This is a genomic window from Allobrachymonas denitrificans DSM 15123 (assembly GCF_900110225.1).
GTDB lineage: Bacteria > Pseudomonadota > Gammaproteobacteria > Burkholderiales > Burkholderiaceae_C > Brachymonas > Brachymonas denitrificans.
In genome coordinates this window covers 172687-229057 of sequence record NZ_FOCW01000002.1, presented here as the reverse complement: position 1 = coordinate 229057, position 56371 = coordinate 172687, and the positions used below count along the sequence as shown (strand labels likewise).

55 protein-coding genes, 2 pseudogenes and 1 riboswitch (2 of these 58 running past the window's edge) are annotated in these 56371 nt (G+C 65.2%); of the genes and pseudogenes, 19 read left to right on the top strand and 38 right to left on the bottom strand.

Annotated elements, in window-relative coordinates:
- Positions 1-1165, bottom strand: partial view of a phosphoenolpyruvate carboxylase gene (gene ppc, locus BMW28_RS07495; RefSeq protein WP_091816056.1) — the beginning only. It extends 1652 nt beyond the left edge of the window; only the first 1165 of its 2817 coding nucleotides appear in the window; the start codon lies at positions 1163-1165; its stop codon lies off the left edge, out of view.
- A gap of 243 nt (positions 1166-1408) precedes the next feature.
- Entirely contained in the window at positions 1409-2596 is a 1188-nt protein-coding gene (locus BMW28_RS07490) for an aminotransferase-like domain-containing protein (protein ID WP_091816053.1), read from the bottom strand.
- Between the two features lie 129 nt (positions 2597-2725).
- On the opposite strand from BMW28_RS07490, the gene nth reads away from it, so the two are divergent.
- The 4 genes from nth (at position 2726) to BMW28_RS07470 (ending at position 5279) form a co-directional block, all read left to right on the top strand.
- Positions 2726-3388 (top strand): endonuclease III, encoded by a 663-nt coding sequence (nth, locus tag BMW28_RS07485; RefSeq protein WP_091816051.1) that lies wholly within the window; start codon positions 2726-2728, stop codon positions 3386-3388.
- 97 nt (positions 3389-3485) lie between these two features.
- Positions 3486-4064, top strand: coding sequence for a hypothetical protein (locus tag BMW28_RS07480; protein ID WP_091816048.1), 579 nt, complete (start codon positions 3486-3488; stop codon positions 4062-4064).
- A gap of 28 nt (positions 4065-4092) precedes the next feature.
- Complete coding sequence (locus tag BMW28_RS07475) at positions 4093-4686, top strand: chromate transporter (RefSeq protein ID WP_091816045.1); 594 nt, start codon at positions 4093-4095, stop codon at positions 4684-4686.
- Positions 4683-5279: a chromate transporter gene (locus BMW28_RS07470; protein WP_091816043.1), complete on the top strand. Its 597-nt coding sequence runs from the start codon at positions 4683-4685 to the stop codon at positions 5277-5279. Before BMW28_RS07475 ends, BMW28_RS07470 begins: the two co-directional genes overlap by 4 nt.
- A gap of 113 nt (positions 5280-5392) precedes the next feature.
- Here BMW28_RS07470 and cobT read toward each other — a convergent pair whose 3' ends face one another.
- The 8 genes from cobT to BMW28_RS07430 all read right to left on the bottom strand — a co-directional run bounded on the left by cobT (position 5393) and on the right by BMW28_RS07430 (position 13458).
- The gene (gene cobT, locus BMW28_RS07465; RefSeq protein WP_091816041.1) at positions 5393-6433 is read right to left on the bottom strand and encodes a nicotinate-nucleotide--dimethylbenzimidazole phosphoribosyltransferase; all 1041 of its coding nucleotides are present in this window, start codon (positions 6431-6433) and stop codon (positions 5393-5395) included.
- A 30-nt stretch (positions 6434-6463) separates the two neighbouring features.
- Positions 6464-7993: a cobyric acid synthase gene (locus tag BMW28_RS07460; protein ID WP_091816228.1), complete on the bottom strand. Its 1530-nt coding sequence runs from the start codon at positions 7991-7993 to the stop codon at positions 6464-6466.
- Between the two features lie 128 nt (positions 7994-8121).
- Positions 8122-9264, bottom strand: a complete 1143-nt coding sequence (locus BMW28_RS07455) for an aminotransferase class I/II-fold pyridoxal phosphate-dependent enzyme (protein WP_143280556.1) — start codon at positions 9262-9264, stop codon at positions 8122-8124.
- Entirely contained in the window at positions 9261-10244 is a 984-nt protein-coding gene (gene cbiB / locus BMW28_RS07450; RefSeq protein WP_091816038.1) for an adenosylcobinamide-phosphate synthase CbiB, read from the bottom strand. Before cbiB ends, BMW28_RS07455 begins: the two co-directional genes overlap by 4 nt.
- 58 nt (positions 10245-10302) lie before the next feature.
- Positions 10303-11352, bottom strand: a complete 1050-nt coding sequence (bioB, locus tag BMW28_RS07445) for a biotin synthase BioB (RefSeq protein WP_091816036.1) — start codon at positions 11350-11352, stop codon at positions 10303-10305.
- Positions 11353-11374: 22 nt separating this feature from the next.
- Complete coding sequence (gene bluB, locus BMW28_RS07440; protein WP_091816223.1) at positions 11375-12169, bottom strand: 5,6-dimethylbenzimidazole synthase; 795 nt, start codon at positions 12167-12169, stop codon at positions 11375-11377.
- Between the two features lie 18 nt (positions 12170-12187).
- Positions 12188-12757 (bottom strand): cob(I)yrinic acid a,c-diamide adenosyltransferase, encoded by a 570-nt coding sequence (gene cobO / locus BMW28_RS07435; protein WP_091816033.1) that lies wholly within the window; start codon positions 12755-12757, stop codon positions 12188-12190.
- The gene (locus tag BMW28_RS07430; RefSeq protein ID WP_091816031.1) at positions 12754-13458 is read right to left on the bottom strand and encodes a bifunctional adenosylcobinamide kinase/adenosylcobinamide-phosphate guanylyltransferase; all 705 of its coding nucleotides are present in this window, start codon (positions 13456-13458) and stop codon (positions 12754-12756) included. The genes cobO and BMW28_RS07430 overlap by 4 nt, the downstream gene beginning before the upstream one ends.
- Positions 13459-13627: 169 nt before the next feature.
- Positions 13628-13864, bottom strand: a riboswitch (cobalamin riboswitch).
- 131 nt (positions 13865-13995) lie between these two features.
- Here BMW28_RS07430 and BMW28_RS07425 point away from each other — a divergent pair.
- From BMW28_RS07425 to BMW28_RS07415, 3 genes and pseudogenes are all read left to right on the top strand, one after another.
- Positions 13996-14229: pseudogene (locus BMW28_RS07425) on the top strand (DUF904 domain-containing protein); the annotation flags it as partial.
- Positions 14230-14309: 80 nt separating this feature from the next.
- On the top strand, positions 14310-14642 hold the full coding sequence (locus BMW28_RS07420; protein ID WP_091816028.1) for a cell division protein ZapA: 333 nt from the start codon (positions 14310-14312) through the stop codon (positions 14640-14642).
- Positions 14643-14986: 344 nt separating this feature from the next.
- Positions 14987-15811, top strand: a complete 825-nt coding sequence (locus tag BMW28_RS07415) for a sulfite exporter TauE/SafE family protein (protein WP_091816025.1) — start codon at positions 14987-14989, stop codon at positions 15809-15811.
- Positions 15812-15826: 15 nt separating this feature from the next.
- On the opposite strand, the gene BMW28_RS07410 is transcribed toward BMW28_RS07415, so the two are convergent.
- Positions 15827-16525 (bottom strand): sulfite exporter TauE/SafE family protein, encoded by a 699-nt coding sequence (locus BMW28_RS07410; RefSeq protein ID WP_091816022.1) that lies wholly within the window; start codon positions 16523-16525, stop codon positions 15827-15829.
- A 93-nt stretch (positions 16526-16618) separates the two neighbouring features.
- On the bottom strand, positions 16619-18016 hold the full coding sequence (hemN, locus tag BMW28_RS07405; RefSeq protein WP_091816220.1) for an oxygen-independent coproporphyrinogen III oxidase: 1398 nt from the start codon (positions 18014-18016) through the stop codon (positions 16619-16621).
- A 236-nt stretch (positions 18017-18252) separates the two neighbouring features.
- Between hemN and fnr the strand changes: the two genes are divergently transcribed.
- Positions 18253-18981: a fumarate/nitrate reduction transcriptional regulator Fnr gene (gene fnr / locus BMW28_RS07400; protein WP_091816219.1), complete on the top strand. Its 729-nt coding sequence runs from the start codon at positions 18253-18255 to the stop codon at positions 18979-18981.
- 271 nt (positions 18982-19252) lie between these two features.
- Here the strand turns inward: fnr and BMW28_RS07395 are convergent, their stop codons facing one another.
- From BMW28_RS07395 to BMW28_RS07325, 16 genes and pseudogenes are all read right to left on the bottom strand, one after another.
- Complete coding sequence (locus tag BMW28_RS07395) at positions 19253-19555, bottom strand: hypothetical protein (protein ID WP_091816020.1); 303 nt, start codon at positions 19553-19555, stop codon at positions 19253-19255.
- Positions 19555-21024: a cytochrome c oxidase accessory protein CcoG gene (gene ccoG / locus BMW28_RS07390; RefSeq protein ID WP_091816017.1), complete on the bottom strand. Its 1470-nt coding sequence runs from the start codon at positions 21022-21024 to the stop codon at positions 19555-19557. Before ccoG ends, BMW28_RS07395 begins: the two co-directional genes overlap by 1 nt.
- Positions 21025-21168: 144 nt before the next feature.
- Positions 21169-22074: a cytochrome-c oxidase, cbb3-type subunit III gene (ccoP, locus tag BMW28_RS07385; protein ID WP_091816015.1), complete on the bottom strand. Its 906-nt coding sequence runs from the start codon at positions 22072-22074 to the stop codon at positions 21169-21171.
- Positions 22071-22247, bottom strand: a complete 177-nt coding sequence (locus tag BMW28_RS07380) for a cbb3-type cytochrome oxidase subunit 3 (protein WP_091816013.1) — start codon at positions 22245-22247, stop codon at positions 22071-22073. Before BMW28_RS07380 ends, ccoP begins: the two co-directional genes overlap by 4 nt.
- A 30-nt stretch (positions 22248-22277) precedes the next feature.
- Positions 22278-22745, bottom strand: coding sequence for an OmpA family protein (locus BMW28_RS13145; RefSeq protein ID WP_234970070.1), 468 nt, complete (start codon positions 22743-22745; stop codon positions 22278-22280).
- A pseudogene (ccoO, locus tag BMW28_RS13140) lies at positions 22743-23369 on the bottom strand (cytochrome-c oxidase, cbb3-type subunit II); the annotation flags it as partial. The gene BMW28_RS13145 and the pseudogene ccoO, both read right to left, overlap by 3 nt.
- 15 nt (positions 23370-23384) lie before the next feature.
- Positions 23385-24824, bottom strand: coding sequence for a cytochrome-c oxidase, cbb3-type subunit I (ccoN, locus tag BMW28_RS07370; RefSeq protein ID WP_091816008.1), 1440 nt, complete (start codon positions 24822-24824; stop codon positions 23385-23387).
- Between the two features lie 66 nt (positions 24825-24890).
- The gene (gene ccoS / locus BMW28_RS07365) at positions 24891-25028 is read right to left on the bottom strand and encodes a cbb3-type cytochrome oxidase assembly protein CcoS (RefSeq protein WP_091816006.1); all 138 of its coding nucleotides are present in this window, start codon (positions 25026-25028) and stop codon (positions 24891-24893) included.
- Positions 25029-25049: 21 nt separating this feature from the next.
- Positions 25050-27341, bottom strand: a complete 2292-nt coding sequence (locus tag BMW28_RS07360) for a heavy metal translocating P-type ATPase (RefSeq protein ID WP_200785755.1) — start codon at positions 27339-27341, stop codon at positions 25050-25052.
- A 209-nt stretch (positions 27342-27550) separates the two neighbouring features.
- Positions 27551-28348, bottom strand: a complete 798-nt coding sequence (locus BMW28_RS07355; protein ID WP_091816004.1) for an enoyl-CoA hydratase/isomerase family protein — start codon at positions 28346-28348, stop codon at positions 27551-27553.
- Positions 28349-28389: 41 nt separating this feature from the next.
- Positions 28390-29217 carry a prolipoprotein diacylglyceryl transferase gene (gene lgt, locus BMW28_RS07350; RefSeq protein WP_091816001.1) on the bottom strand — a complete coding sequence of 276 codons (828 nt, stop codon included), beginning with the start codon at positions 29215-29217 and terminating at the stop codon, positions 28390-28392.
- Between the two features lie 129 nt (positions 29218-29346).
- Complete coding sequence (locus tag BMW28_RS07345) at positions 29347-30579, bottom strand: OmpA family protein (protein WP_091815998.1); 1233 nt, start codon at positions 30577-30579, stop codon at positions 29347-29349.
- Between the two features lie 187 nt (positions 30580-30766).
- Entirely contained in the window at positions 30767-31738 is a 972-nt protein-coding gene (locus tag BMW28_RS07340) for a S49 family peptidase (protein ID WP_091816214.1), read from the bottom strand.
- Positions 31739-31827: 89 nt separating this feature from the next.
- The gene (locus BMW28_RS07335; protein WP_091815996.1) at positions 31828-32217 is read right to left on the bottom strand and encodes a Rieske (2Fe-2S) protein; all 390 of its coding nucleotides are present in this window, start codon (positions 32215-32217) and stop codon (positions 31828-31830) included.
- Positions 32218-32225: 8 nt separating this feature from the next.
- Entirely contained in the window at positions 32226-32903 is a 678-nt protein-coding gene (locus BMW28_RS07330; RefSeq protein WP_091816211.1) for an HAD family hydrolase, read from the bottom strand.
- A 77-nt stretch (positions 32904-32980) separates the two neighbouring features.
- Positions 32981-34000 (bottom strand): RluA family pseudouridine synthase, encoded by a 1020-nt coding sequence (locus BMW28_RS07325; RefSeq protein WP_091815993.1) that lies wholly within the window; start codon positions 33998-34000, stop codon positions 32981-32983.
- Between the two features lie 651 nt (positions 34001-34651).
- On the opposite strand from BMW28_RS07325, the gene BMW28_RS07315 reads away from it, so the two are divergent.
- Positions 34652-37705, top strand: coding sequence for an Rne/Rng family ribonuclease (locus tag BMW28_RS07315; protein ID WP_091815987.1), 3054 nt, complete (start codon positions 34652-34654; stop codon positions 37703-37705).
- Positions 37706-38184: 479 nt separating this feature from the next.
- On the opposite strand, the gene BMW28_RS07305 is transcribed toward BMW28_RS07315, so the two are convergent.
- From BMW28_RS07305 to hemC, 4 genes are read right to left on the bottom strand one after another with little or no spacing between them, the layout of a single operon-like run.
- Complete coding sequence (locus tag BMW28_RS07305; RefSeq protein ID WP_091815981.1) at positions 38185-39498, bottom strand: heme biosynthesis HemY N-terminal domain-containing protein; 1314 nt, start codon at positions 39496-39498, stop codon at positions 38185-38187.
- A 3-nt stretch (positions 39499-39501) separates the two neighbouring features.
- Positions 39502-40557, bottom strand: coding sequence for a uroporphyrinogen-III C-methyltransferase (locus BMW28_RS07300; RefSeq protein WP_159430732.1), 1056 nt, complete (start codon positions 40555-40557; stop codon positions 39502-39504).
- A gap of 32 nt (positions 40558-40589) precedes the next feature.
- Complete coding sequence (locus BMW28_RS07295; protein ID WP_091815977.1) at positions 40590-41426, bottom strand: uroporphyrinogen-III synthase; 837 nt, start codon at positions 41424-41426, stop codon at positions 40590-40592.
- Positions 41427-41431: 5 nt separating this feature from the next.
- Complete coding sequence (hemC, locus tag BMW28_RS07290; protein ID WP_091815974.1) at positions 41432-42385, bottom strand: hydroxymethylbilane synthase; 954 nt, start codon at positions 42383-42385, stop codon at positions 41432-41434.
- A gap of 264 nt (positions 42386-42649) precedes the next feature.
- Here hemC and argH point away from each other — a divergent pair, with 264 nt between their 5' ends.
- Both argH and BMW28_RS07280 read left to right on the top strand, forming a co-directional pair.
- Positions 42650-44104: an argininosuccinate lyase gene (argH, locus tag BMW28_RS07285; RefSeq protein ID WP_091815971.1), complete on the top strand. Its 1455-nt coding sequence runs from the start codon at positions 42650-42652 to the stop codon at positions 44102-44104.
- Positions 44101-44373 carry a hypothetical protein gene (locus BMW28_RS07280; protein ID WP_091815968.1) on the top strand — a complete coding sequence of 91 codons (273 nt, stop codon included), beginning with the start codon at positions 44101-44103 and terminating at the stop codon, positions 44371-44373. The genes argH and BMW28_RS07280 overlap by 4 nt, the downstream gene beginning before the upstream one ends.
- 66 nt (positions 44374-44439) lie before the next feature.
- On the opposite strand, the gene BMW28_RS07275 is transcribed toward BMW28_RS07280, so the two are convergent.
- On the bottom strand, positions 44440-45078 hold the full coding sequence (locus BMW28_RS07275) for a transglycosylase SLT domain-containing protein (RefSeq protein WP_091816209.1): 639 nt from the start codon (positions 45076-45078) through the stop codon (positions 44440-44442).
- Positions 45079-45188: 110 nt separating this feature from the next.
- On the bottom strand, positions 45189-46934 hold the full coding sequence (locus BMW28_RS07270; RefSeq protein ID WP_091815965.1) for a proline--tRNA ligase: 1746 nt from the start codon (positions 46932-46934) through the stop codon (positions 45189-45191).
- A 133-nt stretch (positions 46935-47067) separates the two neighbouring features.
- Here BMW28_RS07270 and BMW28_RS07265 point away from each other — a divergent pair, with 133 nt between their 5' ends.
- Both BMW28_RS07265 and BMW28_RS07260 read left to right on the top strand, forming a co-directional pair.
- On the top strand, positions 47068-47730 hold the full coding sequence (locus BMW28_RS07265; RefSeq protein WP_091816207.1) for an RNA pyrophosphohydrolase: 663 nt from the start codon (positions 47068-47070) through the stop codon (positions 47728-47730).
- The gene (locus BMW28_RS07260) at positions 47727-48266 is read left to right on the top strand and encodes a CNP1-like family protein (RefSeq protein WP_091815962.1); all 540 of its coding nucleotides are present in this window, start codon (positions 47727-47729) and stop codon (positions 48264-48266) included. Before BMW28_RS07265 ends, BMW28_RS07260 begins: the two co-directional genes overlap by 4 nt.
- A gap of 51 nt (positions 48267-48317) precedes the next feature.
- Here BMW28_RS07260 and proB read toward each other — a convergent pair whose 3' ends face one another.
- The 4 genes from proB to rplU form a co-directional block, all read right to left on the bottom strand.
- Positions 48318-49466, bottom strand: a complete 1149-nt coding sequence (gene proB / locus BMW28_RS07255) for a glutamate 5-kinase (protein WP_234970063.1) — start codon at positions 49464-49466, stop codon at positions 48318-48320.
- A 54-nt stretch (positions 49467-49520) separates the two neighbouring features.
- On the bottom strand, positions 49521-50702 hold the full coding sequence (gene cgtA / locus BMW28_RS07250; RefSeq protein ID WP_091815961.1) for an Obg family GTPase CgtA: 1182 nt from the start codon (positions 50700-50702) through the stop codon (positions 49521-49523).
- A gap of 179 nt (positions 50703-50881) precedes the next feature.
- The gene (gene rpmA / locus BMW28_RS07245; protein ID WP_091815958.1) at positions 50882-51142 is read right to left on the bottom strand and encodes a 50S ribosomal protein L27; all 261 of its coding nucleotides are present in this window, start codon (positions 51140-51142) and stop codon (positions 50882-50884) included.
- Between the two features lie 20 nt (positions 51143-51162).
- Positions 51163-51474: a 50S ribosomal protein L21 gene (gene rplU / locus BMW28_RS07240; RefSeq protein WP_091815956.1), complete on the bottom strand. Its 312-nt coding sequence runs from the start codon at positions 51472-51474 to the stop codon at positions 51163-51165.
- 364 nt (positions 51475-51838) lie between these two features.
- On the opposite strand from rplU, the gene BMW28_RS07230 reads away from it, so the two are divergent.
- The 6 genes from BMW28_RS07230 to BMW28_RS07205 all read left to right on the top strand — a co-directional run.
- Complete coding sequence (locus BMW28_RS07230) at positions 51839-52768, top strand: polyprenyl synthetase family protein (protein ID WP_091815951.1); 930 nt, start codon at positions 51839-51841, stop codon at positions 52766-52768.
- Between the two features lie 46 nt (positions 52769-52814).
- A complete protein-coding gene (locus tag BMW28_RS07225) occupies positions 52815-53711 on the top strand; it encodes a 3',5'-nucleoside bisphosphate phosphatase (RefSeq protein ID WP_091816202.1) in 897 nt (298 codons plus the stop codon).
- Between the two features lie 42 nt (positions 53712-53753).
- Positions 53754-54389 (top strand): L-threonylcarbamoyladenylate synthase, encoded by a 636-nt coding sequence (locus tag BMW28_RS07220; RefSeq protein ID WP_091815948.1) that lies wholly within the window; start codon positions 53754-53756, stop codon positions 54387-54389.
- 113 nt (positions 54390-54502) lie between these two features.
- Complete coding sequence (locus tag BMW28_RS07215; protein WP_091815945.1) at positions 54503-55171, top strand: site-2 protease family protein; 669 nt, start codon at positions 54503-54505, stop codon at positions 55169-55171.
- A 162-nt stretch (positions 55172-55333) separates the two neighbouring features.
- Complete coding sequence (locus BMW28_RS07210; RefSeq protein WP_091815943.1) at positions 55334-55927, top strand: response regulator transcription factor; 594 nt, start codon at positions 55334-55336, stop codon at positions 55925-55927.
- A gap of 117 nt (positions 55928-56044) precedes the next feature.
- Positions 56045-56371: the beginning of an FUSC family protein gene (locus BMW28_RS07205; RefSeq protein ID WP_091815940.1), read on the top strand. Its footprint extends 1959 nt past the window's final position; 327 of the gene's 2286 nt are visible here — the first part of the coding sequence; it begins with the start codon at positions 56045-56047; its stop codon lies beyond the right edge, outside the window.

Here is a 56371-nt window from a genome sequence, read left to right as displayed (position 1 = left end):
GGCGCAGCGCCAGCAGCGGCGTTCCGTGGTGTTCGCGCAGCGAGCTTTCGAGCAGACGCAGATGGGCCAGCAGTTCATCGGCGGTGGCATAGGGCTCGCCGCTCACGGCCGGCGCATAGGGCGCATCGGTGCCGGTGCGCTGCTTCAGCGTGGCCGCCACACGGGCGTAGATGCCGATTACCACGCGGCGGTAAGGCTCGTCCTTGCGGTGCACATTGGTGTCGCCCACGGTATCGGCCAGTGCCTGCAGTTCGGGCTCCACATCAACCAGGATGGTGGACATGGACAGCTCCAGCCCCAGCGCATTGAGTTCATGCAGGTAGTGCGTGAGCGCCGTTTCGCAATGCAGGCGGAACGCCAGTGCCAGCGTTTCCGCGCTGACAAAGGGGTTGCCGTCGCGGTCGCCGCCGATCCAGTTGCCCATGCGGAAGAACGGCGCAATCGGCTGGCCCGGCAGGGATTCTTCCAGCTCGGCGTACAGGTGCGGCACTTCGCGCAGGAAGGTGCTGTGGTAGTAGGCCAGCGAGTTGCGGATTTCGTCGGCCACGCTGAGTTTTTCGTCGCGCAGCATGCGCGTCTGCCACAGCTGGGTGATGCGGGCCTTGAGCAGCAGGGTGTTGCGATCCCGCTCGCGGGTGGTGACGACCTGCTCGCGCTCGGCCACCAGCTGCGCAATGGCGCGCTCGGCGGTCAGGATGATGGTGCGCTGCACTTCGGTGGGGTGCGCCGTCAGCACCGGCGAGACATAGGCCTGGTCCAGCAGCCCGGCGATGCGGTCCGCAGAAACGCCCTGTTCCTGCAGCCGCGCCAGACCGGCTGCCAGCGAACCGCGCTGCGCCTCGCCACGACGCTCGTGGAACTGGCGACGGCGGATGTGATGGTGGTCTTCCGCGATGTTGGCCAGATGCGAGAAATAGCTGAAGGCGCGCGCCACCTGCACGGTCTGCTCCAGCGTCAGGTTCTTCAGCAGCTCGGCCAGGGTCTGGCCGGCGCCTTCGTCGTCACGGATGCGGTAGGCCACCGACAGCTGGCGGATGCGCTCCACCAGCTCGTACACGGCTTCGCCTTCCTGCTCGCGAATCACGTCGCCCAGCAGCTTGCCCAGCAGGCGGATATCGTCGATCAGGGGTTGCTCTTTGTCGGTAGGTGCGGGCTGCTGGGACATGGGCGTCTCACAAGGGAAAGGCAGAAAAATTCACTCCAGCCATCTGGGCTGGATTCAAAAATCTCGAGATTAATCGAAAAACGGCAACCCTGAGGCTTGCGTGGAGTTGTGCGGACACGCGGGTATTCCCTGATATTTCAGGGTTTGCAAGGCAATCCGGAGGGGCATTGCCTGCCACTAGCCAGGGCGCGATCACCCCTGCACAGTCCTCAAGGCATGCCGCAGGCGGCCAGCCAGCAGGACTTACAGCGCCTGCCCCATGCGCCGCACGCCTTCCTCGATCTTCTCCAGATCCGAGGTGGCAAAGCTCATGCGGAAGCACGCAGGATCCGGCTGCTGCGCAAAGAACGGCGCGCCCGGCACGAAAGCCACCAGTTTCTCGACGGCGCGCTGGGCAAACTTTCCGGCATCTGTCTCGCCGCCATTGGCGCCCGTCAGACGCAGCCAGAAGAACATGCCGCCACTCGGCGCGTGGAAGCTCACGGCTTCGCCCAGTTCGCGGTGCAGGCTCTCGGCCATGCAGCTGGCGCGCTCGGCATAGACGCGGCGCACCTGGTTCACCGCCTGCGGCAGGCGGTTGCTTTGCAGATAGGCCGCGGCCGTGGCCTGGGCGTAGGTGCTGGTGTTGGCATCGCTGAACTGCTTGCACATCACGGCATTGGACAGCAGCGCCTTGGGCGCCACCAGCCAGCCCAGACGCAGGCCGGGCGACATGATCTTGCTCAGGCTGCCGCAGTGGGCCAGCCAGTCACGGCTGCCGGGCACGTCGTTGCTCAGCGCCAGCAGGCTGGGCGGCGGAGGTGCGTCGAAGAACAGGTCGCCATACGGATCGTCTTCCACCACCAGCGTCTGGTATTGCGCGGCCAGCTCCAGCACGCGCTTGCGGCGCTCCAGCGTCAGCATGGCGCCGCTCGGATTGCCAAAGGTGGGAATCAGGTAAACCAGCTTGGGCTTGTGCTCGGCAATCAGCGCTTCGAGCTTGTCCACCTGCACGCCATCGCCGTCGATGGGCGCGCTGATCACCTCGGCGCCATACAGGCGGAAGCACTGGATGGTGGCCAGAAAGGTCGGGCCTTCCACGATCACCTTGTCGCCGGGCGAGATCATGCACTTGCCGATCAGGTCCAGCGCCTGCTGGCTGCCGGTGGTGACGATGAAATCGTCTTCGGCCAGCGGCGCGCTCTTGTTGTTGGAGAGGATGGCGATCTGCTCCTTGAGCGGACCAAAACCTTCGGTGGCACCGTACTGCAGCGCCGCACCCGGCCACTGCTGCAGCGCATCGGTGCTGGCGGCGCGGAAACCCTCCACGTCAAATAGCGCAGGATCCGGAAAGCCCCCGGCGAAGCTGATGATGCCTGGCTTGCCGAGCAGCTTGAACAGTTCGCGGATGGCAGAGGTTTCGCAGTTTTGCAGACGGGAGGCGAATTGCATGACGCAGATCCTGGAAAAAGCGCAGCCTGCAGCAGCCGCGCCGGCGTGCCACAATCGCGCAATCAATCACAACTCTCAGACTATAGCGGCTCCCGCTCCTTGTAGCGGGCTTGAAGTTTTTTGTGCCCCATGAAAAAAGACCAGATCGTCCGCTTCTTCAGCGTGCTGCAGGCCGCCAATCCGCATCCGGAAACCGAACTGGAATACACCACCCCGTTCGAGTTGCTGATCGCCGTGCTGCTCAGCGCGCAGGCAACCGATGTGGGCGTGAACAAGGCCACGTGCCTGCTCTACCCGGTAGCCAATACACCGCAGGCCATCCTTGACCTGGGCCTGGAAGGGCTGGAGAGCTACATCAAGACCATCGGCCTGTACCGCAGCAAGGCCAAACACATCATGGCCACCTGCCGTTTGCTGCTGGACGAGCATGGCGGTGAAGTACCGCAAAGCCGCGAGGCGCTGGAGAAGCTGCCGGGCGTCGGGCGCAAGACGGCCAACGTGGTGCTGAACGTGGCCTTCGGCGAGCCGACCATGGCGGTGGATACGCACATCTTCCGTGTTGGCAACCGCACCGGCCTGGCACCGGGCAAGACGCCGCTTGCCGTCGAGAAGCAGTTGCTCAAGCGCGTGCCCAAGGAGTTTCTGGTGCATGCGCACCACTGGCTGATCCTGCATGGCCGCTACGTCTGCAAGGCGCGCACGCCCGAGTGCTGGCAATGCGCCGTGGCGGATTGCTGCGATTACCAGCCCAAGACGCTGGCCAAGGCCACACGCAAGAAGACCCTCGCTTGAGCCTGCGCAGCAAGCTGGCGACAATCGGGAATCTGAAAAGAGCCGCTGCCTGCGTGAGCTTCCAGACACTCCCTGCGCAAACAAGCTACCACCCACGATGCGTTTCGCACCCCGCCGCCCGCTGACAGCCGCTGAAATCGCGCTGGTCCAGCCCCTGTTCCGTGACGGGCTGGACTACATGCAGATTCGCATCCAGAGCGGTGGCTGGCTGGGCTTGCCGCATATGACGCGCGCCGCACTTGCGCATGGCAACACGCTCGTCTTTCCGCCCCGCCTGGTGCACCATGACTTCGCCGAGGCCAACGACGCCACCAAGGTCTGGTTCGTGCACGAACTGGTGCATGCCTGGCAATGGCAGCGCGGCTTTCGCCTGTGGCGCCATGGTGCGCGGCTCGCCCTGCGCGGTGGCTATGGCAAGCTTCAGCGCGCCTACCGCTACCAGCACCTGCTGCCGCACACCGAGCGCTTCTGTGACCTGAACATGGAGCAGCAGGCCGACCTGATCGCCCACTATTTCGACGCAGCCTTCCTGCAGGGCGACGGCAGCGTGCACGATCGCACCAGGCATGTGGAGCAGCTGCCGCACTACCGTGCCCTGCTGGCGGATTTTCTGGTCAACCCCTGCAATCTGGCGCTGGTGCCGGCGCGTGGGGCGCATCGCGCGCCACTGGTGTAAGCGAACCCCATCCCGCCATAATCGCCCCATGTCCCATCCGTCTCCTCCCAACACGCCACGCTCCCGTGCCGACCTGTTCTGGTCGTTCAACTGGCTGGCATTGCAGGGGTTTGGCGGCGTGATGGCAATCATCCAGCGCGAACTGGTGGATCGCAAGCAATGGCTCACGCGAGAGCAGTTCGTCGAGGAATGGGCTGTGGCGCAGACCCTGCCCGGGCCGAATGCCCTCAACCTGTCCATTGCCTTCGGCGCGCGCCATTTCGGCCTGTCGGGCGCCCTGGCAGCCCTCGCCGGCATGCTGGCCGGCCCCCTGGTCGTGGTGCTGCTGGTCGCCCTGCTCTATGCCGATCTCGCCACGCATCCCGTTGCACAAGGTGCCCTGCGCGGCATGGGGGCCGTGGCCGCCGGCCTGGTCACTGCCACCGGGCTGCGTCTGGCCAGTGCCCTCGGAAAGCATCCGCTGGGCTGGCCGCTGGCCGCATGCATCGCGCTGCTCGCCTTCATCGCCGTCGCCCTTCTGCGCTGGCCCCTGGTCTGGGTGCTGCTCGTGCTGGGCAGCCTGAGTTGCACCCTCACCTACATCCGCCTCGGTCAGCAGGCTGCGGCCAAAGGCCGGCCATGAGCATCACCCTCACGAACGCCGACTGGCTGGACATCTTCCTGCAGTTTCTCTCGCTCTCCCTGCTGGCCGTGGGCGGCCCGATGAGCACGGCACCGGACATGCACCGCTACCTGGTCACCCAGCAGCACTGGCTGACGGAGGCTCAGTTCAGTTCCTCGATTGCGCTGGCACAGGCGGCTCCCGGGCCGAACGTGCTGTTCGTGGGGCTGCTGGGCTGGAATCTGGGCCTGAATGCAGCGGGCGGCCTGGGCGCCGGCCCCCATGCCATCGCCCTGGCGCTGTTCGGACTGCTGCTCGCCATGACCGGCTGCATGCTGCCGGCTCTGGTTCTGGCCTATCACGCCAGCCGCTGGGCGCAACGCCACAGCGATCGCCGCCCGGTACGCGCCTTCAAGGCCGGCATGGCACCGCTGGTGGTCGCGCTGATGATCGCCACCGGCTGGCTGCTGGCCGCCGCGCATGGCAATGCCGCTGAGGACTGGCGGCTCTGGCTGCTGACACTGGCCGCCACCCTGATCGTGTGGCGCACGCAGGTGCACCTGCTCTGGCTGATTGCTGCAGGTGCCTTGCTGGGAGGATTGGGCTGGGTCTAGCCGGGCAACGAACCCGCACGTCGCCAGCCCGCCCCTTTTCAGTCACTCTGACCCTGTACCGACAGGCTGCACAAGCACAGTCTGCAGGCACAGGAAGTGGCTTCAATCGCTACTCAAACTGCCTGCCCATCCACCCCGGCACTGGCAAAGCTCGCCATGTCGCGCAGCATGGTGCAGGCGGACTCCAGCAGCGGCCAGGCAATGGCCGCGCCCGAACCTTCGCCCAGACGCATGCCCCAGTCGAGCAGCGGCCTGGCTTTCAGCGCTTCCAGCATGTACTGGTGTCCCGGCTCGCCGGAACGGTGCGAGTAGATGCAGCGCTGCAGCACCCTGGGCTCGATCTTCGCAGCCACCAGCAGGGCCGAAGTCACGATCACGCCATCGATCAGCAGCACGCGGTCTTCCGCAGCCGCCTGCAGCATCGCGCCCACCATGGTGGCAATCTCGAAACCGCCGAGGGATGCCAGTGCGTCCAGCGCATCACCGGTATCGGGATTCGCTGCCAGCGCCTCACGTAGCACGGCGATCTTGCGCTGTACCCCTTCGGAGTTCAGCCCCGTACCGGCACCGGTGCAATCCACCAGATCCACACCATGCAGGCGCGCCAGCAGCAGCGAAGCCGACGAGGTGTTGCCGATACCCATCTCGCCCAGCATCAGGGCGTTGCCCGGCAGGCCACGCACCAGTTCCTGGCCGTTGCGGATCGCCTGCAGGCACTGTTCCATCGTCATGGCCGGGCCCTGGCTGCAATCCGCCGTACCGGGTGCCACCTTGCACACGCGCAGCGCCTCACGCGGCGCAAAGTCATGCGCCACGCCGCAATCCACCACCGTCAGCGCAATGCCATGCTGCTTCGCCAGCACGCTTACGGCGGCGCCCCCGGCCAGAAAGTTTTCCACCATCTGCCAGGTCACGTCCTGCGGGAAGGCGGAGACGCCCCGTTTGACCAGGCCATGGTCCCCTGCAAACACCACCATCTGAGGCTGCTCCAGCACCGGCCGTGTGCTCTTGCGAATCATGCCGATTTCCAGTGCCAGATGCTCCAGCGCACCCAGCGAGCCGAGCGGTTTGGTTTTCTGGTCGATGGCGCGCTGCAGTGCGGCGCGCAATTCGGCATTCTCGAGGTCCAGCACAGGATCCAGATCCAGACGCATGGTGATATTTCTCCCAGTCAATGACAAAGTTCAGTCGAGCAAGCCACGCAGCACAGGCGCGCCAAAGTACTCGTCCACAAAATCGGCTGCGCGCTCGAACACCGTATCCAGCGATACGGGCGCACTGCCAAACAGGGCGTGCAGCACGGCCGGCTGCTCCAGCAGTCCGTGCAGATACAGGCCCAGCACATTCCCCGCATGGGGAATATCCGAAGTGGCCGCACCATTGGTCCAGCCAATGGCCTGGCCGTCGGCGTCATGCAGCGCTTCCTGCGCCACATGCCCGGTGCGCACCATGGCGGCATGGGGGGCGGTCTGCCCCATGTGGATCTCGTAGCCGTCCACCCTCATGCCCGCCAGCGGCGCCCACGCGCCCTGCAGCCCGGCAAAGCGCGCCTGCGTGCGGCACACCGTCTTGCGCGACTCGAACAGCGTCACCAGAGGCAACAGCCCGATGCCCGGCCCGTTGCCCCCCGCGCCACGCGCTTCCACGCCATCCAGGTCGATCACGGCCTCGCCCAGCATCTGCAGCCCGCCGCACACCCCCAGCACCTTGCCGCCACGCACCGCGTGCTGACGGATGGCCGCATCCAGCCCCTGGCTGCGCAGCCACTGCAGATCGGCCGAGGTGCTCTTGCTGCCAGGCAGGATGATCCAGTCCTGCGGCCCCAGCGCCGCCAGTTGCCGTGCCTGCCGCACCCAGCGCACGCGCACGCCGGGCAATTGCCGGAGCGGTTCGAATTCATCCAGATTGCTGATGCGCGGATAGGCCACGATGGCCACGGTCACCGCAGCCTCCTCGCCGCCGGTCGGGGCGTCATCGAAAACACCATCCTCTTCCGGCAGGCCATGGCCGCGCCACATCGGCAGCGTGGCCAGCACCGGCACACCGGTCATCTCCTGCAGCATCTCCGGCGCGGGCGCCAGCAGGCTGGCATCGCCGCGGAACTTGTTCAGCACGAAGCCGCGCAGCAATGCACGGTCCGCCTCCGGCATCAGCGCCCAGGTGCCATACAGGTGGGCAAAGGCTCCGCCGCGATCGATATCGGCCACCAGCAGGCAGGCTGCCTGCGTATGGCGCGCCACGCGCAGATTGACGACATCACTGCCCATCAGGTTGATCTCGGCAGGCGAACCCGCCCCCTCGATCACCACCACATCATTCTCGGCGCGCAATGCATCGAGCGCCGCGGCAATCTGCGGCCAGACCTTCTCGCTGCGTCCGCGCCAGGGCATGGCCGTCAGCTCGGCCTCTACCTGTCCCAGCACTACCACCTGGCTGCGTGTGTCCGCCTCGGGCTTGAGAAGCAGCGGATTCATGCGCACCTCGGGCTCGGCATGCGCTGCCAGCGCCTGGAAATACTGCGCGCTGCCGATCTCGCCGCCGTCCGGACAGGCGGCCGTGCCACCGACCACGCGCGCGTTGTTGCTCATGTTCTGCGCCTTGAACGGCACCACACGCAGGCCCTGCCGTGCATACCAGCGGCACAGCGCCGTCGTCAGCCAGCTCTTGCCGGCGCCGCTGGTGCATCCCAGCACCATCACGCAGCGAGCAAGCAGGCGGCCGGAACCCTTTGCGCCCTGCGCGGCGTCGGTCTGCACGGCCACCTCCTGGCGCTGTGCGCCCTGAGCTGAGGCGTCCTGACCCTGCAGGCTTTCCTCCCGGCCTGCATCCTGCCGAATCCCGCTCATGCCTTCAACTCCTGCGTCACTTCCGTCCAGGCATGCACCAACGCCTGCTGCGCCTCTGGCGTGTGCACGCACAGGCGCACATGGCCCGGCAGGCCAAAACTGCAGCAATCCCGCAGCTTGACGCCCCGCGCACGCAGCGCCTGCGTCAGACTGTGCCAGTACGGCGACAACACACGCAGGGCCGAGGCGTCCGCCTGCATGCCATCCCATCCGCCTCTGGCATCGCAACGGGGTTGGGCCGGCTCGCCGCGCCCGCCCGGCATGTCGGGGTGATCGAACAGAAGCAGCGGCCACGGCAGGCGCATCACGCCAAAATTCGTTTCGCTCGGAATCCCTTCCCAGCCCAGCATCTGCAGGCGCGCCATCTGCTGCAGCTTCCAGCCGCGCAGGGTGTGCCGCGCCTCGTTCATCCAGCGCTGCGTCATGGGCGAGCACCAGCTCTCCAGCAGCGCCACGCCATGCGCACCCGTCGGCCAGGAGGACCCCAGCTGCGCAAACTCCGCAATCGGGCTCCGATCCGCATGCTGCGGCGCAATGGCATAGGCGCCACGGATGCCGCACAGTCCCAGCGCCTTGTTGGGCGTCCAGAGCTGCCAGACGGCATCCCGGTCCAGCTCGGGGGCTATCGGCTTGAACGACAGCTGCAGCGGCGCATAGGCGCAATCCAGCACCACCGTCGCGCCCGGCTTGCGCAGGTCCCAGTCCTCCGGCAAGGTCAGTGCCTGGCCCAGAGGGCTGGAAGGCGCGCAGAGCCAGATCAGGTCTGCCTCGTCCACCCTGTCCGTGCGTTTCAGCCCGACCTTGGTGGAAGCCACGGCATAGTCGCCGTAATGGAACTGCGGCATCCAGCTGGTACCCCGCGGATGGCGCAAGGCGGTCCATGCGGCCAGTCTTGCGATCAGCTCGCTGGCGCTGGCACCGATCACGATGCGCAGCACATCCACATCATGGAACTCTGCCAGCTGCTCGCGCAGGCGCTGGTAGGTCGGATCCGGATAGCGCGTCGCATCCGCCACCTGCAGCGCTTCAAGCGTATAGGGGCACGGCCCCGCCGCATTGCTGTTGGTCGAAAAATCCCACTGCGCGGCACCCATGGCATCGGTGCCACCGTGCGCCGCAACCATCATGGTGTCTGTCATGCAGCCCTCCCCTGCCAGCCGAACGCGGCCAGCGCTGCGAACAAGATTGTCAATCCGAGCAGGCCCAGCACGGCCACTCGCGTCATCTGCACGGCACGCGGCACATGGCCGGCCTGTGCCGCCTGTCCCGCCGCATGCAGGGTGTAGACGCCCGGCTTGCGCAGCCGCACATCCAGCACCATGGCCATGGCCGCCATGGGCCAGCCACTGTTGGGCGAAGGCGTCTGTGCCGCCTCCTGCTGCAGGCGCTGCAGCGAACAGCGCGTGGGCCGCATGCCGGACAGCAGCAGCGCCAGCCCGGTGATGCGCGCCGGCACCCAGGCCAGCACATCATCGATACGCGCCGCCCACTTGCCCGCCCATTCCCACACCTGGCCGCGGTAATCACCGCGGTAGCCCCACATGGAGTCGGCCGTATCGGCATAACGGAACAGCGCCGCACCGGGCAGACCCAGCAGCGCAAACCAGAACAGCGGCGCAATCACGGAATCATTCAGGTTCTCGGACAGGCTCTCGATGGCGCTCTCGCGCACCTGCTCCTCGTTCAGCTGCGTCACGTCACGGCTGACGATGCGCGCCAGCTGCTGCTGCCCTTCTTCCAGGGAGCGCCCCAGCGCAGCCTCTACCGCTGCCACCTCATCTGTCAGCATGCGCCAGGCCAGCAGCGGCTTCAGCGCAATGCCCAGCAGCAAGGCGGCCCAGCCCCACGGCAATTGCAGCAGCAGCCATTGCAGCGCCCCCGCCAGCACCAGCACCAGCAGCACGCCACCCCACCAGGCCAGCGCGCCCCGCCAGAAACTCGGCCAGTCAGCGCCCTGCGGGCGCACATGCGCCTGCAGCCAGCGCCCTGCACGGCCCAGGTAATTGCCCATCCAGACGACGGGGTGCCAGCGCGGTGGCGGCTCCCCGATCCACTGGTCGATCATCAGGGCGAGCAACACCGCCGCAAAGCCGATCCAGAGTCCGTGCGGTCCTGTCATGGCAACACTCCTGCCGGGTCGGCTGCGTGCGCGGCACCCGCAGGGGTGCCGCCACGGATCAGTGGCCCGACTTTCCCGCCGTCATGCCCAGGCGTTCGATCAGGTTCAGGTCAGCTTCCACATCGGGGTTGCCGGTGGTCAGGAGCTTCTCGCCATAGAAGATGGAGTTGGCACCGGCCATGAAGCACAGGGCCTGCATGGTGTCGGCCATGGCGCTACGGCCGGCAGACAGGCGCACACGGGCCTTGGGCATGGTGATGCGGGCCACGGCGATCATGCGCACGAACTCCAGCGGATCGATGTCATCCGTCTCGGCCAGCGGCGTGCCTTCCACCTTCACCAGGTTGTTGATCGGCACGCTGTCCGGGTAGTGCGGGTGCAGGTTGGCCAGCTGGCCGATCAGCTCGGCGCGCTGGCGACGGCTTTCACCCATGCCGATGATGCCGCCGCTGCAGACGTTCACGCCCACGTTGCGCACGTTCTCCAGTGTGTCCAGGCGGTCCTGGTAGTCGCGCGTGCTGATGATGTTGCCGTAGTTCTCGGGTGCGGTGTCCAGGTTGTGGTTGTAGTAGTCCAGACCGGCTTCCTTGAGCTGCTCGGCGTGGTCCTTGGTCAGCATGCCCAGCGTGCAGCAGGCTTCCAGACCCACGTCCTTCACCGTCTTGATCAGCGTGACCACGTTCTCGATGTCGCGGTCCTTGGGCGCGCGCCAGGCCGCGCCCATGCAGAAGCGCGTGGCGCCGGCGGCCTTGGCCAGCTCGGCCGCTTCACGCACCTTGTCGGCTTCCATCAGCTTGGTGGCATCCACGCCGGTGTCGTAATGCACCGACTGCGGACAGTAGCCGCAATCCTCGGGGCAGCCGCCGGTCTTGATCGACAGCAGCGTGGCAAACTCCACTTCGGCCGGATTGAAATGCTCGCGGTGCACCTGCTGCGCCTTGAACATCAGTTCCGGGAACGGCAGCGCAAACAGCGCCTCGATGTCCTCCACCGCCCAGCGGTTGGTGCTCTGCGGCACCGGCTGGTTGTTGCGCGGGGCGCAGAAATGCACGGTCTGCTCGGCGCCGGTGTGACAGGTGGCGGGGGAATGGGTTACAGGAGTATCCATTTTCTTTCGGACTTTCTCATCATCAATCGGAAGAATCGCAGCCGGCATTGTCGGCCATGGGGCTTTGCCCAGGCTGACAAAGCCCCTGCAGGAACGGGGCACTCTGGCCCCAGGTGTTGTCAAAGACCACATCCGCCAGCGGCATGCGGCTGGCCCAGCGCTGCTGCTGCAGCATGGGCGCGTCATAGAACTCGGGCACCGGCCCGATGCACAACAGGGCCAGCGTGCTGGCCCCTTCGGGCAGCTGCAACAGGGCTGCCAGCTCCGCGGGCTCGAAGATCGAGACCCAGCCCACGCCCAACCCTTCGGCGCGGGCCGCCAGCCACAGATTCTGCAGCGCGCAGCCGACCGAGGCAATGTCCATGTATGGCATGGTACGGCGGCCGAACACATGGCGCTCACGCCCGTCGGCCAGGCACACGGCGATCAGCTCCGCCGCTTCGCGGATCCCCTCGACCTTCAGCCGCAGGAAGTCCTCCTCGCGCTCGCCCAGGGCACGCGCCGTGGCTACCCGCTCGCGATCTACGCAGGCATGAATGCGTTCGCGCAGGCCGACATCAGTGATGCGCAGAAAGCGCCACGGCTGCATGAAGCCCACGCTCGGCCCGGCGTGCGCCGCCAGCAGCAGCCGCTCCAGCACCTCCGGGGCCACCTGGGCTCCCGGCGTGAAGTGGCGCATGTCGCGCCGCTGCGCCATCACGCGGTAGATCGCGTCACGGTCCGCCGCGGAATAGGCATGGGAGGCGTCCTCGCGCACCGCATCCGGCAGCGCAGCAGCGCCGCCCGTTTCGGAATGCACGTGCGAGTCCCTGGTCATGTCGTTCACGATGGCTGCTCAGTCCTCGATCCCGCGCTGCGCCGGAATGCCGGCATCGAACGCGTGCTTGATCGGGCGCATCTCGGTCACGGTATCGGCGATGTCGACGATCTCCTGCGGGCAGCGGCGGCCGGTCAGGCACACATGCACATCGCGCGGACGGTTCTTCAGCGTCTCCACCACGTCTTCCAGCGGCAGCCAGCCGTACACCAGCGGATAGGTGATCTCGTCACACACCACCAGGAAATACTCGCCGCTCAGGATGGCCGCCTTGGCCTTTTCCCAGCCGTCACGCGCCAGCTGCGCGGACTTCTCCAGATCCTGGCTCTTCCAGCTGAAGCCGTCTCCCAGCCCCTCCACCGGCACGCCGATCTGCTCGAACATGCGGTGTTCTCCAAAGCGTGCGCTAGGCACCTTCATGAACTGGTAGATCTTCACCTTCTTGCCGCGGCCGGTGGCGCGCAGCGCCAGGCCGAAGGCCGCCGTGCTCTTGCCCTTGCCGTCGCCGGTGTTGACGATCAGGAGGCCGCGGCGTTCGCCGTCCGACTTCTCGTACGGTTTCTCCTTGGGCGGTTCCTCGATTTTCATGGCAGGTCCTTTCGTTCGGAAGATTTCAATGTCAGCGGCAATCCGGCCGCCATCAGGGTCACGTGGCTGCACACGGCGGCCACGCGCTGGTTGAGTTCGCCGAGCGCGTCGACAAAGGCACGCGTCTCGCGGCCGAGCGGAATCACGCCCAGGCCGATTTCATTGCTCACGATATACAAGGGGCCGGGCCAGGCCTGGATGGCCTCCAGCAGATCGGCGGTAGCCGCAGCCACGCGATGTCCGGGGACTGCGGAGGATGCATTGCACGCCTGGTGCGGAGCTTCGACCTGCACCGGCGTGTCGGCAATTGCCCCGGCCGGCGGCGCCGGTGCAGCCAGCTCCCCGGCGCCCTCTTCCACCTCCAGCGGCATCAGCTGCTGCGTCAGCCACAGCGTCAGGCAATCCAGCACCAGCGCCACATCCGGCGCAGCATGCTCCCGCAGTAGGGCCGGCACATCCAGCAGCTCACCGCGCCCGCCCGCCTGCAGCGTCTCCATGCGCGGCACACGCTGCGCGCGATCCTGCTGGTGGCGCGCGATGCGCTCCTGCATCTCGGCATCCCACGGCAAGGCCGTGGCCAGATACAGCGCACGACGCGCCGGATCCTGCTCCAGCCAGCGCGCCACGGCTCGCTCGGCGCGCACCGTCTTGCCGGACTTCTGCCCGCCCAGGATCAGCTCGTGATGGCGCCCTGCACTCATGCACTGCCCCATGGCTGCGCAGCGGGCATGCGCATCAGCGCCCCGTTGGACAAGCAGAAAACCGGAGAAAAATCGTCAGCCAGCACTGGCACCATGCCACCATGAGAAAAGCAGGAAAAGCCGCCGGCACCCCGCCGCTGCATTCCGTTCCGACAGCCATCCGCGAACGGCTGTCCCTAGCATGCTGGCCGGTATCCGGGCTGACGGCATGGCAGCGTTGCCTTCCCGGCGCAAGGCCAGTGGCTTGGGAGAACGCTGCGGCAGCTGCCCGCAAGGCAAGCTGCGCCGTATCACCGTTGCGGGGGCAGCGCAGGCTTTGCAATGGCATCCATCAGCCACCGTTCCTGCTTCCCGTTTACCCGGCCGCCAGAACGGCCTGCCGGGCACCAGCAATCCGGATATTGTAGGATGATTCCACACGTCCCTCTGGAAAGCCCCCATGGCGCTCCAGCCGCATCATCTACAATGTGCAGCGAAGGGGCCCGGCCTGTCTGCGCGGGCCACGTCAGCTTCCTGTTTGCCTGTCGTTCTCGTGCCATGACCACTCCCCCTACCCCGCTCTCGCTCGACCAGGTCGCAGACCGCATGGAACACATGCTGCTGCGCTACCAGGAACTGCAGAAAACCGCCGCCCTGCTGCAGGGCCAGCTGCAGGAAGTGACCCAGGAGCGGGACTCCCTCAAGTCGCGCCTGTCGGCCGCCCGCGCCCGCGTCGACGCCCTGCTGGCACGCCTGCCCGCCGAGCCTGCCGCCCCGGTGGCCGCCGCCCCCGCAACTGCGCCTGCCACGTGCAGCGTCTGGGGCCAGCCGCAAGCCGCCCAGCCCTCCCCTGCCGCCAAGGATGATTCGCAATGAAGCAACTCGAAGTCCCGATCATGGGCCAGGCCTATGTGCTGGCCTGCCCGGATGGTTCCGAAGAACGCATGATCGAGGCAGTCCAGCGTGTCGACAGCGCCATGTGCAAGATCCGCGATGCCGGCAAGATCCGTGCCCGTGACCGCATCGCCGTGCTGGCAGCCCTCAACATGGCCTTCGACCTGATCGAAAAGGAACAGCAGATCGCTGCCCCGCCCGCTCCCGCAGCCGAAGGCGAAGCGCAGGCGCCCGAACTGGTGCACCCCCGCATGCAGGCCCTGCTGCAGCGCATGGACGAAGCCCTTGCCGAGGACGGCCGGCTGATCTGAGATGCCGTACGGCTCGCGCGGGCTTTTACATCTGCAGACTCCCCACCAGCGCTGATTTCGTCCTAAAATGAAGGCGTCTGCAGCGAGCTTGGCTTTATATTTCCTTGAACCAATGCTCTCTGAGCCCGGGCTTGGTAGATCGCTCGGCCAGCGTGATCATCTCGCGTTAGATGAACCCAAGGCCTTGCTGCCCTCGCCCACCTGAACCCCTCCGTTCAGGATGACGGTCAAGTTCCGCTGCAGACACCTAACAGCCGTCTTGCGCCCTTTGCGACAGACACCAAGCCGCCCTCTCGGGCGGCTTTTCGCGTTCCGGCCCCGAACGCCCCAACCCTCTTCCCGCCATGCTCCTCGAACCCATCACCATTGTTGAACTGGCCGCGCTCGGTCTGACCGGCGGCTTCATGGCCGGCCTGCTGGGCGTAGGTGGCGGCATGGTGCTGGTGCCCTTCATCACCTGGATCCTGGCGAGCCGTGGCGTCGACAACGAACTGGCCGTCAAGATGGCGATCGCCACCTCCATGGCCACCATCATCTTCACCTCCATCTCCAGCGTGCGCGCCCACCACAAGCGCGGCATGGTGCGCTGGGATCTGGTCAAGGGCATTGCCCCCGGCATCATGATCGGCGCGCTGGTGGTCAGCATCGGCGTGTTCGCCCTGCTCAAGGGCGCCTGGCTGTCCGTCGTATTCGGCGTGCTGGTGATCCTGGCCGCGCTGCAGATGTTCCTGGACCGCAAGCCCAAGCCCACGCGCCAGATGCCCGGTCGCGGCGGCCAGATGGCGGCCGGCAGCGTGATCGGCTTCCTGTCCGGCCTGCTGGGTGCCGGTGGCGGCTTCCTGAGCGTGCCCTTCATGACCTGGTGCAACGTCGCCATCCACAACGCCGTGGCCACCAGCGCCGCGCTGGGCTTTCCGATTGCCGTGTTCAACGTCATCGGCTACGTGCTGGGTGGCTGGAGCGTGGCTGGCCGCCCGGAATGGTCCGTCGGCTACGTGTGGCTGCCGGCGCTGGCTGTGATTGCCAGCTGCAGCGTGCTGATGGCTCCGCTGGGTGCGCGCACTGCGCACGCGCTGCCGGTGAAAACGCTCAAGCGCATCTTCGCCGGCATCCTGATGCTGCTCGCCGTGAGCATGCTGATCAAGGGCATCCGCCTGCTGGGTGCCTGACGCGGCACCCGGATATCATCCGGCCGGCGTCACGCACCAGGGCGCCTGGTCGTGCATCAGGCCCATCCACAGCGCCACAGCCGCACTGATGGCCAGTGCCAGACCCGCAAGGCGGATGCCCCACTGTCCGTCACCCAGCCCCATGCCCTGCATGCGCAGCAGCAGCCAGGGCCCCGCCATCAGCGACACACTGGTTCCCACCACGAACAGGGCCATCACGGCAGCCCCCTGCCAGACCACGCCTGTCAGCGCAGCCACCAGCAAGGCCGAATAGAGTAGCCCACAGGGCAGGAAGGCCCACAGCATGCCCACCAGCACGGGCCCGAAGGCACCGCCGCGCTTCTGCAGCCGCTTGATGCGCTCCCAGACGTTGCGTGCCGAGCGTTCCAGCCAGGCCGGCTGGCGCGCCTGGAACAGCAGCAGCAGGCCCAGCACGAGCGCCGCCACATGGATGGTGCTCCACACCGGCCGCAGGGCAGCGCTCTGCACGGTCAGCCAGCCCAGGCCCTGCATGGTGGCCGCCGCCAGACCGCCGAGGCCGGCATAACCCAGCACACGTCCCACCTGGAACAGGCCCATGGCCCGGTTCTGCTGTGCCGGCCTGTCACCGGCTGTCACTCCGATCCCCGCACATGCGGCACCGCACATGGCAATGCAGTGCGGACCGCCCGCCAGGCCCATCAGCAGGGCCGTGACGATCAATGATGCTTCCATACTTCTCTTTCATGCAAAACGGCCGGCACGGTTTGCACCGGTGCCGGCCTTGCCATGGCAGTCCCTCTCACCCTGCCGGGTGCCTGCCACCGATCAGATGATTTTAGAGAATTTCACGCGGGTACGGTCAGCCTGCAGGTACTTGTCGAACAGCATGGCCACGCCGCGCACGAAGTACCAGCCCTGTTCGGTCACGGTGATGCCGGTGTCGGTGATGCGCACCATGCCCTCTTCCTCCTTCTGCTTGAGCAGCTCAAGTTCGCGGGCAAAGTATTCCTTGAAGTCGATCAGCCAGGCCAGGTTGATCGATTCATAGGCGATCTCGCCCTGGCACATGATGGCCATGATCACGGCACGGCGGATCAGGTCATCGCGCGTCAGCGCCAGACCGCGCACCACCGGGAAGTGGCCGCGCTCCACGGCGTCGTAATACTCTTCCAGCGTCTTGGCGTTCTGGCTGTAGGTGGCGCCGATGCGGCCAATGGCCGATACACCCAGGCCGATCAGGTCGCAGTCCGGCTGCGTGCTGTAGCCCTGGAAGTTGCGATGCAGGCGACCCTGGCGCTTGGCAATGGCCAGCGCATCGTCCGGCAGCGCGAAGTGGTCCATGCCCACGTACACGTAGCCGGCATCGCCAAAGGCCTTGAGCGACTGCGACAGCATCTCGATCTTCTCGCCGCCGCTGGGCAGCGTGTAGGCGTCGATGCGGCGCTGCGCCTTGAAACGCTCCGGCAGGTGCGCATAGGCATACAGCGCAATGCGGTCCGGACGCAGCTCGTTCACCTGTTTCAGCGTGCGTGCGAACGAGGCCGCCGTCTGCTGCGGCAGGCCGTAGATCAGGTCCACGTTGACCGACTTGAAACCGATGCGGCGCGAAGCCTCCACCAGCGCAAACACCTGCTCGGCAGGCTGGATGCGGTGCACCGCCTTCTGCACGTCCGGATCGAAGTCCTGCACGCCGAAGCTCAGGCGGTTGAAACCCAGATCGAACAGGTTCTGCAGGCGTGCCTCGTCCACGGTACGGGGATCCACCTCCACCGAATATTCGCCCCCCTCGGCCAGCTCGAACGCGCCACGGATCATGCCCATCAGCTGGCCCAGTTCCGCATCATCCAGGAAGGTCGGCGTGCCGCCGCCGAAGTGCAGTTGCGACACCACCTGCCCGCGCCCCAGACGCGTCACATGCAGGTCGATCTCGCGCTGCAGGTAGCGCAGGTATTCGGTACCGCGCTCACGGTGCTTGGTGATGATCTTGTTGCAGGCGCAGTAGTAGCACAGCGACTGGCAGAACGGCACGTGCACATAGATCGACAGCGGCAGTACATGGCCGGGACGCGAATTGTGCCGCTGCTCCAGCGCATCGATATAGTCGCTCTCGCCAAACGCCTCGACGAAGCGGTCGGCCGTGGGATAGGACGTGTAGCGCGGGCCGGCAATGTCGTAGCGCGCCAGAAGTTCGGGGGTGAGGTAGGTGTGTTCGGAACTGCTCATGGTCTCGGGCATTCTAAGTGAGCAGCGTGTCGCAGCAATGCCCGCACGCGGGAAAGGGCCGCAAGAATGGGGGTTGCCTGGAGAACGCTGCCAGTCTGTCAGTGAGAACACCCACTGTGCCAGCGATATGACCCTACCGCAATTGACATGTATCAATGCAGTTTTTCCGCCATGCGATAATCACGGCTTTCCATGATACGGATCAAGCGCGCACAGGGCGCGCCACGGATAGCTGCATGTCTCCCTCGTTCCCGAAGTCATACAAAGTGGCCTGCTCGAACTGCAACCTGCGCGAGCTGTGCATGCCCATGGGCCTGAGCGAGGCGGAACTGCGCTACATCGACGAGATGGTGGGATCGCGCCGCAAGGTGCCGCGCGGCGATCCGCTCTTCACCCATGGCGATCCGTTCAAGGCCCTGTACGCCATCCGCACCGGCTTCTTCAAGACCACCGTCACGGCCCAGGACGGCCGCGACCAGGTAACCGGCTTCCAGATGGCCGGCGAAGTCGTCGGCCTCGACGGCATCGTGCACGACCGCCACACCTGCGACGCCATCGCGCTGGAAGACTCCGAAGTCTGCGTCATGCCCTATGACGAACTGGAAGCGCTGTCGCGCGAAGTGACCGCGCTGCAGAACCATGTGCACAAGATCATGAGCCGCGAAATCGTGCGTGACCAGAGCATGATGCTGCTGCTCGGCAGCATGCGCGCCGAGGAGCGCCTGGCCGCCTTCCTGCTCAATCTGGTGCAGCGCCTGCATGCGCGCGGTTTCTCGCCGCTGGAACTGGTGTTGCGCATGACGCGTGAGGAAATCGGCAGCTATCTCGGCCTCAAGCTCGAAACCGTGAGCCGCATGTTCTCCAAGTTTGCCGAACAGGGCATCGTGGAGGTGCGCCAGCGCCATGTGCGCATTCTGGATACGGTGGCGCTGCAGCAGCTTGTGAGCCAGCACCACCCTGAATAGGCGCATTGCTGTGCCCGCTGCTATCACGGCGGCGGCCGCGCGGGTGCCTGTCCCGGGTTGATGGCGTGTCGCTGCGCCCGCTGCTTTCAGCGCACCCGGTCAACGACAACACCGCCGGCTTCCGGCGCATCGTTGCGCGCACAGATTTCACCCCGGTATTCACACCACCAGGTGCTGCACTCGCCTGAGTGACCCTACCCCGCCCACCATCCAGACACCGGAAAAAGCAATGCCGGCACTAGGCCGGCATTGCAATTGCGTTCGAAGCAGGTCAGCGTGAGGCCGGAACCCCTCCCGTCGCCGCGTGGTTGCGGGCGCGGTTGGCGGGCGTAAACTGCGCCCCCTGGTCCGACAGGCCTGGCGTTTCCACCTCCCTGCTCTCTATCAGCACCTCATTGGGCGAGTGCATGATGAAGTACCAAGTGATCAGGCTGGCGATGATGACGGCCACCGGGCCACCCACCACCATCCACACCACCGGGTATTTCCACCACGGACGACCCTCTTCGGGATGATCCTGCTGGCCCGGAAGGCCAGCTTTCGACTGGTTGGTCTGCATACGTTCCTGCGTCATTATTTCGGCACCAGGAAAGCAGCTTTTTCGGTCACCTGGGCATTGCTGCCGGTTTCACGGATATCCAGATAGATCGGGTGCGAACCGGGCTCGATGGTGCCGAAAGGCACACGCACCGACACCACGTGCTGCTCGACCTGGGCCGGGCCGATGGTCATCTCGCCACCTTCGGCGACGACGGCACCCGGCAGGCCGTTCACGCGGATCTCGTAGTTCTGCTCGCTCTCGGTGGTGTTCATCACACGCACCAGATACACGTTCTCGATCTTGCCGCCATCCACGATGCGCGACATCACGCCACGGTCGCGGATGATGTCCACGCGCATGGGGCTGCGCATGCTCAGGCTGGTGACCAGTGCCGCAGCGATCAGCACCAGAATGCCGGTGTAGACCAGGATACGGGGACGCTTGATCCGGTTCCAGATCTCGTTCTTGCCCCAGTTGTTCTTCATCGCGTTTTCGGTGGAGTACTTGATCAGGCCACGCGGGTAGCCGACCTTGTCCATCACCTCGTCGCAGGCGTCCACGCAGGCACCGCAACCGATGCACTCGTACTGCAGGCCCTTGCGGATGTCGATGCCGGTCGGACAGACCTGCACGCACATCGTGCAATCGATACAGTCGCCCAGCGCGATGCTGCTGCGGTCGGCCTTCTTGGAACGCGGACCGCGCGGTTCGCCACGGTTTTCGTCATAGGTCACGATCAGCGTGTCGGGGTCGAACATGGCGCTCTGGAAGCGCGCATAGGGGCACATGTACTTGCAGACCTGCTCGCGCATGAAGCCGGCGTTGCCGTAGGTGGCAAAGCCGTAGAAGAAGATCCAGAAGGTTTCCCAGTTGCCCAGGTTCCAGTGCACGAAGTTGCCGATCAGCTCGCGGATGGGCGAGAAGTAGCCGACGAAGGTCAGACCCGTCCACAGCGCAATCGCCAGCCAGATCAGGTGCTTGCCGCCGCGCTTGAGAATCTTCTCGCCAGTCCAGCCACTCTTGTCCAGACGCATGCGGGCGCTGCGATCACCCTCGATCTTGGCCTCGAACCAGAGGAAGATCTCGGTGTAGACCGTTTGCGGGCAGGTGTAGCCGCACCAGAGGCGCCCCGCCACGGCCGTAAACAGGAACAGCGACAGCGCGGAAATGACCAGAATGCCGGTCAGGTAGATGAAGTCCTGCGGGTACAGCACCAGGCCGAAGATGTAGAACTTGCGCACGCCCAGGTCGAACAGCACGGCCTGGCGCTCACCCCAGTTGAGCCAGGGCAGACCGTAGAAGACGATCTGCGTCAGCCAGACGAAGATCCAGCGCCAGTTGGTGAAACGGCCTTTGATGGATCGGGGATGGATGGCCTTGGAGGCCGCAAACAGGGAACCGCCCGTTGCTGCAGAAACCAGTGAATCCTTCTCGATCGGGATCACTTTCTTTTCTGGTGCCGCTTCGGACGGTTGTTTTTTCTCGGGGACTTCGTTGGACATAGTGTGTTCCAGACTGCCTTACTTACATGAACCCGAATATGATAAGGCGGTCGGGCCCCGCCAAACGGAAAAACCGCCATGACCTTGATAAAGGTCATGGCGGTGCATTATCCCGTGCACAGGTTTTCCTGTGCACAGTGTCGGTTACTTGTTGGAAAGGCTCCACACATAGGCCGACACCAGACGGATCTGCTCGGGCTTGAGCTTGGTGTGCCACTCGGGCATCACGTTGGTCTTGCCATTGGTGATCTGGTCAACGATGTTGGCTTCGCTCGGCACACCCATCAGCCAGACCTTGTCGGTCAGGTTGGGGGCACCCAGGGCCACGTTGCCCTTGGCATCAGCGCCGTGGCAGGCAGCACAGGCCATGAACTTGCCCTTGCCGATGGATGCCTGGGCGGCGTCATGCGGCAGGCCGGACAGGCTCATCACGTAGTTGGCCACAGCCTTGGCATCGGCAGGCGTACCGCCAATGGCCTGGATCTGCGGAGGCATGTTGCCGTTGCGACCTTTGGTGACGGATTCCATGATCTGCTCGGGCTTGCCGCCCCACAGCCAGTCGTTGTCGCTCAGGTCGGGGAAGCCATTGCCACCCTTGGCGCTGGAGCCGTGGCACTGCGCGCAGTTGTTCAGGAACAGGCGCTGGCCCATGCCGTTGGCGTCCTTGTCCTTGGCGATGTCCTCGATCGGCATTGCTGCGTACTTGGCAAACAGCGGAGCCACCTGAGCATCACCCTTGGCCATTTCGGCTTCGTACTGGCCGGCAGACGTCCAGCCCAGCGAACCCTTCACGTTGCCGAAACCCGGGTACATGAAGAAGTAGGCAATGGCAAAGAAGATGGTCAGCCAGAACATGCCCACCCACCAGCGCGGCAGGGGGTTGTTGATCTCGCGCAGGTCACCGTCCCACACGTGGCCGGTGGTGCGGTCTTCGGCGGTTGCAGCGCGTGCCTGTGCACCGAACAGCAGCACAGCGACACAGAAGATGATGCCAAACGCGACGATCGCCATCACCCACAGTGACCAGAAGGAACTGATAAAGTCACTCATTTTGTATCCTCAGTATGTTTTTGGGGGTGTGGAGCCTCTTCCGGACCGAACGGCAGCTGGGAAGCCTCGTCGAAGCGGCCCGAGTTGCGGCGGGAATAGGCCCACCATGCGATGCCGATGAAGGCAGCAAAGCTCAATACCGTCGTGAGGCTTCGCAGGTCGTTGATGTCCATGCGGAAAATGCTCCTCGTCCCTTGTTCTGTTTACTGCAGGGCAACGTCGACGCGACGTGCCTGGCCACCCTGGCCTGCGTTGTTGTCCGCAGGTTTCTGCAGGTCGATCCGGTCTTCAGTCACGCCGTTGGCGGTCAGCAGGTCACGCACGGCAAGTGCGCGCTGCTTGGCCAGCTCGGCGTTCTTGGCAGGATCGCCAGTTGCGTCGGTATAACCGCTGATCACGGCCTTCTTGCCGGCTTTGACGCCAGCAATGATGTCGGCCAGCGCATCCTTGCCTCCAGCAGCCACTTCGGACTTGCCGGTTGCGAAGAAGAACTGCACGACGCCGTTCTCGACCTTCACGGCAGCTGCGTCGTCAGCCGGAGCGGCAGCGGCAGCCGGGGCTGCAGCGCTGGCTTCAGCTGCGGGTGCAGCAGCCGGTGCGGGCGCAGCGGCGGGAGCCGGAGCTGCCGCCGGAGCGGGAGCAGCGGCTGCCGTGGGCACGGCGGCGGTCATGGCATGGCCGAGCGACTGCAGGTAGGCAATCACGGCTTCCATTTCGGTCTTGCCTTTCACGGCAGCGCCAGCACCGCTGATGTCGGCGTCGGTGTACGGCACGCCCAGCTTGCGCAGGGTGGCCATGTGGGTACCGATGGTCTTGTCGTCAACCAGGTTCTTTTCCAGCCAGGGGTAGGCAGGCATGTTGGACTCGGGCACCACGTCACGCGGGTTGAACAGGTGCTGGTGGTGCCATTCGTCGGAATAGCGGCCACCCACGCGAGCCAGGTCAGGACCGGTACGCTTGGAGCCCCACTGGAAGGGGTGATCCCACACGGATTCGCCGGCTACGGAGTACTGGCCGTAGCGCAGGGTTTCCGCACGGAACGGACGCACCATCTGCGAGTGGCAGTTGTAGCAGCCTTCGCGCTGGTAGATGTCACGGCCTGCCAGCTGCAGGGCGGTGTAGGGCTTGAGGCCCGGCACCGGCTGCGTGGTGGATTTCTGGAAGAACAGCGGCACGATCTCGACCAGACCGCCGAAGGCGATCACGATCAGGATGAGCACGATCATCCAGAAGTTGCTGGTTTCCACTTTCTCGTGGCTCAGGCCACCGGAAACGGGATGATTAGCGTTAGCCATTTTTATTCTTGCTCCTTAGGCGTGTGCGGGATTGAGCGCCGGGATCTGGGTCGTGACAGAGCGACCCTTGCTGGCAGTCATCAGGGTGTTCCACAGCATGATGCACATGCCGCCCAGGTAGAGCACACCGCCCAGCAGACGAATGGCATAGAACGGGAAGGTGGCCTTGACGCTTTCCACGAAGGTGTAGGTCAGGGTACCGTCGGCGTTGATGGCACGCCACATCAGGCCCTGCATCACACCGGCAATCCACATGGCGGCGATGTACAGCACGATGCCGATGGTGGCCGTCCAGAAGTGGACCTCGATCGCCTTGACGCTATACATTTCCTTCTTGCCGAACAGCTTGGGAATCAGGTAGTACAGCGAACCCATGGTCACCAGACCCACCCAGCCCAGAGCGCCGGAGTGCACGTGGCCCACGGTCCAGTCGGTGTAGTGGCTCAGCGCGTTGACGGTCTTGATGGACATCATCGGGCCTTCGAAGGTGGACATGCCGTAGAACGACAGGGACACGATCAGGAAGCGCAGGATGGGGTCGTCACGCAGCTTGTGCCATGCGCCGGACAGGGTCATGATGCCGTTGATCATGCCGCCCCAGCTGGGAGCCAGCAGGATCAGGGAGAACGTCATGCCCACGGACTGCGTCCAGTCGGGCAGCGCCGTGTAGTGCAGGTGGTGCGGGCCGGCCCACATGTAGGTGAAGATCAGTGCCCAGAAGTGCACGATGGACAGGCGGTAGGAGTACACCGGACGGCCAGCCTGCTTCGGCACGAAGTAGTACATCATGCCCAGGAAGCCTGCAGTCAGGAAGAAGCCCACGGCGTTGTGGCCGTACCACCACTGGACCATGGCATCCTGCACGCCGGCGTAGGCGGAGTAGGACTTCATCAGGCCTGCGGGCAGCGCAGCGCTGTTGACCAGGTGCAGCACGGCAATGGTCAGGATGAACGCGCCGTAGAACCAGTTGGCCACGTAGATGTGACGCACCTTGCGGGTACCGATGGTGCCGAAGAACACGACGGCGTAAGCCACCCAGACCAGCGTGATCAGGATGTCGATGGGCCATTCGAGTTCAGCGTATTCCTTGCTGGTGGTGTAACCCAGCGGCAGGGAAATGGCGGCAGCCACGATGACCAGCTGCCAGCCCCAGAAGGTGAAGGCAGCCAGCTTGTCGCCGAACAGGCGGACCTGGCAGGTACGCTGGACGACGTAGTAGGAGGTGGCAAAGAGACCGGAGCCGCCGAATGCGAAGATCACCGCATTGGTGTGCAGCGGACGCAGGCGGCCATAGGACAGCCACGGAATGCCAAAGTTGAGCTCAGGCCAGGTCAGCTGGGCGGCGACGATCACGCCAACCAGCATGCCGACCACGCCCCAGACGACGGTCATTATGGCGAACTGGCGTACAACCTTGTCGTTGTACGTAGTCGCCTGCATATTGGAGAAATTCATTTTCACCTCTTTCTAAAAAAACCCTGCTAAGCGTAATCTTATCCGTAAAACACAACTTGACACACATCAATCCTGTTTGAAGATCCGTTGGCCCTCGGCCTCGATGTCCTCGAACTGGCCGCTGTGGATCGCCCACCACAGTCCGGCCAGGATGAAGAACACCAGTCCGACCGACAGCGGGATCAGCAAATAGAGAATATCCATAGGCCTTGCCTCCTTTCCCCTTCAGTCCAGCTTGCGCACCAGGCGCAGGGCATTGAGGACCACCAGCAGGGAGCTGGCAGCCATCCCCAGACCGGCCAGCCAGGCCGGAACCAGACCCATCACGGCCAATGGAATGCCGATCAGGTTGTAGAGTGCCGCCCACAGCAGGTTCTCGCGCACCACGCGCATGGTACTGCGGGCCAGGCGGAAACTGTCGGCAACGGCCTGCAGGCTGCTGCCGAGAATCACGAAGTCGGACTGTGCCTGCGCCAGCGGAACAGCCTTGCCGAGCGCGAACGACACATGGGCACCGGCCAGCACCGGGCCATCGTTGATGCCGTCTCCCACCATGGCCACATGGTGACCGCGCTGCTGCTCGGCGCGCAGGAAGGAGAGCTTGTCGGAGGCAGTGCAGCCGCCCTGGGCCTGCTCCAGCCCCAGCTGGTCGGCAATGCGCTGCACGGCGTGCGGGCGGTCGCCCGAGAGCACCTGCAGGCGCAGGCCGGCATCGCGCAGCGTATCGACTGCCGCCTGGGCGTCGGCGCGCAAGTCCTCGCGCAGCACGAAGGTGGCCAGCCAGCCCTGCTCGTCGCTCAGGTTGGCGTGCAGGGTGTCGGGGGGCAGTTCGGCAATGGTCTGCGGGCTCACGCCGCAGAACAGGTCGGAGCCCAGGCGCATGGTCTGGCCGCTGGCCGCCTCCGCGCCGCAAGAGGCCACCTGCCCTTCCATGCCCTTGCCAGGATGTTCGGTCACGTGCGTGGCGATCCATTGTTGCTGCAGCAGCGCTTCGCCTTCCAGGCCGGCTGCCTCGACCAGCGCACGGGACACCGGGTGCAGCGAATGGCGTGCCAGAGCGGCGGCCTGCAGCAGAACCTGCTGCGTATCGGCACCGGCGCGCACCAGCACACGCTCGAGCGCAATGGTGTCGGCGGTCAGGGTGCCGGTCTTGTCGAAGACCACGGTATCGATCTGGGACAGCATTTCCAGCGCCTGCAGACGGCGTACCAGCACGCCGCGGCGCGCCAGACCGCCGGCAGCAGCCAGCATGGCCGCCGGCGTGGCCAGCGACAAGGCGCACGGGCAGGTCACGATCAGCACGGCCACGGCAATCATCACGGCATGGGCCGGATCTTCCTGCCACCACCAGGCTGCCGACAGGCCTGCCGCCAGCAGCACCACGATCAGGAACGGCTTGGCGAAACGGTCTGCGAACTGCGCGAGGCGCGGCTTGTCGACCGAGGCGTTCTCCATCATCTCGACGATCTGGGCATAGCGCGTGTTGGCGCCCAGCTTGTCGATGCGCATCTCGATCGGGGACTGGATGTTGTGGCTGCCGGCAATCACCTGGGCACCGGTTTCGCGCGCCAGCGGACGCGATTCGCCCGTAAGCAGTGCCTCGTCGACCATGGTGCGGCCATCGACCACGGTGCCGTCACCGGGGAAGGACTCGCCCGGCAGCACGCGCACCAGATCGCCCACCTTGAGGCGGCGCAGCGTGACGCGTTCGAAGATGCCCTTCTTGTTGCGGCGTTCCACGCTCTCGGGCAGGCGGTTCATCAGCGCCTCGAGGGCGCCGGCGGTGCGATCGCGCACGCGCCACTCGAGCCAGCGGCCGGTGAGCAGGAAGAACACGAACATGGTGAGCGAGTCGAAATAGACTTCGCGGCCGAACATGCCGTCGGGCTCGAAGGTGCCCAATGTGCTCACGATGAAGGTGATCAGCATGCCCAGCGCCACCGGCAGATCCATGCTGATGCGGCGGTGGCGGATATCGTTCAGGGCATTGCGGAAGAACGGCCGGCAGGAGAACAGCACCACCAGCACGGACAGAATCCAGGAACCCCAGCGCAGCAGGTGACGCGCCTCGGGCGCAATGTTGTCACTGACGTATTCGGGCCATGCATACATCATGACCTGCATCATCACGACGCCAGCCACGCCCCATTGCCAGACGGTCTGGCGCGCCTCCTGGCGGCGGCGCTGGCTGGCAAAGGCATCGTTGGCCGGAACGGCGCGGTAGCCGGTGCCCTGCAGGGCCTGCATCCACTGCGAAGGCTTGACCTGCTCCGGCAGCCAGGTCACGCGGGCGCGGTGGCTGCCGGGGCTGACCTGCACCTCCTTGACGCCGGGCACGGCCTTGAGCGCATCCTCCACCGTCAGCGCGCAGGCCGCGCAGTGCATGCCCTCGATGGCGACGCTGGACTCCCAGGTGTCGGCCTGATTGGCACAGCGGCGGCTGAACGCGCCCCACTCATCGGGGTCGTCCAGCAGCTCGATCTGGGTAGCGTTGGCAGGCAAGGCGACGGTAGACATGATCCTGTGCCACTCCTGCCCTACTGCAATGCCGCCAGGAACAGGAATGGTGTACAACTTTCAAATGCAGCGCCATTGTACGAAGCCGGACCTGCCTCGTGTGCAGATTTACACATTACCCCGGTCGGGCATTCAGGGATGCACTTGACCGACGGGGGAAACAGGGGTGGCAGCGGGCCAACTGCCCCGGCCCTGCCACCGGCAAGCCATCAGAACCGGGCTGGCCGCTTCTCCAGAAAGGCGCCAATGCCTTCGCGGTGTTCCTCGCTGTCGGCATAGTCATAGGCGGTGCTGCACTGGCGCAGCAGCATGTCTTCCTGGGCCTGCAGCCATTCGCGCATCATCTGCTTGTGCAGACGCGCCGCCGACGGTGACAATTGCAATATGCGGGCCACGGACTGCTGGATGTCCTGGCGCAGTTCGGCGTTGCCCTCCACCACGCGCGTGAGATAGCCGTGCGTGACCATGTCGGGCGCCTGGTAGACGGCTGCCTCGAGCAGCATGGAGCGCGCCAGCGTCGGGCCGAGCACGCCGGCCACCAGTGCCGCCTCGCGCGGAGCCATGGGAAAGCCGAGCTTGGCAATGGGGGCACCGTAGCGGCTCTGGCGCGTGGCCACGCGGATGTCGCAGCAGCTTGCAATCTCCACGCCGGCGCCCATGCAGTTGCCCTCGATGGCGGCAATCACCGGGGCATCGCAGGCCAGCACGGCGGAAAGGCCGCCCCAGACCAGTTCTTCATGAAAGTGGCGCAGGCTGCCGGTATCGAAACGGAAATCGCTGTATTCGGCAATGTCGCCGCCGGAGCAGAAGTGTCCTTCGGCACCCTGCACCACCACACAGCGCAGCGGATCCTCGGCATGGGCCTCACGCTGCAACTGTGTAAACACCTGCTGCAACTGCTCCCACATGCCGCGCGACATGGCGTTGAACTTGCCTGTATGGCGCAGGGTGACGGAGGCGTGACGGGCACCGGGGGTTTCGTCGATCAGGCACAAAACTTCGGCCATGGCATTCACTCTTGGTATATCTGGCAATCAACTGTTGTTATTCAGCGGGCAGCGGGCGTCTGGCTGTAATGCTGGTGCGACCAGAACCACAGGGCGGCACCGCCCAGGATCATGGGAATGCACAGCCACTGGCCCATGCTCAGGCCCAGCCCCAGCAGGCCGAGGAAGTCGTCCGGCTCGCGGAAATACTCGGCGATGAAGCGGAACACGCCATAGCCCAGCAGGAACATGCCGGCTACCTGCCCGGGCTTGCGCTCCTTGCGGGCATAGAACCAGAGCAGCACGAACAGCAGCAGGCCCTCCAGCAGGAACTGGTAGATCTGCGAGGGATGGCGCGGCAGCATGGTGCCGCTGTGTGGAAACACCATGGCCCAGGGCAGCGAAGGATCGGCCAGGCGGCCCCAGAGCTCGCCGTTGATGAAGTTGCCGATGCGGCCCGCGGCCAGACCGGTAGGCACACAGGGGGCCACAAAATCCGCCACCTGCAGCCAGGGCTTGCTGCGCGAGCGGGCAAACCAGGTCATGGAGGCAATCACGCCCAGCAATCCGCCATGAAAGCTCATGCCGCCCTGCCAGACCTTGAAGATGTCCAGCGGGTTGGCCAGATAGTACTCCGGCTTGTAGAACAGGCAGTAGCCCAGCCGGCCGCCGATGATCACGCCCATGACACCGAGGAACAGGATGTCTTCCACATCCTTGCGACTCCAGGCACCGGCCCCCTGCACGCTGGCGAAGGGCTCGTGGCGCAGGCGGCGCATGCCCAGCAGCAGAAACAGGCCGAATGCGGCCAGATAAGTCAGCCCGTACCAGTGCACGGCAAGCGGCCCGATCTGCACGGCGACGGGATCAATATGGGGGTACATCAGCATGGAACGTATGGTAGCAGTTACATATGGCAGTTCCGGGGCGACACCCGGGGAAGATGTGAGCAAATGGAAAACCCCGCCGCAGCGGGGTTTCCGTTCGTCGGCCGCACGGGGGCGGCCAGGTGAAGCCGCTTATTCGGCTTTCACGTCCACACGACGGTCCTGGGCGAGGCTACCGCTCTGGCCATCGGTTTCGGTCGGCTTGCGCAGCTCGATCTTGCCTTCCGGCACGCCCTGCTCCACCAGATAGGCCTTGACTGCCTTGGCGCGGTTCTTGGACAGCTCCTCGTTCATGGCCTTGTTGCCACGCGGATCGTTGTAGCCGCTGACCACCAGGGTCTTGCCTTCCTTGCCCAGGGCGACGATGTCAGCAGAAACGGCATCGGCCGCCATCTTGTCGACATCGGTCTTGCCGGTAGCGAAGTAGAACGACAGCACCTCGTTCTCGTACTTCACGGCGCTGGCATCGGCTGCGAGATCGGTCGTGGCCGCTGCAGAAGCAGTGGTGTCAGCCGTCATCGCGGCGCCTGTCTCGGAAGCAGCAGTCGTGGCAGGCATGGCCGGCTCGGAAGCCATCGGCGCCACCACAGCCGGTTCGGAGGCTGGGACGGAGGCGGGCTCGGCCGGCGCCACCACCACGGATTCAGCGCTTGCGGCACTGGCAGGGGCCGTCGTATCGACCGGCTTCTGGCCGCAGAACTTGAGCAGCAACAGCGCAGCCAGGGCAGCCAGCGCCAGCCACAACCACTTCATCCAGCCGCCGCTGGCGGGTGCCGGCGTGACGGCGCGCACAGGCGGCGGCGTGACCGGTGCCGCAGCAGGACGCGCCTCTGCCGCCACGGGCGCAGCAGCAGCCACCGCACCCAGGCCCAGCGCCGTAGCCAGATCAGAACCCAGCACGCGGTCGAGCAGACCGCGCTGGCCGGACAGCAGGCTGACAAACTGGGGCTGCGTCAGCTTGCCGGTTTGCACCTGCGAGCGCAGCACGCCCAGCAGCATGGGGAGCGCCGCAGCCATGAGCGTACCGGTCTTGTCTGCGGACAGGCCGGTGCGGCCGGCGAGGAGATTGGTCAGGCCGGCACTATCGCCAAAGAGCAGGGACAGCCACTGACGGCCCTTGTCCAGCAGCGAGGGCTCGATATCGACCAGGGTACTGTCCACCTGCGGACCGGTGACCAGGTTGAACAGCTGGGTCATGCGGCTGGCATCGCCGGTCTGGCCGGCCAGCTTGCCCAGCAATGCCGGCAGGATCTGGGAAACTGCCTTGGACGCCATGCTGGGCGACTCGCCCAGCTGGCTGCTTGCAAAATTGTTTAGCGCGCCGCCCACCTTTTCCTGCAACAGCGCCAACAGATCAATTGACATGGTGCCTCCCTTGAGGGGTAAGTTTCAGGCCGATCCGCAAGGCGGAATCGGTGCGAGCCCCACCCCACCTGGCAGGGTGGCATCCCCCTGCTTCGGAATGTGGCTCGGGCCAGTTTAACCACGCACCATGACGGTTTTTGCTACAGATTTGTGTAGAAAAGATAAATACTTAACAAATTCGGGGGATTCAGCGCAGGGCCGATGTGGCGTGCATGGCGCGCATGGCACCGTCGCCCACAGCCGCACCGAAACGCTTGGCCAGTTTTTCTGCCACGTTCTCACGCTGCGTGTAATCCACCAGGCGCTCCTGCTTGACTACTTCACGCGCCACATAGTCGGTGCCGCCCAGCTTGTCGGCCAGCCCCATCTGGATGGCCTGCTGGCCGGTCCAGACCAGACCGCTGAACATTTCGGGAGTTTCCTTCAGGCGCGTGCCGCGGCCGGTGCGCACCACCTGGATGAACTGTTGGTGGATCTGGTCGAGCATGGTCTGGGCGTGCACGCGCTGCGTCTCGCTCATCGGGCTGAAGGGGTCCATGAAGCCCTTGTTATTGCCTGCCGCGATCAGGCGGCGCTCCACGCCCAGCTTTTCCATGGTGCCGGTGAAGCCGAAACCGTCCATCAGCACGCCCACGCTGCCGATCAGGCTGGCCTTGTCCACGAAGATCTGGTCGGCCGCCACGGCAATGTAATAGGCGCCGGAGGCACAGCTGTCGCCCACCACGGCATACAGCGGCTTCTTGTAGTGCGCCTTCATGCGCATCAGCTCGTCATTGATGATGCCGGCCTGCACCGGGCTGCCACCGCCCGAGTTGATGGACAGCACCACGGCCCTGGAGCCTGCATCCTCGAAGGCGCGCTTGACGGCGGGGACGATGTTGGCGGCGCTGCTGTCGGCTCCGTCCGCAATGTCGCCGCGGATTTCGATCACGGCCGTGTGCGGGGAGGTCATCTTGGCGGCATCGGGTGCACCGCGCTGGAAGAACATCCAGGCCAGCACGGCAAAGAACAGCAGCCAAGCCATGCGCACAAACGTTTTCCAGCGCCGGTTCGCCTGCTGCTCGCGGATGGAGGCCATGGCCACCTTTTCCAGCATGGCACGCTCCCAGTCCGGCTTGCGCGGGGTTGCAGGGATGAGGTCGTCAGAAATATCGGGCATGATGCGATCTTGGTCGGTCTGGCGCCGCAAGGCGACCAGTCAAAGGGAAAGCCCTGATTGTAGAAGCTGGCGTCAGGGCGCTGCCGGCTTCAGTCGTCTCCGGCAGCGACTTCAGGTGCAACAGTGTGTGCATCAGGCAACCACCAGACCTGTCCATCCTGCTCCAGCAAGGCGATGCGTACCAGACCGCCGTTGCAGGGGCCTCCCATGCATTCGCCGGAGGTCGGATGAAAGATGGCGCCATGGCTGGCGCAGATCAGCCATTCGCCCGAGGCATCGAACACGCGGTTGGGCTGCCAGTCCAGCTCCATGGCCACATGGGTGCAGCGGTTCAGGAAAGCAGCCACCTGTCCTTCATGGCGCACTGCGAAAGCCCGGTTCGGGACGCCCTCGTGCAGCACCTCGAACGGCACGGCAAGCCCGCCATCGCGGAGGGCATCGGAAGCACAGAGGGCAATGGCGCCGGGCGGCAAAGGCATGGCTGCAATCAGGACGGCTGCAAGGGGGAATGGACTTCGGTCCTGAGCCACTGCCCCAGATCGCGCACCGAATGCGCCACGTACAGCGGCGACCATTCCTGCAGGCCGGCCACGCTGTGGGCGCCGTAGCTCACCGCCACGCAGCTGCAGCCGGCGTTGCGCGCGAGTTCCAGATCGTGCGAGGTATCGCCAATCATCAGCGTGTGCTCGGGCTTGACTTCCAGCTCATCCATCAGTTCGTACAGCATGAGCGGATGCGGCTTGCCGGCAGTCTGGTCGGCCGTGCGCGTGGCATCGAACATGTCGCCCAGCGATACCGTAGCCAGCGCCTCGTCCAGCCCCCGGCGGCTCTTGCCGGTGGCGACCGCCAGCCGGTGTCCCCGGCCACGCAGGTCGGCCAGCACCCCTTCGATGCCTTCGAACAGCGTGATCTGCGTGGCATGCTGGAAATAGTGGTGGCGATAGCGATCGCTCAATGCCCGGTACCGGGATGGCGGCACATCCGGGGCGACGCGCGCCAGCGCGTCCTGCAGCCCGAGGCCGATCACGTAGCGGGCCAGTTCGCGCGTCGGACGCTCACCGCCCACATCCACCACGGCCTGCTGCAGTGCAGAGGTGATGCTGGCAGTGGAATCGAACAGGGTGCCGTCCCAGTCAAAGCAAATCAGGTCAAAACGGTGCGCCATGGTGTGAACTTCCGGATACATCGGTTGTCAGGGTTGTGCCCTGACCTCTTGCCGCCATTGTCGCCGATCACCGCGCCTCAACTAGCGGCACGGGGCGTGATGAAATTCTGCAACGCCGGCTCCAGCGGCTGCTCCAGCGCCACCGTTTCGCCGGTGGAAGGATGGGTGAAGCGCAAGCGCCAGGCATGCAGGAACATGCGCCTGAGGCCAGCTTTTTCCAGTGCCTTGTTGCGGGCAAAATCGCCGTATTTCTCGTCGCCGGCGATCGGATGGCCACTGGATGCCAGATGCACGCGGATCTGGTGCGTGCGGCCGGTCTTGATCGTGACCTCCAGCAGGCTCATGTCGCCCAGCGGATGCGGCACGCGCTGCGCCACCTTCACCAGCGTGACGGCCTTCATGCCTTCGGGATCCTCCCTGGTCGTGGTGCGCACACGACGCTCGCCCTCGGCATTGTCTCCGGAGGGCAGCAGATACTTGCGCAGCGGCGTGTCGATCACCTTGCGGTTGGCGGGCCAGTCGCCCAGCACCAGCGCCAGATAGGTCTTGCCGGTTTCGCGCTGGCGGAACTGGTCCTGCAGGCCCGTCAGGGCCGAGCGCTTCTTGGCGATCAGCAGGATGCCGCTGGTTTCCCGGTCGAGCCGGTGCACCAGTTCCAGAAAGCGCGCCTGCGGGCGGGCACGGCGCAGCTGCTCGATCACGCCGAAGCTCACGCCACTGCCGCCATGCACGGCCACGCCGGCCGGCTTGTTCACGGCAATCAGCCAGTCGTCCTCGAGCAAGGCCGGAAACTCGCGCGCGGGTGTGGCTGCCTGGGCCTGCCCATCCTGGGCGCGCTCGGGCAGGCGGACGGGTGGCACGCGCACCACGTCGCCCGGCTGCACGCGGCTGTCGGCACTGGCCCTGCCCTTGTTCACGCGCACCTCGCCGCTGCGGATGATGCGGTAGACATAGGTCTTGGGCACGCCCTTGAGCTGGCGGATCAGGTAATTGTCGAGGCGCTGGCCGGCAGACTCCTCGTCCACCTCCAGATATTTGACGGCCTTTGCTGCTGCCCCCTGTGAAACCGCAGCATTCGACCCTATAATGTTTTTCACTGTGTAGTTGGTAATTGCAACTGCTTGATTTGAATAAGTTTAAGGCACAAGCAAGGCATCCGGTGCCCCACTGCACAGAAAGTCCATGCCACTGGCCCCGTCCTGCAGGCAAACCGGCCGGCCCCAAGCGCCCCCGGTGGCCCTCGATGGCTCCAGTCAAGGCTGACGCCCGAAACCCCGAATATGGAATACATGACTGCCTGAATGGTGCGCTGTTGCCACTCAGGCAGATGGATCGAATGCAAGTGCAAGGTGTGATGCTGGTTCTGTTGATGCTGGCTGCCGGCCTGTCCGTCAAGCTGCCCCGTGGGCAGCGACGCGGCCGTCGCAGCCTGCTGCCCGCGCGCACCTCCCCCTCCCTCCCTGTTCCCGGCACACAGCCGCTGCATGTGGCAGCGCTGCGGGCCGATAGTGGCTGGCTGCCTGCCGTTGCGGTACCAGCGGGACGGCGGCGGCCATTTGCTGCATTCCTCCGCGCGCCCTTTGCCCTCCAGTCTGCCTTCGCGGCGGTCTGATCCGGCAGTTTCCGGCAATTCCCTTCGTTTCAGCGTCCGCTCAGGCATTCCTGGGCTGTGTCCGCGCCTGTGCGCGGCCAGCCCGCAGTGTCAACAGAGTCAATGAACCCATGCGGGTTCAGGAAGGAAACGCATCATGAAACGGATGCTGATCAACGGTACCCAGACCGAGGAACGCCGCCTGGCGATTGTCGACGGCCAGAAGCTGCTCGACTACGAGATCGAAATCGAAGGCCGCGAGCAACGCAAGGGCAACATCTACAAGGCCGTCGTCACCCGCGTCGAGCCCTCGCTCGAGGCCTGCTTCGTCGACTACGGCGAAGAGCGCCACGGCTTCCTGCCGTTCAAGGAAATCTCCCGCCAGTACTTCGCCGAAGGCGTGCCGGTCAGCCAGGCACGCATCAACGACGTGATCAAGGAAGGCCAGGAGCTGCTGGTCCAGGTCGAGAAGGAAGAGCGTGGCAACAAGGGCGCGGCCCTGACCACCTTCATCTCGCTGGCCGGCCGCTATGTGGTGCTGATGCCCAACAACCCGCGTGGCGGTGGCGTGAGCCGCCGCATCGAGGGCGAGGATCGCGCCGAGCTGAAGGAGGCGATGGACCAGCTCGAGTACCCGAAGGGCATGAGCATCATCGCGCGCACCGCCGGCATCGGCCGCTCCGCGCCCGAACTGCAGTGGGACCTGAACTACCTGCTCAAGCTGTGGGACGCCATCGACGGCGCCGCCCAGGCCGGCAAGGGCGCTTTCCTGATTTACCAGGAATCCAACCTGGTGGTGCGCGCCCTGCGCGACTACTTCAGCCCGGAGATCGGCGACATCCTGATCGATGCCGACGACATCTACGAGCAGGCCAGCCAGTTCATGAACCACGTGATGCCGGAGCATGCCGGCAAGGTCAAGCGCTACCGCGATGACGCACCGCTGTTCAGCCGCTTCCAGATCGAGCACCAGATCGAATCGGCCTACGCGCGCATCGTGACGCTGCCCAGCGGCGGCGCCATCGTGATCGACCATACCGAAGCACTGGTCTCCATCGACGTGAACTCGGCACGCGCCATCAAGGGCAGCGACATCGAGGAAACCGCCACCCGCACCAACCTGGAAGCTGCCGACGAAGTGGCGCGCCAGATGCGCCTGCGCGACCTGGGCGGCCTGATCGTGATCGACTTCATCGACATGGACGAGCAGAAGAACCGTCGCGAGGTGGAAAACCGCCTGCGCGATGCACTGCGTCAGGACCGCGCGCGCGTGCAGTTCGGTTCCATCAGCAAGTTCGGCCTGATGGAAATGAGCCGTCAGCGCCTGCGCCCGGCCCTGTCCGAAGGCGCTTCCATCCCCTGCCCGCGCTGCGGCGGCTCCGGCCACGTGCGCGACACCGAATCCAGCGCCCTGCAGATCCTGCGCATCATCCAGGAAGAAGCGATGAAGGACAGCACGGCCGCCGTGCATGCCCAGGTGCCGGTGGAAGTGGCTTCCTTCCTGCTGAACGAGAAGCGCCCCGAGATCGCTAAGATCGAACTCAAGCAGCGCGTGCACGTGATGCTGGTGCCCAACAAGGGCCTGGAAACGCCGCACTACAAGCTGGAGCGCCTGAAGCACGACGATGCCCGTCTGGACACCATGGACGCGAGCTACACGCTGGCCGAGGAAGTCGAGGATCCCACCGCCGTCACGCGCCGCTCGCAAGAGCCGACGAATCGCCAGACGCCGGTGCTCAAGGGCGTGCTACCCGATGGTCCGGCACCCATTGCTCCGCCCAAGCCGGAAGTGGTGGAGCCTGTCGCAGCACCGGCTGCTGCAGCCCCCGTACAGCCTGCCGCCGAGCCCGCCACGGGTCTGGCTGCGCTGTGGCTGAAGATCAAGCGCTGGTTCGGCTTTGCCGAAGAAGAAGCCGTGGTCGAACCCGTAGCTCCCGTTGCACCGGCTCCCGAAACCACGCCGGCACGCGATGACAACCGTCGCGGCAATGGTCGTGGCGGCCGTGGCGGCAGCCGCAATGGCAACCGCAGCGGTGGCGAACGTGGCGATCGCAGTGATCGTTCCGAGCGCTCGGGCGAGCGCAGCAGCCGCGGCGAGAAGTCCGGCGAAGGCCGCAGCGGCGAGCAGCGTCGCAGCCGCGGTGAAGGCCGTTCTTCCGAGGGCCGCAACGATTCCCGCACGGGCGAGCAGCGCAGCGAGAACCGCAACGAGCAGCAGCGCGAAGGCGCTGTGGATACCGGCAGCGACAACCGCCAGGACGGCCGTGGCAACCGCCAGCGCCGCGAGCGGGGTGAACGCAGTGGAGAGCGCAGCGGCGAACGCCGTCCGCGCCAGACTGCCGTCCCGACCGATCTGGGCGGCGAAGAATCCAGCGCCACCGAAGCGGCACTGGCAGCCGCCGCTGCCAGCGCAGTAGCCGGTACGGCCATGGCGGCCGACCAGGTGGCAGACAGCGCCATGGATGCGCAGGCGGTCCAGACCTCTGGCTCCGGCGAGGGCGAAGTGCGCGAGCGCCGCGAGCGCCGTTCGCGTGACCGCTACGGCCGTGACCGCCGTCGTGGCGACCGCTCTTCCCAGAACGGGGAAGGCAGCGAGCTGAGCAATGCCGTTGAGGGTGAAACCTCTGCCGCATCGGAAGCCTCCGGCACGGAATCCAGCCCGCGCAGCTACTTCGCAGCCAATGCCAACGCTCCGGTTCCGGGCCTGGCACTGGGCGCAACCGGTGCAGACAGCGCCGCCGGTGCCGATACGACAGCTGCCGCTCCTGCGGTCGTCGCCGCCCTGCCCTCTCCGATCGCCCCGGTGTCGGACGGCCTGCCCGCGCCTGCCGTGGTGGAAACGCCTGCGGCTGAAAGCGCAGTCGCAGCTGTCGAAAGCGTCGAACAGGCCGAAGCGCAGCCGGAGGTGACCGTGGCAGCTGCTGCCGGCATGCCCAAGGTCCAGGCCTTCACGCTGCCCGAAGCCGAGCTGCATCGCATCGCCTCGGATGCAGGCCTGCAGTGGGTGGGTTCCGATGCAGACAAGGTGGCAGCCGTGCAGGCCGCCATCGCAGCCGAACCCAAGCCAGTTCACGTTCCGCGCGAGCGTCCCCCGATGGTGGTGCTGGATGAAGGTCCGCTGATTCTGGTGGAAACCCGTCGCGACCTGGCTGGCATGGTCCTGCCATTCGAGACCGAAGCAGGCCAGGGCAGCGACGCTGCACAAGCCTGACGGATGGCTAACCGGCACCCTTGCAGGTGCCGGAGCACTCCCCCAGAAGCCGCTTCAAGCGGCTTTTTTGCGTCTTGGGCATGCGTTTGAAGGGGGCACCGTGCGCGAAGGCAAGGCGCTCGCAAGGCGAGGCACAATGCGCTGGCTCGGAAGCGTTTGCCTGCAACGCACCGATGTGCTGTGAAACTGTGCAGTCGACGGGAGCCATGGGAGCCATGGGAGCCATGGGAGCCATGGGAGCCATGGGAGCCATGGGAGATGCGGGAGATGCGGGAGATGCGGGAGATGCGGGAGATGCGGGAGATGCGAGAGATACGGGGACCGCGGGAGCCAAGTGCTGTAGCTGTGCAGACAGTTTTTCAAGACACTGCAGCAGCGAAGCGCCAACCTTGTGCGCTCGCCCGCCACCAAAGAGCGCATTGTTCTCTCGACGACGGGCTTGAAATCAAAACCGGCGCGCCCACACGGCGCACCCAAGATCAACGCACCAGCGCAGCCTGCTTCCACGCTTCCTGGGCAGCAGCGCCGTCATTGCGCTCTTCCGCCAGTTCCGCCAGTGCCCTCCAGGCATTGCGGTGCAGCTCGGGCTCGTCCTTCAGGCCCTGCACCGCCTGGGTCAGGAACTGCTGTGCCTTGCCCCAGAGCTGGCGCTTCATGCAGGCCATGCCCATCAGGTACTGCACGTCCGGGCGGTTGGGATAGCGCTGGTAGGCCGTCTCGATGCGCTGCAGCCAGTCGCTGTCGATGCCCTCCAGCCCCGGCTCGATGGCGGCAATCAGCGCGCTGCGCTGGCTGCTGCTCAGGCTTTGCTCGCCCGCCGCCACCCGCTCCCACACGGGCAGCAACCAGGCCCGCGCCTGTGCAGCCGTGCCTCCGACAGCTACCAGCTGGCGTGCCGCGGCCAAGGCGACCTCCGGCCAGACACGCTCTTCGCGGTCCAGACGCATCCAGATGCGTTGCAACTGGTCCAGATCGAACGCGGACTTGAACTGGTCCACAATAAGGCGGCTTACCAGCACCCGACCGGCATCGGGGGTGAAGGCCTTGTGCCGTGCCAGGGTCCGCGCCGTTTCCAGCGCCAGATCGGTATTGCCCAGTTGCCGTGCCGCCTTGAGGCGATGACGCAAGGCCAGCACCCGGCGGCCCGTTCCCTGCGGCAAGGCATCCAGCCGCTCCAGTGCCACGGCAGGCTGGCGGTCCTCGATCGCCCAGCGCGTGGCGCGCAACTGGATCCCTTCGCGTGTTTCCACGGCGATATCCGCCGAGGATTCTTCGGCCGCCTGCAGTGCCTGCGTGTAATGCAGGTCGCGCTGCGTACCATCCTGCATGGCCTGGCTGCTTTCCGCCATGATGAAATGGGTCAGGGCACGCAGCTGCATGCGATAAGGTAATCGCTGCGCCGCCGGCACGTTGTCGCGGGGGTCAGCCTGCTGGCCGTACAAGCCCTCTTCCTGGCGCAGGGCGCGCTGGCCGGCCTGTCGGGCACGCGAAAAACGTCCGGCCAGATAGTGCGACATGGCATCCAGCAGATGGCCGTGCAGGGCACGCTCCTTTTGCTGAATGCGCCAGCGCCGCGCATCCCGGGGCAACTGAATCAGTCCGGACACGCCGCGCATCAGCGCATGGCCGAGCAGGAACAGGCCGAACAGGATCAGGATGGCCATGTTCAGCGAAATGTCGATCGCGCGCGTGGGCGACCAGTACAGGGTCAGGACGGCCTGGTTGTTGCCCGCCAGCAAAGCCAGCAGGGTCGCCAGAACGAACAGGGTCAGCAGCCAGAGCAGTGCGCGCATGTCTCAGTTTCCTGCAACACTGGCAGCGGCATTCGCCGCGGTGAGGGCTTCCAGCGTCCCGCGAATCTGGGGCAGTTCCGCCGAATGGATGTTCTTGTGCACTTCCTGCAGCTGTTTCTGCGCAGCATCCACCAGCGGCGAATCCGCCTGGAAATACTCCTTCAGCTGGGCCTGCACCTGCTCCACATCATTGCGGGCCAGCTCCGACTGGCGCGACATCAGCGCCATGCGGGCATTGAGCAGGCGCAGCTTGAGGTTTTCACGTACCAGCATGCCCTGGTCGGGGGGCAGCAGGGCTGCATCGCGGCTGGCAATGGCGCGCACGCGCACCAGTCCCAGCGCCGTGTCCGAAATGCTGCCCCACCACTGCTGCCACCATGGCGCACCCGCCGGCACGCGCGTGGCAACCGGCGCATTGCCCCCGGTGGACGGCAAGGGGGCCATGTCGCTCTGTAGCGGCAGGCTGTCGATCTGGCGCAGCACATTGTCGATGCGGGTGGCCAGCATGGCCACGTCGCTCACGCTGGTCTTGCGCAGCTGCTCGATGTCCTGGGCCATGGCCAGCTGCAGGGCCACCAGACGCGGCTGCGTGACGTTCTCGAGGCGTTTTTCAGAACTGATGAGCGCCGCCAGCAAGGGCTGCACGCTGCCGGTGAGCTGGGTTTGCTGCAGCCCCATCTGCACGACGGAGTCGACATCCACCAGCAGGTTGTCGTCCTTGGCGCGGGAAAGTCCCTGCAACACGCTGTCCACCTGGGCACGCTGGGCGTCCAGCTGCACCACGCGCTGATCCAGCAGCGCCACCTTGGCACTGGCTTCGCGGCTCTGCTCGCTGGCCAGCCGGGCGAGCGTGCCGCTGTCGCGCGACTGCAGGCCCATGTCGGCCACCTGCTTCGAGACCTGCTTCTGCAGCAGGTAGACCTGTCGCCATGCGACGCCGGCAGCGGCCGCCGCGGCGACGGCCAGCAACAAGGCCAGCACCAGCACGACGCGCGCCAACGCAGACATGCCCGCACGCTGCCCTGCCGGGCTGGCAGGCGCTACCGGAGGCGCAGTCATGGGGGCCGGGGACGTTGTCTCGGGGGAAGCACTCATAGCCACGATTGTATCGAGTGGCTTACATCATGCAGTGTAGGACGGGTCTGGAGAATGGTGCCGTAGCCGGCCTCGCGTGCCCTCGCCGCGATGCGCGGATGCGTGGCCAGCGCGGTCGCCTGGCTCCAATCCTGTTGCGGCAACAGGGTTTGCAGATGGTTGAGGGCCTGCGAGCTGCTCCAGAGCCACAGATTGCGCTGGCTGGCCAGGGTGCGAACAGTCTCCTGTTGTGCAGGCGTCCAGCGTGGCGCCTGTCGCTGATACGCCACAACCGTGCGCACTTCCAGGCCAGCCTGGACCAGTTGCTCGCCCATCCAGTCGCGCCCCGCACCGTAGTCCGGCTGGATGGCATCGGGTTTGGGGTCATCCGTGCCGCGCACACGCAGCACGCAGCGTCCGGCTTGCCGGGCCGCTGCCAGTTGCGGCTGGATCAGGGGCCAGAGAGCTTCGGAATCGAACTGGGCGGCATCCGGCGGAGGGCTGTCTATGCGTGCGGGGTCCACGCCCGCCTGCAACAGTGCCTGCAGCGTACCGCGCCCCGGTGCCCATGCTCTGGTGTAGCCGGCATTCCAGCATGCCGCTGCATCCGCCACGGCGGCGAAGAAATGCTCGACGGCGGGCACGCTGACGAAAAAGGCTGCAGCAGTCTGCGGCAACTGCTCCCAGGCTGCGTGGAGACGCTCACGGTAGGCCGCATGCTCCACCGCCGCAATCTCGATCAGGGGCCATACGAGCACCCGGGCACGGTCGCCCAGCTCGCGTTGCAGGGCTTGGGCCCAGTCGCTCGCCTGCGGCTCGGGCCGGGTGATGATGACGGCCGGTGCCTGCTGCATGGCGTTCAGTGGCTGGCAGGTTGTGCCGGACGGGCACCCTGTGCGATCAGTTCCCGTGCCACCTGCTCTCCGAGCGCCGTGGCCTGCTCCAGCGTTGTCACCGTGGCGCGGGCCGTGGCACGCACCAGGGAGACGGCGCCTTCGGTCTGGTCATCGCCCCAGGCGGCGTCGATCTGCAGCACATCGCCCTGCAGCGTGGCATAGGCTGCCAGCGGCATGGAACAGCTTCCGCCCATGGCGCGGCTCACGGCGCGTTCGGCACTCACGCGCAGCCAGGTCGGCATGTGCACCAGCGGCTGCAGCGCTGCCACCAGCTCCGGGCGGCCGGACCGGATCTCGATGCCCAGGGCGCCCTGCCCGGCTGCCGGCAGCATCTGCTGCGGCTCCATCACGTGGCGGATGCGCTGTTCCAGCTCCAGGCGCTTGAGGCCAGCCGCCGCCAGCACAATGCCGTCGTACTGGCCTTCGTCCAGCTTGCGCAAGCGCGTGTCGAGGTTGCCGCGCAGGGGCTCGATGCGCAGATCGGGGCGTGCCGCGCGCAGCAGCACGGTGCGGCGCAGGCTGGAGGTGCCGACCACGCCACCCTGCGGGATCGCTTCCAGGCTCTCGTAGTTCGGGGAAACAAAGGCATCGCGTGGATCCTCGCGCTCCATCACGCAGGCCAGCTCGAAACCGGCCGGCAGGTCCATGGGAACGTCCTTGAGCGAGTGCACGGCGATGTCGGCGCGGCCTTCTTCCAGCGCCACTTCCAGTTCCTTGACGAACAGGCCCTTGCCGCCGACCTTGCTCAGGCTGCGGTCGAGGATCTGGTCACCCTGGGTGGTCATGCCCAGCAGCGTCACGCTGTGGCCCTGCGCTTCCAGCAAGGCCTTGACGTGTTCTGCCTGCCAGAGCGCCAGGCGGCTTTCGCGCGTGGCAATGGTGAGTTGCAGGGAGGCTTGGGTGGACTCGGTAGACATGGCAGACAGCAGGCAAAACAGTGCACCACCCGAATGGGCAGACGCATACAGGATTGGCGCACATGCTAGCACGGTTGACCGACGGGGAGCCGCGCCGCCACCCGGCTCAGGCCCGCTTTGGCGCAGCGCCCGGCAAGGGGCTTCGCTACAATCAAGCTTTTGCCCGGCCGGGCCTTGTAAACAGACGTGCGCAAGCCATGCGCGCAAGGCCATGCTCCATTGCGGACATCGCCCTGCCCCGGCCCCCACTTGCCAAGTTCTACCATGTCCAGCTCCCACAACCAACTCGATACCAAGTCCCAGGCCTGGTCCGCCCTGTTCAGCGAACCGATGAGCGAGCTGGTGCAGCGCTACACCGCCAGCGTGTTCTTCGACAAGCGCCTGTGGCAGGCCGACATGCAGGGCAGCCTGGCCCATGCCGAGATGCTGGCCGCACAAGGCATCATCCAGGACGAGGACTACGCTGCCATCCAGCGCGGCATGGCGCAGATCCGCAGCGAGATCGAGGCCGGCACCTTCGAATGGAAGCTGGAGCTGGAAGACGTGCACCTGAACCTGGAAGCGCGCCTGACGCAGCTGGTGGGCGATGCCGGCAAACGCCTGCACACCGGCCGCAGCCGCAATGACCAGGTTGCCACCGACATCCGCCTGTGGCTGCGCGCCGAGATCGACCTGATCGCCGGCCTGCTGCGTGAGGTGCAGGGCGCGCTGCTGGCCGTTGCCGAAAAGAACGTGGACGTGATCCTGCCCGGTTTCACCCACCTGCAGGTGGCGCAGCCGGTGAGCTTTGCCCACCACCTGCTGGCGTATGTCGAGATGTTCGCGCGTGACGAGGAACGCCTGGCCGACGTGCGCAAGCGCGTGAACCGCCTGCCGCTGGGCAGCGCTGCCTTGGCCGGCACCACCTACCCACTGGACCGCGAGCGCGTGGCGCAAACGCTGGGCATGGAGGGCGTGTGCCAGAACAGCCTGGATGCCGTCAGCGACCGCGATTTCGCCATCGAATTCACGGCGGCCGCTTCGCTCATCATGGTGCATGTCAGCCGCCTGAGCGAGGAACTGATCCTGTGGATGAGCCAGAGCTTCGGCTTCATCCGCATTGCCGACCGCTTCACCACCGGTTCGTCCATCATGCCGCAGAAGAAGAACCCGGACGTGCCGGAACTGGCGCGCGGCAAGACCGGCCGAGTGGTCGGCCACCTGATGGGCCTGATCACCCTGATGAAAGGCCAGCCGCTGGCCTACAACAAGGACAACCAGGAAGACAAGGAGCCGCTGTTCGACACGGTGGACACCGTGCGCGACACGCTGCGCATCTTTGCCGAGATGATCGGCGGCCAGACCAACGCGCAGACTGGCGCCAAGGAAGGCGGCATCACCGTCAACGCCGCCGCCATGCGCGCCGCTGCCAGCAAGGGTTACGCCACCGCGACCGACCTGGCCGACTATCTGGTCAAGAAAGGCCTGCCCTTCCGCGATGCGCACGAAGTGGTGGCCCACGCTGTCAAGACGGCGCAGGACCAGGGCGTGGATCTGGCCGAATTGCCGCTGGAAACGCTGCAGGGCTTCAACCGCGATGTGGAGCAGGATGTGTTCGACAACGCGCTGACGCTGGAAGCTTCGCTCAATGCGCGCAACACGCTGGGCGGCACGGCTCCTGCACAGGTGCAGGCGCAAATTGCACGCCACCAGGCCCGTCTGCAGGTGGTGCAGGCATGACGCAGACCGAAATCCTGCTGGGCCTGGTACTGGCCCTGACCGTGTCCGCTGTCTGGCAGATGGTACAAGGTATCCGCGGGCTGAAACAGCAACCGCAGGGCTATGCGCGTGCCATTGGCCGGCGCATGATGCTGACCACGGTGGTCATGATTGCGATTCCGTTGCTGATCATGCTCGGCCGCGACCAGTGGGGGGCCATGACCAGCCTGTATGCCGTCCTTGCCGGCCTGGTCACGGTCAATGTCATCTGGCTGCGGCGCATCCGCTGAGCGATAGTCCGCTGCAACGCCGGTGCCTGCGTTGACGCCGCCCCTGAAAATGGCAGCTTCCGGCTGCTAAAGCGCCCAGTTGCGCTGCGCCGCCATGACCGCATTCGGATATTTCGCCTGCCCGCGTGAACCGTTATAGCGGCCCAGCGCATAGAACAGGTTGCCGTTCTCGCGCTGCAGGTAATAGCGCAGGATGACGCAGCCAAAGCGCAGATTGGTCTGCTGGTGGAACAGCGTGCTCGCATCGCCATCGCCGATCACGCGCGCCCAGAACGGCATCACCTGCATCAGCCCGCGTGCGCCAACAGCCGAGATGGCGAACTTGCGGAAATTGCTCTCCACCTGGATCAGCCCCAGCACCAGCGACACATCCAGTCCGGCACGGGCCGACTCGTACCAGACGGTCTGCAGGAATTCATGGCGCGTGAAATCGTCGATCATGCGTGCGCCAAGCCGGCGCTTCATCACGTTCAGCCAGTTCTGGTATTCCATCTCCGACTTGCGGTCGCTGAATACCGGCACGGGCGGTGCAGAAGTCTGCACGGCCGCGCTGAGGGCCGTGCGCACCGAATCGGCGAGATGTTCTTCCTTCTGGGCGCCAGCAAGCACAGACAAGGGCACACCACCGCCCGCGAGGGCCAAGCCTCCGACGCTCCAGCGTGCCGCCTTGCCCAGCCAACGGCGGCGCGCGGACGGCGCCGACATGGCTGATCGGGTTTCACTGGCGGTAGTGGCCGGCTGCGTCATGACTTCCCTGCTTGCACGCAATTGAGGCCCGGGCATCACCGCGACCGCGGTGTTGCCGCCCCTCCTGCTCAACGCCCCAGCTTCTCCAGCAACCACGCATCCATACCGGCCAGCGGCAGCTTCTGCGCTTCGGCATCGCGACGGAACTGGTACTCGCACTCGCCTGCCTGGATGCCACGGTCAGACAGCACCACGCGGTGCGGCACGCCAATCAGCTCCCAGTCGGCAAACATCACGCCGGGGCGCTCGCCGCGGTCGTCCAGGATCACGTCCACGCCCGCAGCCAGCAGCGTCTCGTAGAGCTTGGTGGCTTCGGCCTTGACGGCTTCGCTGCGGTCCATGCCGATCGGGCAGATCACCACGGTGAACGGCGCGATCGACTCGGGCCAGATCATGCCGCGTTCGTCGTGGTTCTGCTCGATGGCAGCGGCAGGCAGACGCGTCACGCCGATGCCGTAGCAACCCATCTCGAAGAACTGCGTCTTGCCGTTCACGTCGAGGAAGGTCGCGTTCATGGCCTTGCTGTACTTGGTACCCAGGTAGAACACGTGGCCGATCTCGATGCCGCGCTCGATGGCCAGCTTGCCCTTGCCACAGGGCGACAGGTCGCCTTCGACGATGTTGCGGATGTCGGCCACCACTTCGGGCTCGGGCAGGTCTCGGCCCCAGTTCACGCCGGTGATGTGGGCATCCACCTCGTTGGCGCCGCAGATCCAGTCGGCCATCACGGCCACATCACGGTCCACCACCAGCCTGACCGGCTTGCGCGTGTTGATGGGGCCCAGATAGCCGGGCCTGGTGCCGAAGTGATCGACGATCTCTTCCTCGGTGGCAAAGCGGAAGCCCTGGTTCAGGCCCGGCACCTTGCCCACCTTGACTTCGTTCATGTCGTGGTCGCCGCGCACCAGCAGCAGCCAGACCTCGCTGCCCTTGACGGCACCGGCCTCGTCCAGCACGTCGGTGGCCAGCACCAGCGACTTGACGGTGCTCTGCAGCGGCACGTTCAGCAGCTCGGCCACATCGGCACAGGTGCTCTTGCCCGGGGTGGGCGTCACCTGCATGGGCTGGCTGGCAGCAGGACGGGCCTGCGTGGGTGCCAGCGCCTCGGCCTTCTCGATGTTGGCGGCGTAATCGCTCTCGGGGCAGTAGACGATCGCGTCCTCCCCCGTGGCCGCGATCACCTGGAATTCCTCGCTCAGGTCTCCACCGATGGCGCCGCTGTCCGCCGCCACGGCGCGGTAGTTCAGCCCGAAGCGGTCGAAGATGCGGCGGTAGGCCTGCGCCATGTTCTGGTAGCTGGCCTTGGCGCCGTCGGCATCCTTGTCGAAGCTGTAGGCATCCTTCATGATGAACTCGCGGCCACGCATCAGGCCGAAGCGCGGGCGACGCTCGTCACGGAACTTGGTCTGGATCTGGTACAGGTTCTTGGGCAGCTGCTTGTAGCTGCGGAAATCCTGGCGCGCGATGTCCGTCACCACCTCTTCACTGGTCGGCTGGATCACGAAATCGTTGTCGTGGCGGTCCTTGAAGCGCAGCAGCTCCTCGCCCATCTTGTCGAAGCGGCCGGTTTCACGCCACAGATCACCCGGCTGCACCACCGGCATGGTGCACTCGATCGCACCGGCGCGGTTCATTTCCTCGCGCACGATGGCCTCCACCTTGCGGATCACGCGCAGGCCCATGGGCATATAGGTATAGACGCCGGCCCCCAGCTTCTTGATGAAGCCGGCGCGCATCATGAGCTTGTGGCTGACGACTTCGGCATCGGCGGGAGCGTCGCGGAGGGTGGAGATGAGGAACTGGGAAGCTTTCATGGAATTGCAATGGTTCTGACAACACGATGCCACGCCGCAATGCTGAAGCTGCGGACGGGGCTATAGGTGTTATTCTCGTTGATAACAGTGACGACCCGTGCATAATGGCTTCAATTAAGAATTGGAGTTGATCATGCTCGACCGGGAAGGGTTCCGTCCCAACGTCGGCATCATTCTGCTCAACCGCAAGAATCAGGTGTTCTGGGGGAAGCGCATCCGCACCCACAGCTGGCAGTTCCCCCAAGGCGGCATAGATCGCGGGGAGTCGCCCGAACAGGCCATGTTCCGCGAGCTGCGGGAAGAAGTCGGACTCTTCCCGCACCACGTGCGCATTGTTGCCCGCACCCGAGACTGGTTGCGCTATGAAGTGCCCGACCGCTATATCCGCCGCGAAGCGCGCGGCCACTACAAGGGCCAGAAGCAGATCTGGTACCTGCTGCAGTTGATGGCAGGTGACTGGGAGCTCGACCTGCGCGCCACCGACCACCCCGAATTCGATGCCTGGCGCTGGAACGACTACTGGGTGCCGCTGGACGTGGTGGTGGAATTCAAGCGCGGCGTCTACGAGATGGCGCTGACCGAACTGGCACGCTTTCTGCCACGCAACGACCAGCGCAACCGCTACCTGCGCTCCAGCTACAAGCAGCGCGACCGCCAGGCGCAGCGTCCGGATGGCCGACTGCAAGGCCCGCAAGCCTCGGCACCCGGGTTCGACCTGCCGCCCGACGCCAGCTTCGATCCGCAACCTCCGTGTGCGCCGCCTGCCGGTGCGCCCTCGCGAAAGAACCCCTCATGAACCGCCTGTTCCGTCCCCTGCCCGCCCTGCTGCTGGGCTTGGTTGCCACCTTCGCTGGCGGCAGCGCGCTGGCCCAGTACGCCGGCGAAGAGGAATCCGGCCCCTGGCAGGAAGCACCCGTCCCCCCCGCTCCCGCCCTGAGCTCGCGCAATCTGGTGGCAGTCGAGCTCCCAGAGTATTCGACGCTCAAGGTAGGTGTCGACCTCGACAGCGTGGAGCTGGGCAAGGACGGTGTGGTGCGCTACGTGATGCAGTTGCAAAGCCGCGAGGGTGCGCGTTCTGCCTACTATCAGGGCATCCGCTGTCGCACATACGAAGTCAAGACCTATGCGCGCTATGACTTCGGCGCCACGCCGCCAGGTTGGCAGGACGTGAAGACCGACTGGACCGACCTGCACGACGCCCGCTCGCGTCACGCCAAGAATCTGGCGCGCAACGGCATCTGCGAAAGCTATGCACCGCCCATCTCCACCAAGGAGGCCCGCCGCATGATCAAGCGCGGCAAGGCAGCGTGGATGGACCCCGCAGGCATGTAAACAAGCTGCCTGCAGCGGCTCAGCGGCTCAGCGGCTCAGCGGCTCAGCGGCTCAGCGGCTCAGCACCATATTGTCACGGTGCACCATCTCGGGTTCGGCGCTGTAGCCAAGCAGCGCTTCGAACTGGCTGGACGGCTTGCGGCACAGCTGGCGCGCCTCGTAGCTGGAATAATTGGCCAGACCGCGCGCAATTTCCACGCCTTCGGGATTGCGCACGGCTATCACTTCACCACGACGGAATTCGCCCTGCACTTCGGTCATGCCGATCGGCAGCAGGCTCTTGCCGCCCTGCTGCAGCATGGCGGCCGCGCCGGCATCGACCACCACCGAGCCATGCAGCTTGAGGTGGTCCTTCATCCACTGCTTGCGCGCCTGCAGCTTCTGCGTGGGCGCCACCAGTACGGTGCCGACCACTTCACCCTGCACCAGACGCAGCAGCGCATCAGGCTCGCGGCCCCAGGCGATCACGGTGCTAGCGCCTGAGCCTGCCGCGCGCTTGGCCGCCAGGATCTTGGTCAGCATGCCGCCCGTGCCCACGGCGCTGCCGGCACCGCCAGCCATGGCTTCCAGCGCAGGATCGCCTGCCTGACCCACGGCCACCAGCGTGGCATCCGGGTGCTTGCGCGGATCGGCGCTGAACAGGCCCTTCTGGTCGGTCAGAATCACCAGCAGGTCCGCCTCGACCAGGTTGGCCACCAGCGCGCCCAGCGTGTCGTTGTCGCCGAACTTGATCTCGTCATTGACGACCGTGTCGTTCTCGTTGATGACTGGCAGCACGCCAAGCTCGAGCAGCGTCACCAGCGTGGAGCGGCCGTTGAGGTAGCGTTCGCGGTCGGCCAGGTCGGCGTGGGTCAGCAGCACCTGGGCGGATGCCAGGCCGTTTTCACGCAGCTTGGTCTCGTACATCTGCGCCAGACCCATCTGGCCGACGGCGGCAGCGGCCTGCAATTCGTTGAGTTCGCGCGGGCGCGTCTGCCAGCCCAGGCGCTTCATGCCTTCGGCCACGGCGCCGCTGGACACCATGATGACTTCGCGGCCCTCGGCCCGCAATGCCGCCAGCTGGCGGCACCATTCGCCAATGGCCTGCTCGTCCAGACCGCGCCCTTCGTTGGTGACCAGGCTGGACCCCACCTTGACCACGATGCGGCGGGCTTGCTGCAGCATGGCTGCGGGATGGCTCAGGGTCTGGTCGGAGGGCATGGTGAAACAGCGGCGAGGGTGGCAGAAGCGACCGCCGCAGCGGTCGCACAGGGATTATTTTGCGGCAGGCTTCTTGCGGGAGCGGGCAGCCGGGCGCTTCGCGGGCTTGTCTTTTGCCGGCTTCTCCTCGGCGGACTCATCCGGCAACGCGGCAAAGCGGGGATCGAAATCCTCCGGCAGATCCACGAAGCGCGGATCGATCTCGGTCGGCGGCTGCTCTGCCACCTGCTGGCGATGGATATGCTGGTAGATCTCGCGGATCAGCGTTTCGCAACCTTCGCGCGTCAGCGCAGAGATCTCGAACACCGGCCCCTTCCACTTGAAACGTTTGACGAAATCCTTGACGCGCTCGGCGCGTTCGTCTTCCGGCACCATGTCCAGCTTGTTCAGCACCAGCCAGCGCGGCTTGCCGTACAACTCGGCATCGTATTTCTTGAGTTCGGCCACAATGGCCTTGGCCTGCGCGACCGGATCCACCGCATCATCGAACGGCGCCATGTCGACCACATGCAGCAGCAGGCGGGTGCGCTGCAGGTGGCGCAGGAACTGGTGACCCAGGCCGGCGCCTTCGGCCGCGCCCTCGATCAGGCCCGGCACATCAGCCACCACAAAGCTCTGCTCGGGGCCCACGCGCACCACGCCCAGGTTGGGGTGCAGCGTGGTGAAGGGATAGTCGGCAATCTTGGGGCGCGCATTGGACACCGCCGCGATGAAGGTAGACTTGCCCGCGTTCGGCATGCCCAGCAGGCCAACATCGGCCAGCACCTTCAGCTCGAGCTTGAGGCTCTTGCGCTCGCCGGGGTAGCCGGGCGTCTTCTGGCGCGGGGCACGGTTGACGGCACTCTTGAAGCGCAGGTTGCCAAAGCCGCCATCGCCCCCCTTGGCGATCAGGATCGGCTCGCCCGGCGTCAGCAGCTCGTACAGCACCTCGCCCGTTTCGGCATCGGTGATGATGGTGCCCACCGGCATCTTCAGGGTGACGTCATCGCCGGCAGCGCCGAACATGTCGGAACCCATGCCGTGCTGGCCACGCTTGGCCTCGAAACGGCGCGCATAGCGGTAGTCGACCAGGGTGTTGAGGTTGACATCGGCAATCGCCCACACATGGCCGCCACGGCCGCCGTCGCCACCGTCCGGTCCGCCAAATTCCTTGTATTTTTCGTGGCGGAACGAAGCGCAGCCATTGCCGCCGTCGCCCGCAGCGATGTCGATGAACGCTTCGTCTACAAATTTCATGGGGATTGCACTCGCAAGTCAGGGGATGCGCACGGCGCACCCGGGTGCAGACGCCTGCACCATTGAATCATTGATTGTAGGGGATGGGCCGCTCTGGAGGCCAGAAACACGCAAGCCCCGCACGAAGACGGGGCTTGCCGGGGGCCAGACCGGAGCCGGGCCCAGGGAGCATACGCTGCTTATTCGGCAGGCGTGATGTCCACCACGGACTTGTTCAGCGCGCCGCGCTGACCGAAGGACACGTGGCCGTCCACCAGGGCGAACAGGGTGTGGTCCTTGCCCACGCCCACGTTGTTGCCAGCGTGGAAACGGGTACCGCGCTGACGCACGATGATGGAACCAGCGCTGATCAGCTGGCCGCCGAATGCCTTCACACCCAGCATCTTGGGCTTGGAATCACGCCCGTTGCGCGTAGAGCCGCCGCCTTTTTTCTGTGCCATGAGTTACTCTCCTTGGTGCATCAAGCGTTGATGGAGGCAATTTCCAGCTCGGTAAACTGCTGGCGATGGCCCTGGCGCTTCTGATAGTGCTTGCGGCGACGCATCTTGAAGATGCGGACCTTGTCGTGTTTGCCATGGGCGACCACTTTGGCCACCACGGTTGCGCCGGAAACCAGGGGAGAACCCACAGTCAGGCTGTCGCCGTTGCCGACGGCCAGAACCTGATCAATGGTGATCTCTTTACCTTCGTCCGCAGCAATCTGTTCTACTTTGATCTTGTCGCCAGCAGCAACGCGATATTGCTTGCCACCGGTTTTTATGACTGCGTACATGTGTAAACCTCAAATACATTGAAATCTTGCCGGACGGATTTCCAGCAAGCCGATGATTCTACTATGGTTCTGCATGCAGGGCAAGGCCGTTCGTGCAGCGCAGCACAATCAGCAAGAATTGTCGCATTGCAGCACCAGCCAGACAGGCCCCGCATGCACGGGCTGCAGAAAGTACCCGCAAAGTATTGCTTTGCCACGCTCCCGCCAGAAAAGCCCGCCTGTCCACTCCCTATAATGAACGTCCAGATACCCAGCCCGGATGCTCCCTATCCGGTTCTGGCCCTGCTCTCCGATTTCCGCGTCCAGGACGATCATCTTGTCTGCTTCTGCTCCCCCGACTGCCCTAGCCCTGATTGCACCTGCCATGCAGCAGGTGGACCGGGTCATCCATGACCGCCTGACGACGGGCGTGCCGCTGGTGGCACAGGTGTCGCAATACATCATCTCTGCCGGAGGCAAGCGCCTGCGTCCTGCCATGCTGCTGCTGATGGCGGAAGCACTTGAATACAAGGGCGAGCAGCATTACAGCCTGGCAGCCGTGGTCGAGTTCATCCACACGGCCACTCTGCTGCACGACGACGTGGTCGACGAGTCCACCCTGCGCCGCGGCCGCCCCACGGCCAATGCCAGCTTTGGCAACCCGGCCAGCGTGCTGGTGGGCGACTTCCTCTACTCGCGCTCCTTCCAGATGATGGTCGAAACGCAGAACATGCGGGTGATGGACATTCTGGCCAATGCCACCAACATCATCTCCGAGGGCGAGGTGCTGCAGCTGATGAACATGCACGATGCCTCGCTGAACGAGGCCGACTACCTGCATGTGATCCGCTCCAAGACCGCCAAGCTGTTCGAGGCCAGCACCCGTCTGGCTGCCGTGCTGGCCGGCTGCGATGCCGAACAGGAAGAGCGCTGCGCCGAATACGGCCAGGCCCTGGGCACGGCGTTCCAGATCATCGACGACGTGCTGGATTACGAAGGCACGGTGGAAGATCTGGGCAAGAACCTGGGCGATGACCTGCGCGAGGGCAAGACCACCCTGCCGCTGATCATCGCCATGCGCGAGGGCACGCCCGAGCAGGCCACCGTGATCCGCAATGCCATCGAGCAGGGTTCGGTCGATGCGCTGGAGGCTGTTGTCGCCATCGTGCGCGGCACCGGCGCACTCGAAGGCGCGCGACGCGCAGCGGCTGCCGAAGCCCAGCGCGCCATCGCCGCCACGGCCGGGCTGCCCGACAACGCCTACACCCAGGCACTGCGCCAGCTGGCCGAACAGCTGCAGTCCCGCAAGACCTGATGCACGACAGGGTTTTTGCGGCCTCTAAAATGAACAGGTGACCACACTGACCCTTTCCCCAACCCTCAACGCCGACCTGCACTGCCATTCGGTCGTGTCCGACGGCACACAAACGCCCGAATGGCTGGCGGAACGCGCCCATGCCAATGGCGTACAGCTGTGGGCCCTGACCGACCACGACGAACTGGACGGAATCGAACGCGCGGCGTCTGCTGCTGCTGCCCTGGGCCTGCCCTTTCTCGCCGGCGTGGAAATTTCGGTGACCTGGGCAGACAAGACGGTGCATATCGTCGGCCTCGGAGTCGATCCTGCGCAACCAGCCCTGATCGAGGGCCTGCGTCGCACCCGCGGCGGGCGCGAGGAACGTGCGCGTGAAATGGCCCAGCAGCTCGAGGCCGTAGGCATTCCCGGCGCCTATGAAGGTGCCCTGAAGTACGTCGGCAACCCGGACCTGATTTCCCGCTCGCATTTCGCCCGCTACCTGGTCGAGATCGGGGCATGCACCGACATTGGCGATGTGTTTCGCCGCTACCTGACCGAAGGCAAGCCCGGCTTCGTGCCGCACCGCTGGGCCACGCTGGAACAGGCCGTGGGCTGGATCGTCGATGCCGGCGGCATGGCCATCATTGCGCATCCGGCACGCTACGGTTTCACGCCGCAGCAGGAGCACACCCTGTTCAGCACCTTCCGCCAGCTTGGCGGCCAGGGCGTGGAGGTGGTGACCTGCAGCCATACGCCCGAAGAAATCCAGACCTATCGCCAGATGGCGCTGGATTTCGGGCTGTATGCCTCGCGCGGCAGCGATTTCCACTCTCCCGGCGAAAGCCGGCTGGAACTTGGCCTGCTTCCGCCCCTGCCCTCCGGCCTGACGCCGGTCTGGCAGCACCTGGGGCACCGCATCCGCATGCCCGAAGGCGCCGGCGCCCCTGTTCATTCTTCCTGACTTTCCGTGATGGCGGGCGCAAGACCCGCCCCCTTTCTGCCCATGGCCCAGATTTTCGAGATCCATCCCCTCAATCCCCAGCCGCGCATGATCAAGCAGGCGGTTGCCCTGCTCGATGCCGGCGAAGTGCTGGCGGTTCCCACCGACTCCAGCTACGCCCTGGTGTGCCACATCGACGACAAGGCGGCGAGTGACCGCCTGCGCCAGATCCGCCAGATGGACGACAAGCACCTGCTGACCCTGATCTGCCGCGACCTGAGCGAACTGGCCAGCTATGCGCGCGTGGACAACCGCCAGTATCGCATGCTCAAGCTCGGTACACCGGGCCCGTTCACCTTCATCCTGGAGGCATCCAAGGAAGTGCCGCGTCGCCTCAGCCACCCCTCGCGCAAGACCATCGGCCTGCGCGTACCGCAGCATGCGGTGCTGCAGGCGCTGCTGGAACAGCACGACGGCCCGCTGCTGAGCACCACCCTGTTCCTGCCGGACAGCGACGAGCCCCTGCATGACGTCTCCGAAGTCTCCGACCTGCTCGACAAGCAGGTGGCCGGCGTGATCGACAGCGGCGCCTGCCCGCACCTGCCCACTACCGTGGTCGACCTGACCCCCATGGGCAAGGGCGACGCGCCCGAACTGGTGCGCCAGGGAGCCGGCGACGCGTCGATTCTGGGCCTCTGAGCCTTGCCACGCCGAAATGGCGTGAAATTTTTTTGATACGAACGGATCAATCGGGTGTAAAAACCGGCAAACGGTGTGCCGATCACTGTTGCTGACCGTCAACGAAAGCCTTCATGGATCTCGCCAACATCATCCAGACCATCGCCATCTACGCCATTCCGGTGCTGTTTGCCATCACTGTGCACGAGGCCGCGCACGGCTATGTGGCGCGCCACTATGGCGACAACACGGCGTGGATGCTGGGTCGTGTCACGCTCAATCCGCTCAAGCATATCGACCCGCTCGGCACCATCCTGATGCCGCTGTTCCTCTACATCGCCACCTCCGGCGCCTTCCTGTTCGGCTATGCCAAACCGGTGCCTGTACGCTTCGACCGGCTGCGCCATCCGAAGCGCGACATGATCTGGGTCGCCCTGGCCGGCCCTGCCTCCAACCTGATCCAGGCCCTGTTCTGGGGCGCCCTGCTCTATGTGCTGCTGGGTCTGGGCGTGAGCGAGCCCTTCTTCCTGCAGATGTGCAAGGGCGGCGTGCTGGTCAACATCGTGATGTTCGCCTTCAACCTGTTCCCGCTGCCTCCGCTGGACGGCGGACGCGTGCTGGCCGGCCTGTTGCCGCGCCATGCCGCCAACGCACTATCCCGCGTCGAACCGTATGGATTTTTCATTGTAATGGCGCTGGTGGTGACCGGAATTGTCAGCAGCCTGTGGATGCGTCCGCTGATGAACGCAACCTATGGACTACTCGAAGTCCTGCTCACCCCCTTGAAATTGCTGTTTTCTTAACATAATTTCAATCAAACCATCCAAAAGTTGACAATTGTCACTTTTTTTCCAATGTGTTTGAATAATCATCCAAATGGATGCCATGCTTTTGACTCTATGATTTGGCCACGTTAAACATTTACAGGCCATCGCATCTGAAAGTGCGGCCATTTCATTTAAGTCATGTCTGTTTACCTGATTGAAGATCATCCGCTTTACCGTGAAGCTTTCGCCAACCTGCTGCGCCGTCTGAAGCCGGGCGAGGAAGTGATCGAGCTCGACCGCATTGGCGACCTGCCCCAGGCCGTCAAGTCGCACGGCCAGCCCGCCACCGTTTTTCTGGACCTCACCCTGAGCGACACCCTCGGCCATTCGGGCATCCGCGAAGTCAAGCGCGCCTACCCCGAGTCGCAGCTGGTTGCCATTGCCGACCAGGCGGGCGACGAGAACGAACCGCTGTGCATGGAAGCCGGCGCGGACGGCTACCTGTCCAAGCAGACGCCTACGCCGGCGCTGTTCTCCGCCCTGCGTTCGCTCATGCTGCCCGAGACCGAGGGCGATGAAGCCGAGCTGTCCAACAGCAAGCTCTCCAAGCGCCAGTCGCAGCTGCTGGTTGCGCTGGAGCAGGGCCTGAGCAACCGTGACATTGCCGACCGCCTCGGCATCAGCGAGCACACGGTCAAGGTGCACCTGTGGCGCCTGTTCCGCCGTCTGGGCGTGAAGAGCCGTACCCAAGCCATCCACACGGCCCGCCTGAACGGCCTGATCAAGGGCTGATACCGCACCTGCCCGGGCTGCCATGCAGTCCCGTGCCACAATCGACAGGCAGCAGCTCTCGCCCGGGACTGCTGCCTCTTTCTTTGGGTACGCTGTTTCAGGAGTTGCAACACCCCCATGCTGCTGCGCGACCGCATCCTCTCCCTGCTGGTTCCGGACACGACCGGGCCGATGCGGTATGCGCTGGACATGCGTACCTTCTGGTTCAGCCACTATCTGTCGACCGGATTGCGCACCAGCAGCGGCATCCTGCTGATTGCGCTGGCAGCACTGGCGTTGCTGCCGCCTGGCTGGGCCATGGCGGCGGCCTTTGGGGCTGCGGCGCTGGCCCTGGTCGACCAGCTCGGCCCCTTGCGCTACAAGAGGCGCGAACTGGGTGTGTCGCTGCTGCTCAACACCCTGGCCGCCCTGTGGGTTGGCATGCTGACACCGTGGCCGCTGGCA

Bases quoted from the DNA above. Each gene is read 5' to 3' on its own strand.
- BMW28_RS07490 (WP_091816053.1), bottom strand. From the start codon at position 2,596: ATGCAATTCGCCTCCCGTCTGCAAAACTGCGAAACCTCTGCCATCCGC.
- nth (WP_091816051.1), top strand. From the start codon at position 2,726: ATGAAAAAAGACCAGATCGTCCGCTTCTTCAGCGTGCTGCAGGCCGCC.
- BMW28_RS07480 (WP_091816048.1), top strand. From the start codon at position 3,486: ATGCGTTTCGCACCCCGCCGCCCGCTGACAGCCGCTGAAATCGCGCTG.
- BMW28_RS07475 (WP_091816045.1), top strand. From the start codon at position 4,093: ATGTCCCATCCGTCTCCTCCCAACACGCCACGCTCCCGTGCCGACCTG.
- BMW28_RS07470 (WP_091816043.1), top strand. From the start codon at position 4,683: ATGAGCATCACCCTCACGAACGCCGACTGGCTGGACATCTTCCTGCAG.
- cobT (WP_091816041.1), bottom strand. From the start codon at position 6,433: ATGCGTCTGGATCTGGATCCTGTGCTGGACCTCGAGAATGCCGAATTG.
- BMW28_RS07455 (WP_143280556.1), bottom strand. From the start codon at position 9,264: ATGACAGACACCATGATGGTTGCGGCGCACGGTGGCACCGATGCCATG.
- cbiB (WP_091816038.1), bottom strand. From the start codon at position 10,244: ATGACAGGACCGCACGGACTCTGGATCGGCTTTGCGGCGGTGTTGCTC.
- bioB (WP_091816036.1), bottom strand. From the start codon at position 11,352: ATGGATACTCCTGTAACCCATTCCCCCGCCACCTGTCACACCGGCGCC.
- bluB (WP_091816223.1), bottom strand. From the start codon at position 12,169: ATGACCAGGGACTCGCACGTGCATTCCGAAACGGGCGGCGCTGCTGCG.
- cobO (WP_091816033.1), bottom strand. From the start codon at position 12,757: ATGAAAATCGAGGAACCGCCCAAGGAGAAACCGTACGAGAAGTCGGAC.
- BMW28_RS07430 (WP_091816031.1), bottom strand. From the start codon at position 13,458: ATGAGTGCAGGGCGCCATCACGAGCTGATCCTGGGCGGGCAGAAGTCC.
- BMW28_RS07420 (WP_091816028.1), top strand. From the start codon at position 14,310: ATGAAGCAACTCGAAGTCCCGATCATGGGCCAGGCCTATGTGCTGGCC.
- BMW28_RS07415 (WP_091816025.1), top strand. From the start codon at position 14,987: ATGCTCCTCGAACCCATCACCATTGTTGAACTGGCCGCGCTCGGTCTG.
- BMW28_RS07410 (WP_091816022.1), bottom strand. From the start codon at position 16,525: ATGGAAGCATCATTGATCGTCACGGCCCTGCTGATGGGCCTGGCGGGC.
- hemN (WP_091816220.1), bottom strand. From the start codon at position 18,016: ATGAGCAGTTCCGAACACACCTACCTCACCCCCGAACTTCTGGCGCGC.
- fnr (WP_091816219.1), top strand. From the start codon at position 18,253: ATGTCTCCCTCGTTCCCGAAGTCATACAAAGTGGCCTGCTCGAACTGC.
- BMW28_RS07395 (WP_091816020.1), bottom strand. From the start codon at position 19,555: ATGACGCAGGAACGTATGCAGACCAACCAGTCGAAAGCTGGCCTTCCG.
- ccoG (WP_091816017.1), bottom strand. From the start codon at position 21,024: ATGTCCAACGAAGTCCCCGAGAAAAAACAACCGTCCGAAGCGGCACCA.
- ccoP (WP_091816015.1), bottom strand. From the start codon at position 22,074: ATGAGTGACTTTATCAGTTCCTTCTGGTCACTGTGGGTGATGGCGATC.
- BMW28_RS07380 (WP_091816013.1), bottom strand. From the start codon at position 22,247: ATGGACATCAACGACCTGCGAAGCCTCACGACGGTATTGAGCTTTGCT.
- BMW28_RS13145 (WP_234970070.1), bottom strand. From the start codon at position 22,745: ATGACCGCCGCCGTGCCCACGGCAGCCGCTGCTCCCGCTCCGGCGGCA.
- ccoN (WP_091816008.1), bottom strand. From the start codon at position 24,824: ATGAATTTCTCCAATATGCAGGCGACTACGTACAACGACAAGGTTGTA.
- ccoS (WP_091816006.1), bottom strand. From the start codon at position 25,028: ATGGATATTCTCTATTTGCTGATCCCGCTGTCGGTCGGACTGGTGTTC.
- BMW28_RS07360 (WP_200785755.1), bottom strand. From the start codon at position 27,341: ATGTCTACCGTCGCCTTGCCTGCCAACGCTACCCAGATCGAGCTGCTG.
- BMW28_RS07355 (WP_091816004.1), bottom strand. From the start codon at position 28,348: ATGGCCGAAGTTTTGTGCCTGATCGACGAAACCCCCGGTGCCCGTCAC.
- lgt (WP_091816001.1), bottom strand. From the start codon at position 29,217: ATGCTGATGTACCCCCATATTGATCCCGTCGCCGTGCAGATCGGGCCG.
- BMW28_RS07345 (WP_091815998.1), bottom strand. From the start codon at position 30,579: ATGTCAATTGATCTGTTGGCGCTGTTGCAGGAAAAGGTGGGCGGCGCG.
- BMW28_RS07340 (WP_091816214.1), bottom strand. From the start codon at position 31,738: ATGCCCGATATTTCTGACGACCTCATCCCTGCAACCCCGCGCAAGCCG.
- BMW28_RS07335 (WP_091815996.1), bottom strand. From the start codon at position 32,217: ATGCCTTTGCCGCCCGGCGCCATTGCCCTCTGTGCTTCCGATGCCCTC.
- BMW28_RS07330 (WP_091816211.1), bottom strand. From the start codon at position 32,903: ATGGCGCACCGTTTTGACCTGATTTGCTTTGACTGGGACGGCACCCTG.
- BMW28_RS07315 (WP_091815987.1), top strand. From the start codon at position 34,652: ATGAAACGGATGCTGATCAACGGTACCCAGACCGAGGAACGCCGCCTG.
- BMW28_RS07305 (WP_091815981.1), bottom strand. From the start codon at position 39,498: ATGCGCGCACTGCTCTGGCTGCTGACCCTGTTCGTTCTGGCGACCCTG.
- BMW28_RS07300 (WP_159430732.1), bottom strand. From the start codon at position 40,557: ATGACTGCGCCTCCGGTAGCGCCTGCCAGCCCGGCAGGGCAGCGTGCG.
- BMW28_RS07295 (WP_091815977.1), bottom strand. From the start codon at position 41,426: ATGCAGCAGGCACCGGCCGTCATCATCACCCGGCCCGAGCCGCAGGCG.
- hemC (WP_091815974.1), bottom strand. From the start codon at position 42,385: ATGTCTACCGAGTCCACCCAAGCCTCCCTGCAACTCACCATTGCCACG.
- argH (WP_091815971.1), top strand. From the start codon at position 42,650: ATGTCCAGCTCCCACAACCAACTCGATACCAAGTCCCAGGCCTGGTCC.
- BMW28_RS07280 (WP_091815968.1), top strand. From the start codon at position 44,101: ATGACGCAGACCGAAATCCTGCTGGGCCTGGTACTGGCCCTGACCGTG.
- BMW28_RS07275 (WP_091816209.1), bottom strand. From the start codon at position 45,078: ATGTCGGCGCCGTCCGCGCGCCGCCGTTGGCTGGGCAAGGCGGCACGC.
- BMW28_RS07270 (WP_091815965.1), bottom strand. From the start codon at position 46,934: ATGAAAGCTTCCCAGTTCCTCATCTCCACCCTCCGCGACGCTCCCGCC.
- BMW28_RS07265 (WP_091816207.1), top strand. From the start codon at position 47,068: ATGCTCGACCGGGAAGGGTTCCGTCCCAACGTCGGCATCATTCTGCTC.
- BMW28_RS07260 (WP_091815962.1), top strand. From the start codon at position 47,727: ATGAACCGCCTGTTCCGTCCCCTGCCCGCCCTGCTGCTGGGCTTGGTT.
- proB (WP_234970063.1), bottom strand. From the start codon at position 49,466: ATGCCCTCCGACCAGACCCTGAGCCATCCCGCAGCCATGCTGCAGCAA.
- cgtA (WP_091815961.1), bottom strand. From the start codon at position 50,702: ATGAAATTTGTAGACGAAGCGTTCATCGACATCGCTGCGGGCGACGGC.
- rpmA (WP_091815958.1), bottom strand. From the start codon at position 51,142: ATGGCACAGAAAAAAGGCGGCGGCTCTACGCGCAACGGGCGTGATTCC.
- rplU (WP_091815956.1), bottom strand. From the start codon at position 51,474: ATGTACGCAGTCATAAAAACCGGTGGCAAGCAATATCGCGTTGCTGCT.
- BMW28_RS07230 (WP_091815951.1), top strand. From the start codon at position 51,839: ATGCAGCAGGTGGACCGGGTCATCCATGACCGCCTGACGACGGGCGTG.
- BMW28_RS07220 (WP_091815948.1), top strand. From the start codon at position 53,754: ATGGCCCAGATTTTCGAGATCCATCCCCTCAATCCCCAGCCGCGCATG.
- BMW28_RS07215 (WP_091815945.1), top strand. From the start codon at position 54,503: ATGGATCTCGCCAACATCATCCAGACCATCGCCATCTACGCCATTCCG.
- BMW28_RS07210 (WP_091815943.1), top strand. From the start codon at position 55,334: ATGTCTGTTTACCTGATTGAAGATCATCCGCTTTACCGTGAAGCTTTC.